The organism is Akkermansia muciniphila, from assembly GCF_002884975.1.
GTDB classification, from domain to species: domain Bacteria; phylum Verrucomicrobiota; class Verrucomicrobiia; order Verrucomicrobiales; family Akkermansiaceae; genus Akkermansia; species Akkermansia muciniphila_C.
In genome coordinates this window covers 748,015-805,685 of sequence record NZ_PJKB01000001.1, presented here as the reverse complement: position 1 = coordinate 805,685, position 57,671 = coordinate 748,015, and the positions used below count along the sequence as shown (strand labels likewise).

Below are 57,671 nucleotides of genomic sequence, written 5' to 3'. Positions count from 1 at the left end.
GCCAGTCCTACCATGACCAGAAGCGCCGCGCCTGGTGCGAACCCGTCCTCCTCAATATTTTCGCCTGGACGGGGGTGGTTGGGCTCTTCCTTTACACGGGATTTTACTGGCAGGCCTCCTATCTGGCCATTTACCGCTCCAACAACCGCTGGATGAAATTGCTGGGAGTGTTCGTGGCCTTCCGCTGGCTCTGGGGATGGCTGGAGGATACCAACTTCAATCTGGATATCATGAACATCTCCCTGTGGATGATGATCGCCATGTGCTATTCCAGCCGTTTCCGGGCCATGACGGACGGCGAGCTTCATGAATGGGTGGAAAGCATCTTCCGCCGCCGTTCCTCCAACCCTCTCCCTTCCATACGCATTCCATGAAAACTGATGATACCTCCGGAAAAAAACTTGCGGTCCTGATGACGTGCCACAACCGCAGGGAAAAAACGCTCCGCTCCCTTGCCGCCCTGTTCTCCGCACTGCCGGAAGCGGAGCTGGACGCCTCCGTGCATTTGGTGGATGACGGTTCCTCCGACGGCACCGGAGACGCCGTGCGGCAGGCTTACCCCTCCGTTTCCGTCATCACGGGGGACGGAACCCTGTTCTGGAACCGGGGAATGAGGACGGCATGGGAGGACGCCCTGAAGAAGGATGCGGATTTCTACCTGTGGCTGAATGATGATACCATGCTGCATCCGTTTGCCGTAGGCCATCTATTGGAAGCCTGCCGCCAGATGGAACACGCCGCCGTCATCTGCGGCTCCACCTGCCATCCCGGCACGGATGACTGGACTTATGGAGGCACGGCGGGCGGGAAGCCCGTTATTCCGGATGGAACCCTGAGGGAGTGCGAATTATGCCACGGGAACATTCTGTGGGTGCCGCGGCGGGTGGTGGAGCGCATCGGCATTCTGGACGGGTTCTACCTGCACGCGCTGGGGGATTACGATTATTCCCGTACGGCGCGTGCCCGCGGAATAAAGCTGCGGGTGGCCCCCGCTTACATGGGGACTTGCGAACGGCATGACAAGGCCGTTGCCTGGACGGACCGGAAGGTGCCCCTGGCAGGCAGGCTCCGCAATTTGTATTCCCCGCTGGGGAATGCCCAGCCCAGGTATTACTTCCACTACGTCCGCAGGCACGACGGCCTGCTGGCCGCGTGCAAGGCCATGATCTGCATGCATGTACGAGTTTTTCTCCCCTTCTTATGGACAGCAACGAAATAGACTGGGTTTTCCAGACGGATGACGAAGAGGTGCTGGAGACGTACAGGACCCGTGACAATTACCTCATGGAGCGCACTCCGGAGGGGGATGATTCGCGGTGCGCCGTTTATTTCAGCAGCAACGACCTGTACTTTCCCAACAACCGCGCCCGGTTCCATGAACGGGTCACCCTCCGGAATACGTTTGAATGGTTCGGAACCAGGGTTCCGGGCTGCGGCAGGCACATCTTCATCCGCGACGTTTTCAAGCAATGGTACCTGGGCGGCATCAACAGCCGCCTGAACTCTCCGGAAAAGGTGCTGAAGTGGCTTGAAAACGAGACGAAAGGCTGCCGGGTAACGATGGTGGGCAGTTCCTCGGGAGGCTATGCCGCCGTTCTCTTCGGCTCCCTGCTGCATGCGGAACGCGTTTTCTCCTTCAACGGCCATTTTGACCTTGCGCCGGAAACGGAAATGGAAGATGCCGCCAGAATCAATCCCCTGCTGGTACGGTACGGGAACGACCCGGAACGGGCGCCTTTTTACCGCCTGGCCCCCTTTCTGCATGCGGGGACCCCCGTTTATTATTTCCATTCCCTGTTTTCTCCCATTGACCGCAGGCAAAGGGAGCTTCTGGGTGGCGGCCGGGGGGTGCACGTCATTCCCTTCCGTTCCCGCCGCCACGGAATCCCCTTCCTCAAATGCTGTTTAAGCCGCCTTTTCCAATATTCCAATGAAGAGCTGCTGGAGCTGTGCGGCACAGTTCAACACCCCTTGCGGTTTTCCCTCCGGTGTGCGGGCGTCCGGGAGACGGCCTCCGGGTTCTTCAGGCAAGCGCGGCAATATTACAGGAAAAGGCACTGAACCATGAACGGCAACAAACGGAAACTGATGGTCTTTCATCAATACCTGGCGCCTTACCGCATTGATTTTTTCAATGCACTGGCCCGGATTGGAGAGATGGAGGCGTTTTTTGAATATGAAAATTCTCCGGACCACCACTACAACAGGCGGGAAATGGAAGCCCGCTGCGCGTTCCGCCCCCAATACCTGCACCATGTCCGCGTGGCCGGGCGGCGCGTTCCTTCCGGCCTTGCGCGCATTCTGCGGCAGGGACGGCCCGATCTGGTGATCGTTCCGGAGTTTTCCATTCTGGCTCTGGAGGTATGCCTGCTGCGCGCGGTCTGCCGCTGGAAATTCAAAATCGTCAGCATCTGCGATGACAGCATGGACATGATCCGCGGAAATGAATTGTCCCGCATGCATGCGCTGGCGCGGAAGGCGGCGATGCCGGTGATGGATGATGTGATTCTCCCGGACATGGAGGCATGCCGCTGGTACCGGGAACATTATGGAAAGGGCGTCTTTTTTCCGATTGTCAGGGATGAACGGGCATTCCGGGAACAATGCCGGGAAGCGCTTTCCATGAGCCATTCCATGCAGCGGGAATACGGCCTGCACGGAAAACGGGTGGTCCTGTATGTGGGGCGCCTGGCCCCGGAGAAGAATCTGGAATGCCTGGTCAGGGCGGCTGCGGCCCTTCCGGAGGACGCCGTTCTGGTAATAGCGGGGTCGGGAAGCCTGGGACCGGAATTGCAGGATTTGGCCGTCCGGCTGGAGGTCAGCGCCATTTTTACCGGCTGGCTGGAAGGCGAGCGTCTGGCGGCCTGGTACAATCTGGCCGACGTCTTTGTCCTGCCCAGCCTGGTGGAACCGTTTGGGGCGGTTGTCAATGATGCGCTGGCCGCCGGGTGCTTCTGCCTGGTTTCCGGGCGCTGCGGCTCCGCCTGCCTGGTCCGCCGGGGCTGGAACGGGGAATTGTTCGATCCGGAAGATGAAAAGGGGCTGGCCTCTCTTCTCCGGAAAACCTGCCTGGACCGCGGCGGCAGTCCGTCCCCTCCGCGCCTGAAAGAATGCCTGATGCCTGCGGGATTCCGGGAATACGTCAACCATCTCATGGAACATATTGTATGATGAATGCTTCCGCCAATGCCGCCCCGGGCAGGTCCCGGCCAATCCTGTTCCTGCGTTCCCTGGCTAACGGAGTGCGCAGTTTCATACGGTTCCGCCTGCTTCAACGCTGGGTCACCGTGGAGGGAATGACCAGGATAGGAAGGCATGTGCATCTGAATTCCCCGCACAAACGGATCATTTTCGGGAACAGGGTGCAATTGGGGCCGCACTGCCATGTTTCCTGCGATATACGCTTTGGAAACAGCGTGTTGTGCGCCGCCCGCGTTTCATTCATCGGAAAAAGGGACCATTCCTTTAACAGGCCCGGTTGCGCCATATGGGATTCTCCCCGGAACTGGGAGGACGGCATGACGGTCATCGGCAGCGACGTGTGGATTGGCCATGGAGCCGTCATTCTGGGCGGCGTTTGCGTGGGAGACGGGGCCATTGTAGCGGCAGGCGCCGTCGTGACCGGAGACGTGCCGCCCATGACCGTGGTGGGCGGCAATCCGGCCCGGGTCATCCGCCGCCGCTTTGCCGCCCCGGAGGAGGAGGAAAGGCACCGGAACTACCTTGATTCCATCAAATAGACAGACCATGATGCAAATCCTGATTAACGCTTATGCCGTCAACCCGGACTGGGGCAGCGAACCCGGCATGGGGTGGAACTGGGTCATCCACCTGGCCATGCACTGCAAGGTGCATGTGATTACGGAAGGGGAATGGAGGGAGAACATAGAACGGGAGCTCGCCCGCCTTCCCCAGGCCGGCAACATCGTGTTCCATTATCTTCCCGTGCCGGAAAAGGTTCGCCGGATGTGCTGGAACCAGGGGGACTGGCGTTTTTACTACCATTACAGGAAATGGCAAAAGAGGGCTCTCTGCCTGGCGCGTCAAATCATGAGGGATAACCGTATTGATCTGATCCACCAGCTGAACATGATAGGGTTCAGGGAACCGGGCCTGCTTTGGAAAATCAAGGGTGTGCCCTATGTGTGGGGGCCGGTGGGAGGCATGGAAAACGTGCCTGCCGCCTATGCACGCTGTGCGGGATGGAGGCAGCGCCTGTTCGTGCGGGTGAAAAATGCCCTTAATTCCTTCCAGTCAAGATGGCAGCCCCATGTACGGCGGGCGGTCGCCAGGTCCTCCGTCCTTGTTGCCGCGGTGGAAGGCGTGAAAAACAGAATGGAAGAAGTTTATGGGAAACAGGCCGTGGTGATTAATGAAACCGGCTGCAGGCCCAATCTCTCCGGGGGGCGCCTGCTGGATAAAAAGAAAGAATTCAGCCTTTTGTGGGTGGGCAAGGCGGATTTCCGGAAACAGCTTCATCTGGCTGTTTCCACGCTTGCCCTGCTGAAGGACTGTGAGGGATTGCGTCTCCATATATGTGGCGTGAAATCTTCCGAAGAGGGGGGACGGTTTATGAAACAGGCTGAAAATCTGGGAGTTTCTCATATGTGCATATGGCATGGAATTGTTCCCAATGCGGAAATTCTGTCCATGATGTGGCAGAGCGATCTCTTTTTCTTTACCAGCATTATGGAGGCGACCTCTACCGTGATCGCGGAATCCTTGATGGCCCGGCTGCCTGTGCTGTGTTTTGACACATGCGGAATGAGCACCGTTATCGATGACTCCGTCGGGTGCAAAATTCCTTTGTCAAATCCCGGAAGGTCCGCCCGGGACTTTGCGGAACGCATCCGTTTCTTTTTCCATCACAGGCAGGTCCTGCGGGAGATGGATGGAGCTTTTCTCGCCAGGCAGAGGGAGCTGGACTGGAACTGCAAGGCGGAAAGGATGGCCGGCATTTACCGTGAAGTTTTGAAGGCCAGTCAACATTGACCATGAGTGAAAACCGTATGGAGACCTATTTCAACATCAGATACGAATTTGACCGTGAACGCGTTTTCCGGCGCATGGACGAAGTGCTCCGTTCCGGGGGCGCCGGATACATCTGCGTGGCGGACGGCCATGTGCTTTCCGAGGTACAGCGCAACCGGGAATACCGGAATGTGCTGAATGGAGCGCTCCTGACCATTTGCGACAGCGGCTGGGTGCCCGTCTACCTGAAATGGCTGCTGCATGCGGACAGGCCCCAATACTGCGGCGCCCAGATTTTCAGCGACGCCATCGGCATGAAAAAATACAGAATGATGTTCCTGGGAGGCAGCCGCGAGACGCTGGATGCCCTGCGCCGGACCCTGGAACGGGAAGATCCCCGCGTGAAGCACATGCCTTTTCAGGAATTGCCGTTCTGCCCTGTGGATGAATTTGACTACGCGGCTATTGCCGGGCGAATCAATGAATACCAGCCGGACATCGTCTGGGTTTCACTGGGCGCTCCCAAGCAGGAAATATTCATGAACAGGCTGTGCCCCCACCTTCAACGGGGGGTTATGGTGGCCGTGGGAGCCGTCTTTAACTTCGCCTCCGGGCGGAATATCAGAAGGGCCCCTGCCTGGATGGTGGACTGCAGGCTGGAATTTCTCTACCGCATTTTCAGTGAACCCCGCAAGCAAATGAAACGCTGCTGGAAAATAATCTCTGTTCTGCCCTGGATTTTTATCCGTGAAAAACAACGGCAAAAGGCGGCCAGTCCGGCTGCCGCCTCCGGAATGGGAGGAAAGACGCCCTCTCTTCCCTGCACGCTGGTCTCATGTTTCGGCCGGCTTCCCGGCAACATGGGGGACCTGCTGGCGGCCTGGGGCAGGGAAGAAGGCAGGAAATTCGTCATTGTGAGCGACGATGCCGGGTTCTGGAACCTGCCCTCCAACGCCAGCCTGGTGCCGATGGCTTTTTGCGAACTCCAGTGCCTGGTAAGGAAAAAACTGGGAAGACGGCATCAAATTAACGTTCCGGAGGACCTCCCGCTGCTTCTGCCGCAATATCCGGTTCTCTTTGAGGACTATGTGGAAGGGAACCGGGAATTGGAAACAATGGCTCTGGAATGGGAGGAGGGGTTCTCCCATTCAGCGGTTTCCGCCGCTCCGGTTTAATCTTTACCCCTCTCCATACAGCAACATCCACACCTTAATACATTTCAACGATGGCTACCAAAATATTCGTCTCCGGTTTTTACGATATCATTCATGCCGGGCATATCCAGTTCTTCCGTGAAGCGCGTTCGCTGGGGGATTTCCTCATCGTCTCCTTCGCTTCAGAGCAGGTGCTCTGGAAAAGCAAGCGCAGAAAACCATCCATTCCGGACGGCCATAAAAAAGTAATTCTGGAAAGCCTGTGCATGGTGGACAAGGTGGTCTGCGGAGAACATCTGGAGCCTGGAATGGATTTTGAACACGTTTTCCTGAAAGAACGGCCTGATATCCTGGCTGTTACGGAAGATGACTGTTACGGCGACCTTAAAAGGGAACTGTGCGCAAGAATTGGAGCGCGGTATGTAGTGCTTCCCAAAACGCCTCCCTGTTCCGAACAGATTTCCACCACCCAGTTGGTGAACAGAATCAAGGCCCCGCTTAGCGTTCCCCTGCGCGTGGACTTTGCGGGGGGCTGGCTGGACGTTCCCAGGCATGCGCGGCAGGGGGCGTACATTGTCAACTGTGCCATCAGTCCGTTTGTATCCCTGGACCACTGGCCCTATGAACTCCGGTCCGGACTGGGAGGCAGCGGAGCCTGGGCCATGCTGCAGGGCAGGGACTCCGTCCAGTCGGAACTTGCCCTGGGGGTTGGCTGGCAGGATCCGGCCGTGATTGCGGAAACGGGGCTGTGCGTCTGGCGTTCCGGCGCCGTCCCCGTGCTGGACATCAAGAGCACCGGTGACTTTCTGGCCGGGAAAATGGCGGTCTTCCACACCGGGCATGACCATGATACGCCGGGAATGGCTGACGGGTGCAGGGACTATGCCCGCATCGCCCAGTCTTCCCTGATTGCCCGTGCCGGAGTGATGGAGCGCAGCATTCATGAACTGGCTGCCGGAGTGGCGCTGTACCATAGCGTGCAGCTCCAGGAGGGGATGGCTCCCCTTCCAACACTGGGGGAAGAACTGGCGAAGAAATACCTGGGAGGCGGGTTCGGGGGATATGCCCTGTACCTGTTCGCTTCCCGGGAGGACAGGGATGAGGCGGTGCGTCTTCATGACGGCATGAGGGCTGTGGAGCCGTATTGCAAAAGCCCCTTCTGATTTTTTTTGCTGGAATGAAAATGTCCATGGTTGAAGAATACTCTCCGGACAGGAAGCCGGAAAAGGAGCAGGCCTTCCGTTCGGAGGATGTTCCCGGAACGCCGCCGAGGGAATGCTGGCTTGACCTGGGCAGGGTGGTTGGCCTGTTCTTCATCGTCCTTTTTCATGCTGCGGGAAACGGTGTGGAATTCCCTCTCTTCTTCCAGCGGGTGCCCTTTCTGTTCATGGCGGCGGCCTACTTTGTGGGACGCAGGAAAATATTCGACTGGCGCCATTCCCCATGCAGGTACGTTTTATTTTATCTGGCATGGAACGGGGCGGCTTTTCTGGAAGCGTTCTTCAGGCATTGGATTTATTTAAGTCTGGGCCATTCAAGCACGTGGGACTGGAGCAGCCTGCCCTGGAAGCTGACGGGAGTGGGAACCACCTTTCCCTATGACGGCCCCCTGTGGTTCCTGAAATACGTGATGGCGCTGAGCATGCTCTCTCCGCTTTTATTCGCCCTCGGAAAAAGAAAGCTGCTGATTCCCGCGACGATTGCCGTTCTCTTCTCCGTGGTGCTGTTTCCGGAGCTCAACGCGTTGTTTTCCGACCCTCCCCGCGTTCCGTGGGCGGACTCCCTGGCCTTTTTCATGCTGGGGTTCTGCCTTTCCTCCCTGACGCTGGGAGAGATTAAGCTGTTCCTGAAAAAAACAGGTTATATTTCCCTTCCCGTGTGGGCGGCAATAGCGTGGATGAACCATTGCGGCGTCATCTCCACGGAAACCCTGCACACCCTGCCTTGCTGGATTCCAGGGATTCTGGGATTGGGCTCCCTGTGCGTTCTGCTGACGGAAAAGACGTTCTTTCTTAACATCGCGCGGGCATGCGCTCCCCTCTTCTTCTTCATTTATGCCATTCATTGCCTGATCCTGCCCTACTTGATGCCGCTCCTGTCAAAAATCCTTCTTGAGGGAATCACTTCCGCCATGGTTGCGACGGTTCTGATATTTGCAGGAGCATTCTTTCTTCACCGATGGGTGGTCCGGCATTACCCCGGCTGGGAATACCTGATCTTTGCCCAAAAGCAGAAAAAACCGCCGATTGACGGAAAGGAAAAAGAGAAGTTTGCCGTCGGCACCCTCCGCTCCGCCTCCATGAATGAACCCCGTCTTTAGCGGTCTTCTGTTTTTCCTGCGCCTTCTGATCGGGAAAATGGGAACCTGCATGCTTGAGAAGCCATCATCTTTTCAGATGAGCCTTTATTGATGCTCTTTTTCCAATTTCTCCTCCACCGCGCTCAATATCCATTCCTCCACGGACAAGCCTTTCTTGACGGCCCGCTTTACAACGTCATTCAGAATGGAGTTTTTCATTCGAACGGCAATTTGAGATTCCAATTCCGAAGGGTATCCGGCATTCATCAAATGGCGTAATGAAGCCTGCACGTTCCTGGGGATTTTTTGACGGGCAAACCAGTTGTGAATCACCGTCGTTTGGACACCAAGAGCCCTGGCGATTTCAGCCCGGCTGATGGAATGTTCATTGAGCCACTGGCCTAGTTTCCTGGTGTCCACATAATCCGCTTGAGGCTGGGAATTGCTCGTAAACATGCGAAGAAATTATCAAATAGAATCCTGTGCATAGGAAGAAAGAGCTTGTATGATTCGCATTTGTTATGTTAATAACTCGCAAATATTGATTATTGCGAATTGCAACAGGAAAGAGATGAAAGAATATTATTGTTAACAGAGTATTCTCAAAATCCAACTAAAAGAAAAACCCTTATTGATTTTAAAAAGATGACTGCCTTTATTCAACTTCGCGTCCTGTTGCTCTGTAGCTTGCTGGGTTATCCGGCTGTTGCGCATGGAAAGGGAAAGGAAGGCGTATCCGTCACGGTGCCGGAACAGGCTTCCCGGGAAAAGCTGGTGGATATGGCGGTCAAGGTAAGGCCCTCCGGCCGCCAACTGGATTACCAGCAGCGGGAAATGCTGGGCTTCATCCATTTCGGCATGAACACGTTTACCGGAGTGGAATGGGGAACCGGAAAGGAGGAGCCTGGAATGTTCAATCCTTCCCGGCTGGACGCTCGTTCCTGGGTAAAAACGTTTAAGGATGCCGGCGTAACGGGAGTGATCTTTGTAGCGAAGCATCATGACGGGTTCTGCATGTGGCCCACCAAATGGACGGATCACAATATTTCCCGTTCTCCTTACAAGGGAGGAAAGGGAGACCTGGTCAGGGAAGTCTCCGCGGCCTGCCGGGAACTGGGCATGAAATTCTGCATCTACCTTTCCCCGTGGGACATGCATGAAAAAAGCTTTGGGACGGAAAAGTACAATGATTTCTACGTCAAGCAACTGGAAGAGCTGCTGACCAATTACGGCCCGGTTTATCTTTTATGGTTTGACGGCGCCGGGGTGGATAGCAAAGTCAACGGGAAACAGACTCCCTTCGACTGGGAGAGGATCTTTAAAAAGGCCAGGGAATTGCAGCCGGAAGTTCTTCTTTCCGGGGCGGCTCCCGATGTTCGGTGGGGCGGGAACGAGATGGGGCGCGGGCGGGAAACGGAATGGTGCGTCCAGGGGGTTACGGCTTCGTCACGCCTGTTTGGCGGAAATAATGTGGGGATTCGGGCTAAAGACAGGAATCTGGGTTCCATTGACAGCCTGGCGGGGAAAAAGCAGCTCGTCTGGTACCCTTCACGGGCAGGCCTTCCCATCCGCAAAGGCTGGTTTTACCATGAGCGCGACGACAAATCCATCAAGTCCCTTGATTACCTGGTGGACTGTTATTTTTCAACGGTCGGGCAAAACTCCAATGTTCTTCCCAATCTCTCTCCCAATAAGGAAGGAATCATTCCGGAAGCGGACGCCAGGAGGATGATTCAATTCGGACGGGTGATTGAAAAGATGAAAAAAAACGACTTGGCCAAGGGAGCACGGGCGAAAGCCCTTTCCGGGTGGTCCGGAAATCCGGACTCCGGACTCTTGTTTGACAACAACCCTTTTACAGGCTGGGCCACTGCCGATGGCACAACCCGGGCGGAGGTTGAAATCCAGCTGCCCGGAAAGAAAGAATTCAACGTCATCAAGCTTCAGGAAAATGTCCGTGACTACGGCCAGCGTGTGGAGCGCTTTGCCGTGGATGCGTGGCTGGACGGCCAATGGAAACCCTTGGCTGAAAGTACCACCATCGGATTCCGTAAAATGATCAGGTTGCCGAAGGCGGTGAAGGCTGATCAATTGAGGATACGCTTTCTGGATTCCCGAAAATCCATTTCATTCAGCAATTTCTCGTTGTATTACCTGGCTCCTTTCTCAACGGAGGACAACCTGGAAGCCGTCCGGAAACTGGACAGGAAGGAATGGAAAATAACCGTTGCCGGGGAAAACCTTCCCGCAGCCCAGTTGGAGCGGCTGAAAGACGGAAAAACGGATACTTATGTGGAAATTGGCCTGCCTCCCCAGGGATGCGACATTATTATTGATACGGGAAAAGTGCAGAAAATTGCCGGGTTGATATATACGCCTGTGATGGAGGGAGGCCCGGGCCATATTGAAATGTATGATATCCGTCTCAGCAGGGACGGCAAAACATGGGGAAAGCCGGTGGCTTCCGGCCGTTTCGGCAATATCGTCAACAACCCGGTGGAACAGGAGGTCAATTTTGTTCCCGTTGAAGCTAGATTCGTCAAATTCAGTGCTAAAAAAGGTGCCGAGGGAGCACGTAAAGCGGCTATAGCTGAACTGGATTTGCTTTAATATCACTCACTGGATTTCTTCCGTGAAAGTCACGGGAAAGATCAAATAAACGCTTGAGACTTGGTGCGTATCTGCTTCCTCCTCTCTTCGGTTAACGGAGGGAAGAGCTTCTCATTTCCTCAATACATCCGCGTGCAGTACTGATAAAATCAGTATCAATGTACCGCACTTTCAAGAAAACAAAAACCGCAAGCGTTCTATTTCAAACGCTTGCGGTTGTTTTGAGATGGTGGAGGCGACGGGAGTCGAACCCGTGTCCTGAAGGCCGTTGATGCCGGCATCTCCATGTTCAGACGCATATTGCTGCTTTCGCGGCCGCTTCGTCATGCGCCAACTTGGCAAGCTCGCTAGTTGCCTGTGGAAGTCTCGTGCGCTGCGCGGCAACCCCGCATTGCACCAGCCTGCTGAATATTCGTCGTCCCCTCTAGCAGGCGTTGAGGTTCTGACGCGGCTGAACTAATTAGGCAGCCAGAGCAAGGTCGTTAGACTCTGCATTTATTTTTTTAATCGGCTTTTTAGAAGGCCAGCCGATTAACCTTCACATGCAGCCAGCACCTCAGACTTCCAGTCGAAACCATGGCGCCCCCATATGTATTTACCGGTAGAGACAAAAAATCCCGCCATGATGTTCAGGCAGGAGTGATTTTATTTACCGATGATGATGCAAGTGGCACGCCCGTAGGGATTCGAACCCCAAACCTTCTGATCCGTAGTCAGACGCTCTATCCAATTGAGCTACGGGCGCTTTGACTTGCGTCGTGTACCGCGTAAGCGGTGAAAGAAATATAGGTTTTTCTTCGGGAAAGTCAAGATGTTTGTAAGATGATTTGAGAAAAAAATCTCATTTTTCCTTTTCACGGGAAAGGACTCTTTCAGGCACAGTCCGTTAACTCCGGGAGCCGGAAAAAGGGAAAGGCGTTGCGTCCCGGAATGGCCTGTGGCACACTGGACGGAGAAAATGAGTGGATTCAAGGTGATCAGATCGCCGATGGAGGCATTGAAGGAGCACTTCGGCTTTTCCGGCTTGAGGGAAGGGCAGGACCGCGTGGTTTCCTCCATCATGGAGGGCCGCAATGTACTGGTGGTGATGCCCACCGGCGGGGGCAAGTCCCTGTGTTACCAGCTTCCGGCCCTTTGCCGGGACGGAGTTTGCCTGGTGGTCAGCCCTTTGATCGCCCTGATGAAGGACCAGGTGGACGCCCTTGCCGCCAGGGGGATTCCCGCTACCATGATTAACAGCTCCCTGAGCTTCCCGGAACAGAAGGAACGCCTTGCCGGCATGAAGGAGGGAGTGTTCAAGCTGGTGTACGTGGCTCCGGAGCGTTTCGGCCATGAGGGATTCATGCGCGCTCTGGCGGAGGTGGACATCAATATGGTGGCCGTTGATGAGGCGCATTGCCTGAGCCAGTGGGGCCATGATTTCCGCCCGGATTACCTGAAACTGGGCCGGGCTATTGAAGCGATGGGACAACCCCAGGTGGCGGCCCTGACCGCCACGGCCACTCCCCGTGTGCGGGAGGATATTCTGGTGCATTTGAGGCTGGATGATCCGGTGACGATCGTACGCGGGTTTGCGCGGGAGAACCTGCATTTCCGCATTACGGCGTGCGATACGCACAAGGATAAGTACAAGAGGCTGTATGAGCTGGTAAAGCTCCATAAAACAGGGATTATTTACTGTTCCACCCGCAAGAAAGTGGAGCAGGTGCATGAGGCCCTTTCCGATCTTGGCCTGAACGTGACGGCCTACCACGCGGGCATGACGGATGCCCAGCGGGAAGAAGCCCAGAACGCGTTCATGAACCGCCATGCGGACATTGTCATTGCCACGAATGCGTTTGGCATGGGCATAGACCGTGCGGACGTCAGGTTTGTGGCCCATTTTGAGATTCCCGGCAGCGTGGAGGCTTATTATCAGGAAGCAGGCCGTGCGGGGCGCGACGGAGCTGATGCCTATTGCGAGCTTTTGTTCAACCACGCGGATTTGCGGACCCAGGAGTTTTTTATTGAAGGGGTGAACCCCGGCGTTCCGCTGATTGTGGAGTTGTATGAACTGCTGCGGAAGCATTGCAGTGCGGATTCCCATGATGTAGCGTGGTCCCTGGAGGAGATGGCGGAACGCCTTAAATGCCGGAATGCCATGCAGGTGGGGGCGGCCCTGTCCGTTCTCATGCGCAATGGGGTGATCAGCCGCCATGATGTTCCGGGACAGCGCGTAAAGCTTACCAGAGTGACGGACCCCTCCGTAAGCGGCTTGAAGATTCCTTTGGATGAACAGGCCCTGCGGGAAAAGGAAGTGAGGGACCGGGAAAAATTGAAGGCGGTGACGGAATTCGCTTATTCCACCGGCTGCCGCCAGCAGTGGATATTGAATTACTTCGGGGAGGAGGACAGCGCCCCCTGCGGCCGGTGTGACCAGTGCATGACGCTGGGTGTGGAGGAAGGCCAGTCCCTGGGTGAGGAGGAAAACAAGGTAGTGCGCCAGGCCTTAAGCGGAATTGCCCGCGCGTCCGTGCGCATGGGGGACGGCTCCTGGCAGGGAAGATGGGGGAAGACGAAGATCATCCAGATGCTCAAGGGGGCGAAGAATCAGGAGATTTTAAAAACTTCCCTAGCCCGGCTGAGTACGTATGGCATCCTTTCCCGGTGGAGCGAGGACGACATCCGCCAGTTGTTCCGCGCCATGCAGATGGCAGGCCTGACCAGAATGAGCGGAGAAGCGGACCGCCCCCTGGTTACTCTGAGCCCGAAAGGTAATGAAGTGATGATGGGGCGGAAGGATGCTTCCATGATTTGGCCTTTTGCCCGCAGAGGAAAAGCTTCTGCCCCTTCAGAACAGACCAGGGTGCGCTCCACGGGGGATTTGACGGCCCTGGGCGAGTTTGATGAAGACTTGTTTTTGAAATTGAAGGAGCTGAGGAATGAACTGGCCCGTGAAGCGGGGATTCCGGCTTATGCCGTATTCCACAATTCCACCCTGGAAGGGTTGGCGCGTCTGAAACCCACCACCCGCCGGGGCGCCATGAATGTCCACGGTATCGGGGAGCAGAAGGCCGCGAAGTATCTGGATGATTTTCTGGAGGTGATTGCTGAACATTGCGAAGTTTAAAAAGGTTTTCTGAACCGCCTGCTTCGTGTCTATACTGCCTTGTGGGGGAATGATGGCCCTTGTTTTCCTCTGGTCTGGCCGTTGCTTGAAGCCGGACGGAAATTCCAGGGGAGGATTGAATTAAAATCCAGTGAGTAAAAGTAACCGGCCTGCCAATATACCTGCCCGGAGTAATTCCTGCCTGTACTATTTATGTATTGACTTCATTTTGGGAAGTGTGTAATTTCTTTTCCACACATTACCCAAGACGGAGCGGTGGCTGAGAGGCTGAAAGCACTCCTTTGCTAAAGGAACGTACTGGCAAAACCGGTACCGAGGGTTCGAATCCCTCCCGCTCCGCCAAAATCTTTCATTTTTTGAGAGCCTGCACTTCAATGCTGCGGGCTCTTTTGTTTCTTCGGTTGTGCATTTTTGAGTGGTGAAGCCAGCAAATTCCGCATGGGAAGGGAGGTTTTGAATTGATGTTTTATGATTATCTGTGATTTTTTAGGATTAGGCCTAAGTAGTGAGAATGACCCAGTTGTAGTTGGAGCAAATCTGCGTTATGGAATTAACTCCATGGTTCCATGAAAAAAAGCGCCTTCCGGTGAGGGAAGGCGCCTGAAAGCGAATTGATGAAGAAGGGGGCTTACATGCCTTTGTTTTTCATGGCTTCCGCCAGGGCGGCGCCCATCTGGGCGGGCGTCTTGGCGACCACGATGCCGGCTTCCTTCAGGGCTTCCTGCTTGGCGGCGGCGGTGCCTTTGCCTCCGGCCACGATGGCGCCTGCGTGGCCCATGCGGCGTCCCTTGGGAGCTGTGGCGCCTGCGATGAACGCGGCGACGGGCTTTTTGCAGTTGTTCTTGATCCATTCAGCGGCTTCTTCCTCTTCGGAACCGCCGATTTCACCGATCATGATGAAGGCGTCCGTGTTGGGGTCTTCCGTGAAGAATTGAACGGCCTGCTGCTGGGTCATGCCGTGGACGGGGTCGCCGCCGATGCCGATGCACATGCTCTGGCCAAGGCCCATGTTGGTAACCTGCCAGACGGCTTCATAGGTGAGCGTGCCGGAACGGGAGACGATGCCGATTCTGCCGGGCTTGAAGATGTAGGCCGGCATGATGCCGATCTTGCAGTTGGCGGCGGGGTTGACGATGCCGGGGCAGTTCGGACCGATGAGGGTCACGTCCTTGTCCTTCAGGAAGGCTTTCACCTTCTGCATGTCCTGCACCGGGATGCCTTCCGTGATGCAGACGATGAGCTTCACGCCCGCGTCTGCGGCTTCCATGATGGCGTCCGCGGCGAAGGGCGGCGGCACAAAGATCATGGAGGCATTGCAGTCCGTGGCTTTTTTGGCTTCCGCCACGGTGTCGAAGACGGGGACCTTGCCTTCAAAGAGCTGGCCGCCCTTGCCGGGGGTCACGCCGGCGACCACGTTGGTGCCGAAGTCCATGCAGTTTTTGGCGTGGAATGCCCCGGCGCTGCCGGTGATGCCTTGCACGACCAGACGGGTGTTTTTGTCAATGAGAGATGTCATTGTCGTAATAAATGGTGAGGGTTATTTGACTGCTGCAACCGCCTTCTGAGCGGCTTCGTCCAGGTTGTCGGCAGGGATGATGGCAATGCCGCTGTCTGCGAGGATTTTCTTGCCGATTTCCACGTTGGTGCCTTCCAGGCGGACGACGAGCGGGATTTTCATGTCGATGTTTTTCGCCGCGGCTACAATGCCCTGGGCGATGACGTCGCAGCGCATGATGCCGCCGAAGATGTTGACCAGAAGTGCCTTTACATTCTTGTCGCTGGTGAGGATGCGGAACGCGTTGGTTACCATTTCCTCCGTGGCGGAGCCGCCCACGTCCAGGAAGTTGGCGGGTTCGCCGCCGTAGTACTTGATGATGTCCATCGTGGCCATGGCCAGCCCGGCGCCGTTTACCATGCAACCGATGTTGCCGTCCAGGCCGATGTAGTTCAGGTCATATTTGCCGGCTTCCACTTCACGGGGGTCTTCTTCCGTTTCATCCCGCATTTCCATGATTTCCGGGTGGCGGTACAGGGCATTGTCGTCAAAGTTGAATTTGGCGTCCAGGGCGCACACGCGGTCGTCCGTGGTGACCACGAGGGGGTTGATTTCCACCAGGGAGCAGTCCAGCGTGGTGAAAAGCTTGTATACGTTGGTGATGAGCTTGGTGGCCTGGCGGAGCAGGGGGCCGGTCAGGCCCAGGGCCACGGCGATCTTGAGCGCCTGGAAGGGGAGGATGCCCAGGGCCGGGTCAATGTGTTCGCGGATGATGGCTTCTGGACGGGTGGCGGCCACTTCTTCAATGTCCATGCCGCCTTCCGTACTGGCTACGATGACGGGGCATTCACGGGCGCGGTCCTGGAGAATGGCGAAGTAGCATTCCTTTTTCAGGTCCACGGCTTCCGCCACCATGATCTTGCTGACCAGCTTGCCGGTTTCCCCGGTTTGCTTGGTGACCAGAACCTGGTTGAGCATCTTGCCGGCCACATCTTCCACTTCCTCCACGGTGTCAACGACGTGCACGCCGCCCTTGAAGCCGTTTTTGAAGGTGCCTTTGCCACGGCCGCCAGCGTGTACCTGTGCCTTAACTACGTATTGGGAGAGGCCCATGTTCCGGGCTATTTGTGCTGCTTCCTGGGCGGTAGCGGCGGCAATGCCCTTGGGGGTAGCCACGCCAAAGCGCTCAAAGAGTTGTTTTGCTTGATATTCGTGAATGTTCATGACAGTGGGCCGTTCGGCCAAATGTTTGCGAAAGAAAGGCTATGCCTGTTTTTTGTGCCGGTCAAGGGAGAATGGTTTGGTCTTTTGATTTTTTGTCCGGGAGATTCATGGAGTGCCTTTGGAAATCAAAGAGGACAGAAGGCTTGACTGCGTGCTTAAAGATTGTGAAACTTCCTTCTCATTTTTCCGTATTATATCTTTTATGAAAATTTACCGTCCTTCCGACACCTGTTTTGACGAGATGAAGAGCCGGATGAACCGCCGCGCTCTCCCGGAGGATTCCGTAAGGGATACCGTGAACGCTATTATCCAGGACGTTTCCGCGCGCGGGGACGAGGCCCTTTTTGATTACGCCGCCAGGTTTGACAAGGTGCATCTGGACTCTTCCTCCCTGTTCGTGACGGAAGAAGAGCTGGCGGAGGCGGAAGCCGCGGTGGAGGATTCCGTGAAAGAGGCCATTGCCGCCTCCCTGGCCAACATCCATTATTTTTCAGACCGCAGCCGCAGGCAGGACTGGTCCGGCGTGAACGCCCAGGGGGTGGAGGTGGCGGAACGCTTCCTTCCGTATGACCGCGTGGGCATTTATATTCCCGGCGGGAAGGCTCCCCTGGTGTCCACGTCCATCATGACGGGCGGTTTTGCCCAGGCCGCCGGCGTGCGGGAGATTGTGGCCGCCACGCCCTGCGGTCCGGACGGGCGGGTGAATCCCGCTCTTTTATATGCATTGAAGGCTTCCGGCGCTACGGAGATTATTAAAATAGGCGGAGCCCAGGCGGTTGCCGCCCTTGCCCTGGGGACGGATAGCGTGAAGCCGGTGGAAAAGATTTTCGGCCCCGGCAACCGTTTTGTGGTGGAGGCCAAGCGCCAGCTGGTGGGGGCCGTCGCCATTGACCTGCTGCCCGGCCCCAGTGAAGTAATGGTGCTGGCGGATGAAACCGCTGACGCGGAATTTCTGGCCGCCGACCTTCTGGCGCAGGGGGAACACGGCCCGGACAGCGTGGTGGTGTTTGTCACCACGTCGGAAACGCTGCTGGAACAGGTGGAGGCGGAGGTGGAGCGCCAGGCCGCCCTGCTGAGCCGCGGCTCCATTATACGGGAAGTGCTGGACAAGCACGCTTACGGTTTCCTGGTTTCTTCCATCCAGGAGGGGGTGGACCTGGTGAACGCCTTTGCCCCGGAGCACCTGGTGCTCGTCACGCGGGATGAAGACGCCGTGCTGGACGGCATCCGCACGGCGGGTGCCATTTACGCCGGCGCTCTCTCCACGGTAGCCTGCGGGGATTTCCTGGCAGGGCCCAGCCATACGCTGCCCACGGGAGGGGCCGGCAAGTCCTTTTCCGGCCTGCGGGCGGACCAGTTCCAGCGGCGCACCAGCGTGGTGCGGATGAACCGGGATTCCGTGCTCAAGTCCGCCCCGTATGTGGCGGAGTTCGCCAGGGTGGAGGGGCTGGATGCCCACAACCACTCCCTCCAGGTCCGCGCCGCGCGCGTTGACCGGTAATTCAAACTCCCCCCAACTACTCCCCCATGAAACAACAGCAAGGAACCAAGGAACGATTGCTGGACGCGGCGGAATGCCTGTTTGCCGAGCACGGCTATACGGGCACTTCCATGCGCATGATTTCCCAGCAGGCGTCCGTCAACATCGCCTCCGCCAATTATTATTTTGGCGGCAAGGAGGGCCTCTGGAAGGCGGTCATGATGAAGTATGCGCCGCAGGCGCGGGATTTCCGGATTTCCATGATGAATGAGGCCATGGAGAAAGGCACGGTGCAGGCGCTGGCCCATGCCTACGTTTACCCTTCCTTCCACGGCCTCCTGCATGTGAAGCTGGAAGACCTGGGCAATTTTCCCCATTACCTGCGCCTGCTGGGCATCTGCCATGTGCAGACTCCGGAGATAGCGGTGGAGTATATCAAGGAGGTGTATTCCCCCATCCGCCGCCGTCTGCATGACTGCATCCGCACCATGTTTCCGGACGCTTCCACGTACCAGGTTTTCTGGACGGTGCTGGCCATTGAAAGCATCATGATCGGCCTGCTGACCCGTTTGCGGATGATTATGGAGCTGATGGAGAACAACCGGGTTCCCAAGGGCAGCGTGCAGGATTTGTTTGAGCTGATTGTCCGGCAGGTGGACGGGCTGATCCATTTGTGCGGGAAGCCTTCATAACCGTTTTACTGCCGCCCGTACCCCATGTTCAAATCCCTCATCCGCACGTTTGCCATTGTGGCGGCCTTTATTGCGGGATACCTGATGCCCGGCCTGCACGTCTATAGCTGGACGTTCAAGTGGATGCTGATCGTGATGCTGTTTGTGACGTTTCTGGGCATCCGCTTCAAGCGGATGAAGCCGGAGCGGACACACTGGCTTCTGGTGGGGGCCAACCTGCTCGTGGCCCTGGCGGCCTGGGGCGTATGCCGCCTCATCTTCGGGAACGGTTATCTGGCGGAGGCAGCCTTCTTCGTAGGCATCATGCCCACGGCCACGGCGGCTCCGGTAGTGATGGGGCTGCTGGGCGGCAGCGTGGAGTTTATGCTGACCGCCCTCCTGCTGGCCAATGGCATCATCTGCGCCCTGCTGCCCTTCATCCTGCCGGCGGTTGTGGGGCAGGGGGGCTTTGAGATTTATCTGAACGTGGCAGGGAATATTTCCCTGGTGATGCTTCTTCCGCTGGCGCTGGCGCTGGCGGCGCGGCGTTTTTATCCGCGGGCCATTGCATGGCCGCGGAAGCTGAAGGATGTTACCTTCGGCATCTGGGTGGTGATTCTGGTGCTGATCGCGGCGAACGCCTCTTATGATATTTCTTCCCGTGACGGCATTTCGGAACGCGTGCTGGAGCAGATCGGCGCGGTTTCCCTGCTGATCTGCGGGATCAACTTCGGGCTGGGGCATTTGCTGGGGGGCCGTACGCGCGCCGCGGAGGGCAGCCAGGCCCTGGGGCAGAAGAACACCACGCTGTCCATCTATCTGGCGCTGACGTATGCCAGCCCCATTGCCGCGCTGGGCCCCACGTTTTACGTGCTGTGGCATAATTTATGGAATGCCTGGCAGTTGTACCAGGCGTCCGAACGGAAGCGCAGGAATGGCTGACGGGAATTGCCGCGGCGTTTCCCGGAAGAGGGGCCCGGGGAGCGGCTGCCCCGCTTGTTCCCGATGGCTGACAGGGAAACGGTTGACGGCGGTTTTCCTGCTGCCTTCATGAAGGGCGCGGGAGTTCCTTCCATGCAAAAAGCTTGAAATTCAGAGCGCTCCCGGTAACGTTATGCACTTGTTATGCAGGCCTCTTCTCCTTTGAAACCCCTGTCTCCGCGCACCAAGTGGCTGATTGCCCTCTGTTTGTGCGTGCTCGTGATGCTGCTGGAGTTCCTGACGTACCACATGGCGTACCGCATCGGCCATGATGAAGGAATGCTGACCACCCCGCTGGTGGTGGTGCAGAAGAGTGATGAAAAGGCCATGCAGAATTTATCCCGCTTCATGGCGGACGTGTTTGCTTCCCGTGAAAGCCTGGCGGGCATTCTGGACAACCGGGATGAACGTCTGGCGTGGATCAGGGATCCGGAATTGCGCACGGAGACGGCCTGGGGCCTCACCCGTGAACTGATCGGCCGGGACGGCGTGGACCGCGCGCTGCCTACGGCCAGGGAATTGATTGACACCGGATACGCCGCGGGGCGCTACCGGACATGGGCGCCCCGTGCGGATGCCGTGGCGCAGGCCCTTCTGTCAGTGCACCGGTATTCTCCGGCCTATGATTATTTGAAAACGGCTGTGGAGGGGTATGAAAAGGAGGGAATGGCCGCGGAACTGGTGAAGGCCCTCCAGACCATGAGTTCCATTGACCAGATGCTTAACAGGAATGATGAGGCGAACACCCTGCTGCAGCGCGCCGTGGATGCCGCCGCCCATCTGGGGCCGGACGCTCTTCCGGTCAGGTCCAGGCTTCTGGCCGCCCAGGGCAGGCTGGCCCGCACCACGGGGCGCATTCCGGAATCGCGCGCATATTTCAAGAAAGCCCTGGCCCTGTGCCCCCAGCCGGACAAGACGACCGGCGACCTGGCCCTGGCGAGCATCAGCATGGGAGAGGCCATGCTGGAAGCCGGCAGGAAGGAGGAGGCGCGGGAATTGTTTTTAAAGGGACTTTCCGGTTCGGAAAACGCCTCCTACCTGCTGAATGACTGCCTCAACGCCCTGCGTGGTCTGGCGCGCATTTCCACGGAACAGGGGAATTATGAGGAAGCACTGGCTTATCTTTACCAGGCGGAAGGCGCTGCCCGCGGCGTGCTGCCGGCGGACCATGCATTCTGGGCCGGGCTGTATGACCAGAGGGGGTGGGTCAACATCATGCGCAAGGCCGCTCCGGAGGCCCGTTCCGATTTCCAGAAAGCCATCAGCAACAGCGCATCTTCCCCCGTCATTTCCGCCCAGTCCCGGGAAGGGCTGGGCAAGGCGTGGCTGGATGCCGGAGAGGGGGACAAGGCCAGGGAAAACCTGAAAAAGGCCATTGAGCTCCGGGAATCCCATTTTTCCTCTGACGCCCTGTCCCTGGGCCGCGTTTATTATTCACTGGGCCTTGCCAGCGATATGTCCGGGGACCGGGAAAGCGCCCTGCACGCCTATGCCGGAGCGGTGGATTCCCTGTTGAAATGCGGAGAAGGGCCGGAGCGCAAGAGCCTGCTGGTCCAGTCCTATTTATGCAAGGCATATGCCCTGTGCGACGGGGAGCAGTGGAAAGAAGCCGTGGAAGCCTTTGAAGCGGTGCTCCCCATGCTGGAAGGGGAACAGCGGTCGGAAAATTACAAGCAGCTGGGCCGTTGCTATGATGAGTTGGGCATGAAAGAGAAAGGGGATGCCTGCTGGAAGGAATCCGGCTTTCCCCGCGTGCGCATGGAGTCTCCGGGACGGAGGCCGTCCGGAAGCTCCAGATCTTCCCGGCGTTAAGCTTTCACTAGTCCCCGTAAGACGTTGGGAGGTGTTTATTTTGCTTGATTTGTGCCGTCTTTTTGGCTCAATGCCTGCATGAGTTCCGAGCGCCATTTTTCCAACAAACCCTACCGTCCCTCACGCAAAAAAAAGTCTTACTGGAAGCCCGTTCTCTTTCTGGTGGTGCTGGGGGGGCTCTGGTTCGGATACATCCAGTACTGGCCCACGATTGAAGGTTGGTTCAAGCCGACCATTCATGAGGTGCACAGCCAGACCCAGGCCATGGGGCACCTGCAGGGCATGCTGGCCTCCTGGAACGGCTCTGATGCGGAGCTGGCGCAGCTGGCCGCCTCCGTGGACAAGCAGGTGGAATGGATGAACTCCCCGGAAGCGAGGGATTCCTTTACGTGGCTGCTGGCGGTGGAAATGGACAGGCGCGGCATGCTGAAGGAGTCTGAACCCATGCTGGCGTCCCTGCTGGAAAAGAAGCTGGCTGATTCCGCCTCCATGACGGCTGAGGACAGGGGACGCCTTTTGGGCGTGAGCCTGAACTGGGCACGGGAATTTGCCGCCCGCAAGCATGACGCCACGGCGGAAAAGCTTTATGAGGTGATCCTGAAGAATACGCCGGAGGACCAGGTTTCCATCCGTCTGGCGTGCCTGGAACCACTGGCCCATTACGCGTATGACCAAGCCAAATTTGAGCGTTTTTCCTCCTTGTGCCAGCAGGCCGTTTCTCCCGTGATGAGGAGCAGGCTGAAGAATCCGGAGGATGTAAAGAGCATGGTGAAGATACTTCTGCTGCAGGATACCCTGCCGGACAAGGCCACGGGACAGCCCGGTACCACGGGGAGCGCCATCGCCCGGGAACTGCTCACCAAATTCCGGCTTACCGCCAGCCCGGATATGGGACGCATCATCCTGAATGAGCTGAATATGCCGCTTAATGCGCGCCGTAAGTATTCCCAGGCGGAGCTGAAAGCCATGGCAGACCAGCTGGAAGCCGCCTTGATCTGCTTCCGGGCCGCGGAAACGGAGATGGACTGCACGCCGGAAACCATGCTGGCCCTGGCGAAGGTCAGGATGCAGATGGGGGATTTAAAGGAGGCCGGCCGCCTGCTTTCCCGTGCGGAAGGTGCTGCCATGACGCTGGGCGTGGATGCGCCGCGCATTCTCAGCGGCTCCAGCCTGAGCCAGGACATTGCCGCCCTGCGTTCCCAGCTTGAGAAATACGGCCAGGCGGAGGCCCTGGTGAAACGCGCTTATGAGGATGTGAACGTTGCCGCGGCTTTCCTGAAGGCGCGGGATTATGACCAGGCTATGAAATATCTGGACCAGGCCATGAAGGTGGCCCGTGAAAATACTGCGTTTGTCCAGGCCCTTCAGCCTGTCATCCTGAACCTTCAGGCGGAGATAAGCGCCGGCAGGGAGCAGTGGGCTCTCTCGGAAGCGCAGTATGGAAAGCTGGTTGAAGAGTGGGACGCGCTGAACGCGGAAGACCTGGCCAAACTCCAGAACAATCTGGCCTCCATCCAGTCGCAGGAGCTTTACAATAAAATCCACCGGAACTGGGCGGATGTGTGCCTCAAGCAGAACAGGACCACGGAAGCGCGCAGGGTACTGGCAAAAATAGGGGAAACTCCGGCTGAAGAACCGGAAAAGCCAGCCTCCCGCCGCCGCCGCAGGTAATATCCCCCTGGAGGGGAATCTTCAGAGAGAAGGATGGGCATTCCGGCATGTGGTGCGGAAGATGTCCAACCCTGTAATGACGTTCCGGCGGCAGGCATTTCCGGATTCCTCCGCCGCAGAACAAGGGAAAAGGCTCCTGCGGCTGACGCCTCCGTTTTTTCTCTGCGGCAGGTCCACCCGCCGGGCGCAGGGACGGGTATTGCTAACGGAACGGAGGCATACGCCACACGTTACCGGATGTAATATTTCCGGTATAATTCAGAAAAGGCATTGAAGCCGGGAAACAACCCCCATGGATTTCCCTAACCGCGGACTTTGGCTTTTTGAAGAGTCCTCTTGCCGTGGATCATCTTTTCCCGGCGGTCCGCTGCGGACTGCCGACGTGAACGCACTGTATATTTTGCGAAAATTTGGCTAACCGTAAGGTTGCCCTGCTCAAAAAGGTTGAAAATGTTATCTCTCACTCTCATCGCTTCCTGAAGCGCCGCGTCAGCGCCCCCGTACTGGGAATCGGAGAAATAACGAGTGAACAAACGCTTGTTCTTACAGATAGCCAACCGATAGCCCTGGAAGGCTGTTGTTTCGTAAGTGTAACGGGTGATGTTTTTACAAGGCATATGTACAGAAGTTATGGGACCGGGTAATAGGAGCAGTGACAGGCTTCTATTAGGATAGGTCTCACTTCCTGCAAAATCCAGAAAAAACACAATTTGTTAGATTGAGTGCAAAGAATGCGATGCTAGGTGCTTGTGGACAGTTTATTGTGATGTGTCATCCTTGACAAAAAAATAACCGTCGGAGACACGGACTTTCAATTTTTCTCCGGGCTGGACCTGGCTCGTTTGGCGAATCAACTGTTTTTGCCGGTTCTCCACCAGAGCATATCCCCGGCGCAGCGTTTGCTCCGGGCTGTGGGCATCCACCCTTGCTTGAAGAAGAGCCAGTTGTGAAGCAAATTCAGCCATGCGGGCAGCGGCGGCATGGGACAATCCCGCCTGGAGGGAGTCCAGGAGCTGCACGCGTTCCCGGTTGCGGTGCGCCGGATGGCGCATTTGCAGCCGATGTTCCAGCTGGTTGATATGAAGGGTGTTCTGGAAGATGCGCGTGGCGGAGGAATTCAGCAGGGTCTCCTCCATGTCGTCCAGGCGCTGGGCGTAGGGGGAAAGCAGGGAATCCGCATCCAGCAGCTTTCCGCGCAGGTAAACATCCAGTTTCAGCTTGGAACGCAACAGGGAATGCCGTGCGGTGGCATGCAGCGCCTGCTCCATTCTGGACAGTTTCCGGAGCCATTCGGGGCCATCCGGAGTAGCCAGTTCCGCCGCTGCGGTGGGAGTGGGCGCGCGCAGGTCCGCCACAAAATCCGCAATGGTGAAATCCGTATCGTGCCCCACGGCGGAAATCACGGGAACGGTGCATTCGTAAATCGCCCGGGCTACCGTTTCCTCATTGAAATTCCACAGGTCTTCAATGGAGCCGCCGCCGCGGCCCACAATAAGCACGTCCACGGCGGGGAGGCCGTTAAGGGGTGCCTGGGACCAGGCGCGGACCGCTGCGGCTATCTCATGCTCCGCTCCGGCCCCCTGCACGCGCACGGGCAGCAGATAGGCCTTCACCCACGGGGCGCGGCGCTCCAGCACATGGCGTATATCCTGGATGACGGCTCCGGTGGGGGAGGTAATGATGCCGATGGCGCGCGGGAAGGCGGGGATGCCTTTTTTACGCTCTGCGTCAAACAGCCCCTCACGCTGGAGTTTTTCCTTCAATTCCAGAAAACGGGCCTGCAAATCTCCCTGTCCGGCCGCCTTTACCTGCCTGATAACCAGTTGAAGCTGCCCCCTGTCCGGATACACGGTAGCGCTCCCCAGCACATGGACCTTCATTCCTTCCTGAAGCCGCACGGGGCATTTGGACGCCGCCGCCTTGAAAAAGGCGCAGAATATTTCCGCTCCCTGTTCCTTCAGGGTGAAGTAAACATGGCCGCTGGTGTGGTGCTTTACGTTGCTGAGTTCCCCCACCACCCACTGGGTGCCCACGGCAATGCTTACCGTATCCCTCAGGCGGTAAACAAGCTGTTTGACCGTGATGGGCCTGGGGGCTGCGGGCGTTTCCTCCGGGAATTCCATAAACTACGGTTCAAAGGGGATGTTCAGCGCTTCATAAGCCAGCATCCTGCATTGCTTGATATCCAGCTTGCCGGACGGCAGCACCGGAATGTGCTCCACGGGAATGATCTCCTTGGGGCACCACAGGGCCGGAAGCCCCTGGTCAATCAGGCCGTGCCTGATCAGGGTGCGCGCCTGGTGCACGTAATCCGTCACCAGGGTGGTGAGCAGGGCCACGGCTTCCCCCTTTACGGGGTCCGGAATGGTGACGACGGCTATGCGCCGTTCCTCGTCCGCCGGGTCCAGGTTCCAGATGTTCATGATGGCGGCCTCCAGCGCTTCATGGGGCACCATCTCCCCGCCAATTTTGGAAAAACGGGAAATGCGGCCTTCAATTTTCAGGAAGCCGAATTCGTCCGCGGAGCCTATGTCCCCGGTTTTCAGCCATCCGTCCACGAAAATGTCCCGGTCCGCTTCAGGCCCCCCCAGGTAGCCGGGGAAAATATTCGGCCCCTTCAGCCAGATCATGCCGGACGTGGTGACGGGCACCACGCGGCCCGTGTGCGGGCTGGTGATGCGGATGGCTATGCCGGGGAGCAGAGCGCCTACGGAGCCCTTCTTCATGCCGGGAATGAAGTCTCCGGCGGCATTGGACGGGGCGGGGTCAATGAAATTGACGGAACAGACCGGAGAGGCTTCCGTCAGGCCGTAGCCTTCACACGGAATGGTGCCGAATTTTTCCCGGAAGGCGGCGGAAAGGTCGTCCGGCAGCTTTTCCGCGCCCACGATCAGGTAGCGCACGGTCTTGAAGGTATCCGGTTCGCAGCGTTTCATGAAGCCGCGCAGGAAGGTGGGCGTGGTGACCACCAGGCTGATGCCGTACTGCTTGATGAGGGCGCCCAGGCGCTTGGCTTCCAGCGGGGAGGGGTAGGTGACCATGTCGTACCCGCCGATCATGGGATACCACAGACCGATGGTGATGCCGAAGCAGTGGAACACGGGCAGGCTCCCCAGGAACCTGCTTTGCGGTGCGAGGGTGATGCGGGAAGAGCACTGGGAGATGTTGGAGAGCAGGTTGTGGTGGGTCAGCGGCACGCCCTTGGGTTCTCCGGAGGAGCCGGAAGTGAACATCAGCACGGCTTCATCCGCGCCCGTGGGCGCATCCAGCCCCAGCTTTTTAATCATGAACCCCGCCGTCAGGAATTTGATGGCCAGGCCCCAGCGTTTGGCGGACCCCTTGAGCAGGGGAATCTCCCGCTCCATGAAGATCAGGTCCCGCTGGGGGGGCCAGGGGAAGTTCTGGAGCTTGCGCATGAAGGTGTCAGCCGTGATGAACCAGTCCACGCCGGATTGCTTCACGGAGCTGGCAAAGGCCCCTTCCGAGGCGGAATAATTGAAATTCACCGGCGTTTTTCCGGCGAACAGGCACCCCAGGTTGGCAATGGCCGCGCCTTTGCCGGGCGGCAGGATGATGCCCACCCGGCGGTTGGAGGTGATCTTTTTCAGCCGCTTGGCAAAGGCCACGGAGATGGCCAGTAGCTGGCCGTAGGTCAGCGTGGTATCGTCAATGCCGTCAATCACCCGGCAGTCCGAATGCTGCTTGAGGCTGCGGAACAGCAGGGCGGACAGGGAGCCGTGAAGCTGGGGCAGCGTGGCGTAAGCCTGGGCGGAGCATTCCAGCCAGGCGGAGGTCAGGCGCGCCGCCATTTCCGCGCCGGGGGCCAGCTTGGGAAGGATATGTATCTGGATATCCGCCTGGACGTCCGTATCCGCCTCCGCATCCAGCACGGAGCTGGTGTAAAAGCCCACGCATACCGGTACGGGGGAAATATGGAGCGCTTCCAGGGCCTTGATCACCCGCGGAGGAATCTGGCTGATGGAGCCTTTGATGTGCGCCACGGGGCCGGGAAGGAAAACCACGCGCCTCCCTGCATTAATGCGTTCCATGATGGCGGCACGCAGGGCGATGGGATCGCTGGAGCCAGCCTGGAACAGGATGCCGTCCGCCCTGGTGGATTCCAGATGGGCGGCGATGGATGGGTCCGGGGGCAGGCCTTCTTCCACCAGGTAGGTGATGCGATCCCTGCCCAGTTCCTTTTCGAGCATAAGCAGGGTTTTGAGGGAAGCCTTGTTGAAAATCAGCAGGTCGCCGGAGTCGGATAGATTGGAGGAACCGAAGATGGCCATGAGAAAAATAGGTGGGGAAACTCGCTCTGTTTATAATAGCAATTTGAGGTGCGGAGGGCAAGTAGGAAAGGCGCCTTCATTCCGGTTCCCGGCAACCATGAATAACGGCAAAATACAGCCGCGGCGGAAGCATGTTTTTTATGGGAAGGATATTGTTTTTCATGGAACGTGCCGGAGGGCTTTCCGGGAACCCCGGAAGCGGCTCCTGCCGCAGAACTGTCCGGACCAGTCAGTTGGAGCTCCCTGCCACCTCTGGAAAAGCCGGGATGATGGAAGGGGGAAAGAACCTGATGCCGGAAAAAACATCCATGATTCAAGGCGGATTTGAAATCCGGACGGGGCCTAGATACTGCGCGGCCGGCAGCCGGGAAGGAAGATAAGGCATTCATGGGAATATACTTTCCGATGCGTTAAATGGGATTTATTACTGAATTGCATGGATTGATTGGAGGGACAAACCAAAATAATTGGAAGAAAGGAAAACAAGGTAAAGCTTTGAAAACCCCACTTCCAGATTGACACCGGATTTCAAATCCGATATTTCATTCATCTAATAGCATGTCTCATTTCTGCTAAAAGACCACGTCTTCCTCAATATATTTATAATTAATTGTTTTCTTTATGAAGCTGCATTTGCCCCTCAAATTGTTGTCCGCTCTTCTTGCCTGCTGCGCCGCTTTGTCCGCATCCGTTTATGCGGAGCCCCTCACCATTACGGCCAACCAGACTTTTGATACGGACGTTACCTGGAATGAGACCACGACGATTGGGGCGGATAACCTGACACTGACCATTGAGGCCGGAAAGACCGTCACCCAGGCGGAAGGAGCATTCAACATCGGAAACAACAGCCTGACCCTTACTGGCGGCGGCGTGTTCAAGATTGAAACGGCGGCGACAGAGAAGGCCGGAAACCAGACCAATCCTCCCGACAGGACCCTGACCATTGACAACGCCACGCTGGATTTAAGCTCTCCGGGGGCCAGCCTCAGTCCGGCGGGGGATAACTATACGCGTTACAAGGTAACCGTTACCAACGGCGGCGTACTGCGCGTGGGGGAATATACGTATGACGGCGCGGGGCTGGGCTCCATGGCCGTCAATACGGATTACTGGACTTTGAACAACGGGCGTCTGGAGATTACCAAGGCAACCAACGGAACCTTCGGGAACGGCCTGACGGTTGCGGCAGGCGGCGGCACCGTGGAGGTGGTGAATGCCGCCAGCACCATGACGATCACCGCGGATGATTCTTCACATTATATCCAGCTGAACGGCGCCCTGACCATTACCGGGGCAGGGAACATGACTACGGGTAATGACAATGTATTCCGCGGAACCGGGCGCCTGATCAAGGATGGCTCCGGAACGCTGACCCTGGCCAACTCCTCCTCCTTCACGGGAGGCGTGGAGTTGAAGGGGGGCACCCTCGTTGTCAGCAATGCCTCCGGAATGGGGACCAATAAGAATCTGTCCGTGACGGGGAATGCGTCCATTGGCGGCATTTCCGCGGGGTACCAGGGGCTTTCCCTTGCCTCCGGCGTGAGCCTGGACGTTTCCGCCGTAGACAATAATGCCGGGCTGACCATGACCTCCGGCATCTTCTCCCTTGCGGGGCAGAATACCATGACCGGCAACCTGAATCTGGGTACGGCCGTGCGGATTGACGCCACCCACATGACGGTGAACGGCAATGCCCTGCTGGCCCTGAACGGGGCCCTGACGGTCAACGGCAGCCTGTTGCTGGAAAACAGCGACGGCGTGAGCTGGAGCGCGGGCACATACAATCTGATCAATGCCACGGGAGGCATCACCGGGGATCTGGCCAATACCATTCTGCTGGGTACCGACTACATCGGCAACTGGAGCACGACGGATAATATCCTGAAGTTTGTCGTGGAACAGGTCGCGTCCCTGACGTGGACGGGCGGCGGCGACAATACATGGACGGTGGGCGGAATGGGCAATTCCCCCTGGAATGCGGGCTTGGTTTTTGCCAACGGCAACGGCGTCATCTTTGGTGACGTAGCCGGGAACGCGCCGCAGACCGTGAACATCGCCGGACAGGTTGATCCTGGGCTGATTGTCATCAATGCGGAGACAACCAACTACACGTGGACGGGAACCGGCTCCCTGACGGGAAGCTCCAAACTGCAAAAAACGGGAGCGGGCTCCCTGGCCATCGCCACGGACAACTCCGGTTTTTCCGGAGAGGTTCTGTTGGGCGGAGGTACGGTGGAAATGCAGCATGCCAGCGCTCTTGGCACTGGTGATATTATTTTCAATGGAGGCGCGCTCAAGTACGGCGCGGGCATGACGGCGGATATTTCCGGCCAGATCAAGACGAATGCGCTGGCTTCCAACGCCATTCTGGTGGACACGAACGGGAATGCCGTGACGTGGGCCTCCCTGGCGGGCTGGGCCGGAACCATTACCCGCACGGGCAACGGCAGCCTGCTGCTGGCGGCAGGCACTTATGGCGGCAAATTGACCAACAGCGGCTCCGGTTCCCTGGTCATCGGGGCGGGGGATTCCACCTTGAACGGGGGAATCAACGGCACCGTCACCAAGACGGGAACGGGAACCTTGACGCTGGGCCTTAATTCCTTCAACGCTTCAGGTAGCGGCACGCTGGTAGTGGAACAGGGCACGGTGAAGCTTGCGGACAACGCCGGAACGTGGAGCTCCAACCTGAACATTATACTGGGGGAAAATACCGTGATGGACGTAGTCGGTGCTTCGAACAAGGTGACGGGCACGGGTACCCTCACCATGGGCAACGGCTCCACGCTGCACCTGAGGAACGGAAATGTGAATGGCGCGAATTTCGACATGAAAATCGTTCTGGATGCCGCGGGTGGATTTGTCTCCATCGGGGGCGCTATTTATGGTGATGCCACAGCGGTTTCATCCACGATCACCGGAACGGGCGGCCTCAAGATCATTTCCGATGCCGGGGCGAACGGCTGGGGCTTTAGAACGGGATGGGTGAAAAATTCCTATGACGGCGATACGGAAATAGCCGGAACCGGCAACCTGATCAAGCTGACGTACAACATCGGGAGCGCTTCCATCGTTTCCGGCCAGACCCTGACTCCGTGGGGGCAGGGCAATGTAACGCTGGGCGGCAGTGAAAAAGACGTCACCGTGACGTTCAGCAACCTGAATTCCAATACGGTGACGGGCGGAGTCTCCCTGGCCGGGGACATTACCCTGAAAGGGACGAATGCGGCCACGAAGCTGAGCATCTTTAACGGAGCCTCCGTCAACGTGAACCTCAATGGCAAGGTATCCGTGGAAACGACCGGCACAGGAACGGCGGCCATCTTGAGCGGGGACAGCCTCCAGATGCTCGGCGGCCTGGGCGGAACGGGAACGCTGGCAGTCAATACCCGCAACAATGCGGGAGCCCTGGCGCTGGGCGGGGATGTCTCCGGCTTTTCCGGAACGCTGAACCTTTCCGGAGCCAACCTGTACCTGAATGCGGATACGGCATTGACCGGAACGCTGAACGCTGCCACCGCCAAGGTGACGGCGCTGCGGAAGCAAAACGTGACCGGAACGCTGAACGCCGCTTCACTGGCGGTTGAAGGGAACGCCCTGAGCGCTGACGGAGCAGCGCTCACGGTGAGCAACCTGGCCCTGGGCGCGGATGCGGGCGTCAGCCTGGACATCAACGGGAACATCACTGCGGGGACCTATACGCTGGTTTCCTGGGACAACCTGACAGCAGGCAACTTCGCGGATGCGGGGACGATGACCCTGACCGGGACGCTGGCCAGCCTGTACCAGGGAACCTTCAACGTGAACACCGGGGATAAGACGGTGACCGTCTCCGTCAGCATGGCGGACGGCGTGGTGGTCTGGGACGGCAACCCGATCGGCGCCGTGGACAACACCACAACCTACCTGTTCGACGGTACGCACACGGGAGTAGCTTCCCTGACGGGGGACGTGAATGCCAAGGCCATTTATTTCAACAACGGGATCGGGCAGGACCTGGAGCTGACCAACAACGGCGGCAAGCTTTCCGGGAACGGCGCCATGACCAAGCTGGGGGAAGGAAAAGTGACCTTCAACAGCGCCAACAATGACTATTCCGGCGCGGTGAACATCAAGGAAGGAACCGTCGTCGTGAAGGCGAACATGGCCCTGGGTACCGGAACAGTGACCGTGGACAGGACAGGACGGCTGGAAATAGGCGTAACGGGTGGAATTGCGGATATTCTGGGAGCCACGATGCCGACGATCAACGGAGGCACAATCGCCTTTGCCTCCGGAGGGGCCAATACGCTCGGCAAACTGCTGACCGGCTCCGGCATCAATCTGGAAGTGACGGGCGCCGGAACGGCCCTGACGGTTTCCACCGCCCAGACGAAAACCGCGCTGACCACGGTGGGCGAGGGCGCAGTCCTGAACCTCGGCAAAAATGGGGGCGGAGGAGAATCCATCCTTTACGGGAACCTGATGGTGAACGGCGGCACGCTGAACACCACGGCGGGCGACCCCTTCGGCTACAACAACACAACCAACTTCGGCACGCTGACCGTGAACAACGGCACCTGGAATATTACCGGAGGCAATACCACGATGGCCAATACGAGGATGGTATTCAACAACAGCCGGGTGATTTTAAATCTTACCGGCGCTGAAAACGGCTTGGATCTATTTAGTGGCACCAACTACATCATCACGCAGCAGTCGGCAACCGGCATGAGTTCCTTCTCCGTGGCGGAAGGCGGTACCGCGAGTGGAACCATCAATGCTCTGACTCTGCGCGGCGGAACGGCCATCTTTGACATTGCTCGGGGCAACTTCTCTCTGGATGATGTCAATACGTCTGATTTGAAGCTGGACCTGGTCGTGGCCACGGAACAGGGCGGCACCAACCTGACCAAGCAAGGGAACGGAGTGCTGGAACTGACGAAAGCCAACACATACACAGGACAGACCTTAATCAAGGAAGGGACCATCCTGCTGACGGGAGCAGGAAAACTTGGAACGGGAGCGGTAACGCTAGGGGGCAGCGGAAACGCCTACCTGACCTATGCGGTAACCGGTGACCAAACGGTAGCCAATGCCATCAGCGGCTCGGGAACCGTCACCCAGAAAGGAGCGGGCAAAATCACGCTCAGCGGTGCCAACACCTACACGGGAACGACCAATGCGGAAGCCGGAACGCTGGCGGCGGGAAGCGCCTCGGCCTTCGGGACCAGCACGGTCTCCATCTCCTCCGGAGCAACGCTGGACATCGGCAATTATGCGGTGAACAACGCGGTCAACGTGAAAGCCGGAACGGCAGATGCCCTCTCCACAGGCGCCATCACCAGCAACGGCGGTTCCATCGGCAGCCTGACGCTGGGCAGCTACTCGCGCCTCAACGTTACCGGAAGCATGGCGATGGCCGCGGGCTCCTCCTTCACCTTTGACATGACGGGACTGACGGCGGGTGGAAACGCCCTGGTGACGCTCACCGGCGGACTGACGCTCACCGGAACGCACAACGTCACCCTCAACAACTACGACACGCTCACCGACGCGGGAGACTACTCCCTGCTTACGGTGGGAAGCGGAACGCTCACGCTCGGCTCCTTCAACATCGGGGACCTCATCAATGACGCCCATCCGGAACTGACTTACACGCTGGGTCTCTCCGCGGACGGCAAAACGCTTCAGCTCAAGATTGAGTCCTCCGCGAACATGCTCACCTGGAACGGAACGGCGGACGCCGGAACGTGGAGCGCGGGCGACGTGAGCAACTGGACCTATGGGGGAAGCGGTTCCGCGCCGGCGACCACGGACGGGCAGCCCCTGCTCTTTGACAATACGGCGGCCAACAAAACCGTGACGATCACGGGAGACGTGGCTCCCTCCTCCATCGTCGTCAGCAACAGCGGCGCGGACAACACCTACACTCTCCAGGGAGACGGGCACATCACGGGAGCGGCAACCACCCTGACCAAGAGGGGGGACGGCACCCTGCAAATCCGCAACACGAACACCTACGGAGGCTCCACGTCCCTGGAAGGGGGCATTGTGGACATCAACGGAGACGGAGCGCTGGGAACGGGTTCCATCATCTTTGGCGGCGGTACCCTGCAGGCCTCCGGGAACGTGACGCTGACGCAGACCATGGTGCAGAAAAACGCCGGGGACGCGGTCAAGCTGGCTGCCTCCGGAACCGGCACCACGCTGACGGTGGACACGGCCGGGCAGGACAGCTTCCTGTCCCTCAACTGGAACATCTCCGGGAATGGAGCCGTGGCGCTGGAAAATATCGCCAATACCAAGATTCTCTCCGGAACCGTGACGGTGGCCAACGGGTCTACCCTCAATCTCTCAGGCGGCAATGAAATCGCCCTTTCCGGCGTGCTTAAGAATATCAACGGTACGCTGGCCAAGACGGACGGGGGCTCCCTGCTCATCAAGGCGGCCAACGGCAATGACGCGCTCAATGGCACGCTCTCCAACGCCGGAGGCAGCATCGTCCTCTCCGGCTACGGAGCGGCCACGGCCAACCGCACCATCACGGTGAACGGCACGCTGAACGCTGACCTCATTGACGCCACCTACGGCGTCACGCTCGACCTCAAGCACTCCCAAAACATCGCCACGCTGCAAATCGGCGGCGGCACCATGGGGAGCAACACGCAAGCCTCCGCGGTCAACGTCAACACGGGCGTCACCCTCACCAGCACCAGCGTCAAGCTGGGCGGGGCCAACGGCCAGGGAGCCCTGGCCGGCAACCTCAACATCAACGGCGGTACGGCCGTCCTGGGCGGCATCAACCTGGAAAACGACTCCAACTCCGGCATCACGCTGGCCGGCAACGGAACCCTCACGCTGGGCGGTGACATCACCGGCGCCTCCGGCACCCTCACCCTGGGAGAAGGTACGCTCAACTCCACGGCGGACTGGAGCGCCTCCCTCAGCGTCCTCCTCAACGCCGCCTCCGGCAAAACCGCCACCGTGGACACCACGGGCGGCAGCATCACCCTCAACGGCGCGCTCAGCGGCACCGGCAGCCTCCTGAAAACCGGCACGGGCACACTCACGCTCGGCAACGCCAGCGCGGGCTACACGGGCACGGTCACGCTCACCTCCGGCACGCTCGCCCTCACGGCGGACGGCTACAAGGGAGCGCTCAACATCACCGGAGGCACCCTCACGGGAGGAAACAACCACAAAGGAACCAAAAACGTCACCGTCAACGCGGCCTCCGGCGTCACCTCCATCTCGCTGGGGGGCCTCTCCGGCTCCTCGCTCAAAACCATCGGCATGACAGACGCCGGAACGGTCATCAGCGGCATCAACGGCGCCGCCAGCCTGGACAGCGCCAGCCTGGTGGTGGGAACGGGCAACGTCTCCAAAACGCAGGATCTGGCCGGCAGCACCTCCATGATCCAATTTGACGCGGACGGCACCCAGCTGGAAATTGAAACCCTCACCCTCACCCTCTCCGCCGACCTCATCAACGCCATGCAGGGCTGGGGAGCGGGAGACCGCACCGCGTGGCTCAACCTCACCAACGGAGCGCTGGGCTACGGCACGGCCGTTTTCAACCCTCTGCTGGAATCCCTGGGCTTTGCGGTGACGGGCATCAACGGAGGCTCCATCGGCATCACGGGAGACGCCACGCAAATCTACGCGGTAGGCAGTGAAGACAAAACCGTCTCCAGCAACTCCGAACTCGACCCGTACCGCGCGGTCATTGTGGACGGCAACCTGGCCCTCAACCTCCCCGGCGTGGACGATACGGCTGACGGCCTGACGATCAACAACCTTTCCGGTGCGGCTTCCGGCGTCATCAACATCACCAGCACGAACGACAAGACGGCTTCCGTCATCCTCAATAACGAGTTGCTGGGAACAGACCCGAATACGTCCGGTCCCGATACGAAGTACTCCGGAACCATCAACGGAGGCGCGGCCAACATCACCAAGACGGGAGAAGGCTCTCTGGAGCTTGCCGGAACCCTGAACACCAGCGGCACGCTGGACATGCAGGACGGCAAACTCATCCTCTCCGGCACGGCGGACCTCGGCTCCATCAAGCTCAACTCCTCCAACTCCGGCGACCTTTCCTCCCTTGACATCACCGGGAAGACGGAAGCGGGAACGCTGACGGATGAAGGCAACGGCGGCAACCTCGCCATCGGTAAGAACGGCACGCTCACGCTTACGGGAGCCGGTTCCGAACTTTCCAACAGCACCGTTTCCGGAGCCGGCGTGCTCCAGGTGGCGGACAACGCCTCCCTGGCGCTCAACGGCACCTCCAAGCTTGACGGCGTGCAGGTGGACCTGGACGGCAACGGAATGCTGGAACTCGGCAACGCGGCCAACAGCATTTCCGGCTTGACGGGAAGCGGCGCGCTGAACAACGGGTCCGCCCTGGAAATCACCACCGCCGGGGATGCCCTGTATGAAGGCACCCTCAGCGGGGAAGGCAGCATCACCATGAACGGCACCGGCACGCAGGTCCTGAAGGGGAACGGCGCGATCGGGCAGGCCCTCAGCGTCACGAAGGGAACGCTGGAACTGACGGGTGCGGAAGGCGGCAACGGCTCCGTCACCTACAAGAGCCTCACGGCGGAAAGCGGCGCCCATGTGCGCCTGAGCCCGGTAGGGGAGGGAACCGGAGCGGTCAACACGACGCTCACCGTCGCCAACGGACTCAACCTGCAAAACTCCCACCTGGACCTGGTCATCAACACCAACCGTGACGACCTCTTCTCCAGCCCGGTCATCACCGTACAGGCCGGAGACGTCAACCTGGACGGAACCACCGTTTCCCTGGGAAGCCTGGGTGACTACGACGACCCGGCGGACCCGACGGCCAACCTCAACTTCACGCTGGTGGACGCGACGGGAGCCGGAACGGTCTCGGCCAACGGAGCCACGGTGGACGCCTCCGGCTACTTTGACTTCTACTACCAGGAATTCGGCATCCGGACGGAAGGCGGCAAGATTGTGGTGACGGGCATGGTCAAGACGGAGAACGCCTTTATGGACGCGGCCAACACGGCCAACTCGGAAGCCGGGGCCAACCTCCTGTGGAACAACCGCGGCAACGCGCCGAAGGGCACGCAGCTCGGCGACTTGAGGGAAGCCGTCAGAAATGACATCCAGACGGGTAACAGCTCCCGTGCGGCGCGCTCCATGGCGGCGGCGGCAGGCAGCACGGTCAACGCGCTGGGTACGGCCCAGAAGGACGCCCTGCGCGACCAGATGGGCTGGATCAGGAACCGCACCACCCTTATGGGCGTCAACCCCGCCTACATCAACGAAGACCTCCCCTACTTCCACATGTGGATGGAAGGCACGNGGACCGGGACGGCTATGCGGCCCGTAACGTGAAGCTGAACGGGGGCGGAGTAATGGTGCGCCTTGCCGGGGAAAACCAAGTGTCCGGGGAGTTCATCTTCGGCCACCGCGGGGGCGTGGTGGACATGTACGGGCATAATTTGACGCTGAATGCCATCACGCATCTGGATTCCGGAGCCGTTTTTGCCAATTACCTTGGCGGTTCCACTGTAACGTTTACGTTTACAGGTTCCGGGGAACAGACATTCCTGGGGTCTTTACGGGACGGAGAGGCCGCTTCCCGGGGCCTGATGAATGTAGTATACACACCCGGCACGGCAGAAGGTTCCGTCTGGAACCTGTCCGGGCACATTCTCAATACCGGGACGTGGACGGTGCGGGGAGGTGAGGTGAAAATAGCCGGAGCCCTCACCCTGCACGCGGGAGGCTATGTGGATGAGAATGACTGGCAGATGGCCGCTTTTTCCACCGGAACAGTGCTGGTGAACAGCGGCGCCCGGTTTACCACCGGCAGCCATTCCCTGGTAGTTTCCGCCGTTCAGGTGGATGACGGAGGCACGTATGGCGTGCTGGCCGGGGGAGACCATAGCGGAAACGTTGTGTTGTCCGGTGCCGCATCCATGCTGCGCGCAGAAGTGGATTCCGGTTCCGCAACGGAGTCCGGCGTGATTTCAGGTGCCGGTTCCCTCGTGAAAACCGGGGAAGGAACCCTGCTTTTGAAGAACGGGAATAACAGTTTTTCCGGAACTGCCACGGTAGAAGGGGGGCTGGTGCGCGCTTCTTCCGCCGGAGCCCTCGGCCAGGCTGTCTGGACACTGGATGCCGCCGGAGCCCTGTCTGTGGATGGCGCCGGTTTTTCCTCTATTGCCGGAAAGCTGGACCAGAAGTCCTCCGGCACGTTCGTGCTGCTGGAAGACCAGGCGGCTATTTCCGGTTTGGCCGGGTTCAGGAACTTGTCCATCGGTGCGGCGGGAGAAGTGAATTTGGGAACGTCCGGGACCACGGATGTTCTATCCGGCTGGACCGCGGACGGTGGCTGGTCTCTGGGCGGGGGAGGAGGAACGCTGACGGTGAACTTGAAGCTCAGCGGTTCCGGCACCTTGTCCATCGGCAACGGATCCAATACGGGCACCGTGGTGCTTGCCAATGCGCATAACAGTGATTCGGAAGGCGGAGCCGCCTTTTCCGGCGCCATTGAGTTGAATGGGGGAGTACGGCTTGCCTATACGGACGTGCGTTCCCTTGGCCTGGAGAACAAGAACGTGCTCGTCAAATACGGAACCTCGTTTTCCCTTGGAGCGGAAGTGGATGCAGCCCTGGCGCACGTGTCCAATGCGTCCGGTGGCGTACTGCTGCTGTCCGGTGACCGCACGTCGGGTTTGGACCTGGGCGGAATGGGATTGGATTCCGTTTACATCGGGGCGGACGGCCAGGCCGTCCTATCCGGTTCCGTGACGGCCGGAACGCAGGGTTACCTGTTCGGCGGCGGCGGAACGCTGACGGTAGCCAGCTCCCTGGGAGGGGCCCATGCCATGACGGTGGATACGCAGGGAATGGAGACCTCAGGCGGAGTCATCCTGGCGGCGGATAATACTTATTCCGGTGAAACGCGCATTTTGTCCGGAGCTTTCCTGACGGTAGGCAATGGAGGAACAGCCGGTTCCCTGGGAACGGGCGCCGTTGTGAATGACGGCATGCTGGCGTTCAACAGGACGGACAAGATGACGGCGGGAAACGCCATTTCCGGAACAGGGGCATTGATCCAGAAAGGCGCCGGGGAACTGGTGCTGACGGGTAATAATTCCTACAGCGGAGTAACGACAATTGCCGCAGGAACGCTCACTGTGGGCGATGGCGGAACCAGCGGTTCCCTGGGGACCGGGGCTGTGGTCAACAACGGGGTGCTGGCCTTCAACCGCTCTGATGCCGTTGCCGTGAACGTCAATGTATCCGGCAGCGGAGCTCTGGTGAAGAACGGCTCCGGCACGCTTACCATCCAGAAGATGCTTTCCTATACGGGAGGAACCACCGTGAATGAAGGCGCGCTTGTGCTGGGCTACGGCGGTGCCAACGGAATGATCCGCGGGAACCTTGCCATTCAGGAGGGGGCGCAGGTGACGTTGAAGGGCGGCGACAGCTTCGGTTATTCCGGAGGGAACGCTTCCGTGAAGAACGTGAATATCACAGGAGGCACCCTGTATTTTGGAGACAAAGCCAACCAGACGTTCCAGAATACGGTGTTTAACCTGAAGGGCGCTGTAGTGGATGGCGTTACGGGAGGCCGCATGGATATCTGGACGAAGGCTGTGGTTAATGTGAAAGCCGCGGACAAAGCCTCGGAAATCAGGAACATCAACGTGCTGTTGCGGGACGCCAATCCGACGGTGTTCATGGTGGAACGCGGCAAGTCTGCGTCTGACCTGAATGTCTCGTCCAACATCATCAACTCTTCCGGGGTGAAGGGCTCCTTCATTAAGAAAGGGGCCGGGATCATGGTGCTTTCCGGCAGAAATACCTATTCAGGAGGAACCACGGTTAACTGGGGAACGCTGGTAGCGGCCTCCAACCAGGCTCTGGGAACCGGTTTGGCGGCGGTCAACTCCGGCGCACGTTTGGCGCTTGGGGGCCTGGGAACGGATTTGGCTTCCGTTTCTCTTGGAAATGATATTCTGGTGAAGAGCGGCGGCATTCTTTCCGGTTCCGCCACCCTGTCCGGGAATACTACCTTGAATGCCGGGTCCATGCTGGAATTCACCCTGTCCATGGGAGGGGCCGCCGGGGATGAACTGGCGTACAACAGCCTGATGCTCCAGTCCGGCGTTTTCCAGATTGACGCGGGAGCCAAGCTGAAGCTGGCGGCGGTGTCTCTGGATTATTCCTCCGACTTCTGGGGGACCTCCCATATCCTGAACCTGATAGAAGGCGGCGCGAACGCCAGTTTGAAGGGGGCGTTTACGCTGGACCTGTCCGGAGCCGGAAATTATGGCTCCTATGGGTCCTGGTCCCTCCAGGGCGATGAGGATTCCAAAACCGTGAACATGGTCTGGACTCCCAATGCCGAGGCCGTTTTGGACCATTCGGAAACTGCGGCGTTGCTCGCGGCTCCGTCTCCTGCGCCGGTTCCGGAACCTTCCTCCGCGCTGCTGGTGCTGGCAGGCCTGGGGACGTGTATCTTCCGCCGCCGTGTGCGGTGAGCCTGATGAAGAACCCCGCCGCACTTCCCGAAGCCCTGCCGGATGTTCGTGAAAACGGTCTGGACTGGAAGATGGGAAGTGCGGCAGACTTGCCTGTTCCTTGTTTAATCATAACTTAATTTCAATTTCTTATGAATGTTCATCATTATTCCGGGCTGCTGGGGGCGGCCTGCCTCCTCACTCCCGCCTATGGCGGGTTGATGTCTGACTCGTTTGATGTTCAGACCTACCGTGATTTCGCGGAAAACCGGGGCATTTTTGACGTGAATGCCAAAGACGTCGCCATCTACGACAAGAATGGCGATTACGTGGGAACTATCCCCCAAATGATGAATTTTGACGGCGTGGCGGATGCCCATATCGGGGAGGCCGCGCTGGTGGGCGGTCCCGGCTTCATCGCCACCGTATCACATGATTATTATAACCATTTCGTTTCCTTTACGGTTCGTTTCGGTGCCAAGCAAGGAACTCCTTTTTACGATTCCTACCGCAGCGTTACGAGAAAGGATGCATGGGGTGATAAGTCCGATTTGACATACGACTACCGTGTGCAGCGATTGAGCAAGATCGTGACGGAGGCGGAATACGCACCTTACCTGACTGACCCGGAATACCTGGACAACATGAAAGGGAGGCTGGTCATGAGAGCTGGTTCCGGAGTTCAGGCTGTCGCCACAGGAAACGGCAAACAGGAAAAGATTGATGCCTCTTATGGCTATTTGACCGGAGGAACCCTTGTTTTTGAGGGGCAGGCCAGCGCTCCGGGAACAGGAGAGCCGGACCCAGAAAATGCCAAGACCTATCCGGCTTACCGGTTCTGGTACAATTTCAAGAAGCCTTCGGAGTCCAATCCATTGCCTTCCGGTGGATTGTCAGGGGATAGTGGAAGCCCGTGCTATGTGTACAATGAGAATTCCGGCAAGTGGGAGTGGGTAGGTGCGGCACAGTCTGCCAGTGGAAGCGGGTATGGACAGTTTACCCAGATGCGTTCCGGCAACCAGTGGGCCAGCGATTACGTGGACAGCTTCAACCGTACCATAAGCGTTGCGGCGAGCGGTGACGTACTGTGGAACGTGACGGATGCGGACGGCAACGGGACCTTTGTGCAGGGAGGCGTGACTACGGATTACACCGGATTGGCGGCCGGATTACGCGGGGATACCTCCACGAAAGGTACACAAGCTACAAATGAGCAGTTGAACGCCTGCAATAATCTGATTTTTGACGGCTCCGGCGGCACAATCGTGCTCCAGGGGTCCGTGGATACCGGAGCGGGTTCCCTCACCTTCAACCGCGATTACGTGCTGAGCGACGGGGGCGATTCTTCCCGCCGCCTGAATACGGCGGGCTTTGTGGTGAACAAGGGAGCTGCGGTCACCACCTTGCTGACCGGAGCCTCCGGAGACGAGTGGAGGAAGATTGGGGAAGGCGATTTGATCGTCAGCGGCCACGGGAACAATGCGGCGGACATCAACGTGGGCGGCGGCGGAAATCTGATTCTGGACAGGGACGGCTACGCGGCCCGTAACGTGAAGCTGAACGGGGGCGGAGTAATGGTGCGCCTTGCCGGGGAAAACCAAGTGTCCGGGGAGTTCATCTTCGGCCACCGCGGGGGCGTGGTGGACATGTACGGGCATAATTTGACGCTGAATACCATCACGCATCTGGATTCCGGAGCCTGCTTCGGCAATTTCCGTGCGAATACCGCCGTGACATTCACGTTTACGGGGAACGGGGCGCAGGACTATCTTGGAGGCTTCATGGACGGAGGGGCCTTGAAGGACGGCCAGCTTCATGTGGTGTACGCGCCCGTCACGGGAGAAGGTTCCGTCTGGAACCTGTCCGGGCATATTCTCAATACCGGGACGTGGACGGTGCAGGGAGGTGAGGTGAAGGTAGCCGGGGTGCATGCCCTGCACGCGGGCGGCTATGTGGATGAGAACGACTGGGAGACGGCCCTCTTTGCCACCGGAACGGTGAATGTGGAGAGCGGTGCGCGGTTCACGGCGGGAGGCCATGCGGAAGTTGGATCTTCCGTGAACGTGGCGGACGGAGGGACGTATGCCATTCTTTCCGGCGGCAGTCACAGCGGGAACGTGGCTCTATCCGGTTCCAGGGCCGTCATGAGGGCGGAAGTGGACTCCGGTTCCGCGACGGAATCCGGCGTTATTTCAGGAACCGGCTCTCTTGTGAAAACCGGGGAAGGAACGCTGGTGCTGACCGGGGCCAATTCCTATTCCGGAGGTACCGTCATTGATGCGGGGACGCTCGCCGTGGGTGACGGGGAAAAAGACGGTTCCCTGGGTACGGGAACGATTGTCAACAATGGAACTCTCGCTTTCAATTCCCCCCGCGCCGGCTCCGTTAATTTGCAAATATCCGGGACGGGCCGCCTCGTGAAAAACGGTTCCGGAATGCTCGCCGTGCAGAAACGCCAGGCTTATACCGGAGGAACTACGGTCAATGAAGGAACGCTGATGCTTATTTCAGGAGGTGAGGAAGGTATCATCCGCGGAGGGCTGGTTATCAACCGGGGCGCAACGGTTTCCCTGCGCGGGGTGGACTGTTTCGGCAATTCGGGAAATGAGACCTGCGTCAGCCATGTGGAAATTAACGGAGGAACCCTGTTCCAGAATGATACCAGGAACCAGACTTTCCGGAACATGACCGTCACCCTGGCAGGAGGGACGCTGGACGGCGTGGCGAAGGGAAGCATGGAGGTCTGGACGGATACCGTTTTCCAGGTAAGGGCGGCGGACAGGGCCTCGGAAATCAGGACGGTCAATGTCAAGCTGAGGGGAGGCAGTCCTGCTGTCTTTGCGGTGGAGCGCGGCACGGCGGAGGCGGATTTAAAAGTATCAGCCAACATCGTCAATTACTCCGGAGCAAAGGGCTCCGTTGCCAAGACAGGAGAGGGGATCATGGTCTTATCCGGAAAGAATACCTATTCCGGCGGAACGTCCGTCAATGGGGGAACGCTGGCAGCGGCCTCCAACCAGGCTCTCGGGACGGGGATGGCGACGGTCAATTCCGGTGGCTGCCTGGTACTGGGAGGCTTGGGGACGGATGCGGGCACGGTCAGCCTGGGGAATAATATTCTGGTGAAGAACGGAGGCATCCTTTCCGGTTCCGCCACCTTGTCCGGAAACACGGTCATGGAAGCCGGGGCTGTGTTTGAACTGACCTTGACCATGGGCGGTTCCGCAGGGGGCGAGCTGGCGTGCAACAGCCTGATGCTCCAGTCCGGCGTCTTCCAGATTGACGCGGGAGCCAAACTGAAGCTGGCGGCGTTGAGCCTTGACTATTCCACCGGTTTCTGGGGAACCTCCCACATCCTGAACTTCATTGAAGGGGGAGCGAACGCGACCCTGACGGGTAATTTCACGCTGGATGCGTCCGCCGCCGGGGATTACGCGGCGTACGGCCAGTGGAGCCTCCAGAAGAACGAGGATTCCAAGGAAATGAGCATGGTGTGGACGCCGAATGCGGCCCCGGAAGCTTCTTCAGCCATAGCACCGGCGTTTACGGCTACGGCGCCAGCTCCCGTGCCTGAACCCTCTTCCTGCATGCTGCTGATGGCTGCGCTGGGCGCGGTGTTCCTGCGCCGTTCCGTTCCGCGGAACAAATAAAAAAGGCCTGTAAATTCAGCGCGCCGTATTCCGGAGGGAGTGCGGCGCGCTGCTTTTCCCCGGTTCCGGGGTGGATGCGTAACGGTTTAAAGAGGAAGAATGCGCGCTCTCCGGGCAATTTCTTCCGGAGAAAGGGTGTACAGGTTGTCCAGCAGGGAGACGGCAAAAGAGCCCGGAACAGGGCTTTGTTCAAAGGCCATTTCCCCCGCAATGCCCATCAATACGGCCGTGGAGACGGCAGCCTGGAGAGGGGAAGGGGAGACGGCGGCGCAGGCGGCGGCCAGCGCGCCCATGGAACAGCCCACTCCCGTGACGCGGGACATCATGGCATGTCCGTTTTCCGTGGCAATGACCTGGCGGCCGTCCGTGGAATAGTCCGTGCGGCCCGTGACGAGGACAGCCGCCCCCGTGTGCAGGGCCAGTTCTCTGGCCGCCTGCAGGGCGTCTGCGCTGGAGCTGGTGCTTTCCGGGCCTTTCGTGACGGAGGAATAGCCGGCCAGGGCCATGATTTCAGAGGCGTTCCCGCGGATGATGCGGGGCCGCCTTTCCTTCAACTGCTCAGCCAGCCGTGTGCGCAGGGAAAGAGCCCCCACGGCCACAGGGTCCAGCACCCAGGGAATGCCCAGCCGGTTGGCTTCCTGCACCGCCGTCTGCATGACGGTTCCCTGTTCGCGCGTCACGGTGCCCAGGTTGACCAGCAGGGCGCCTGTTCCGCCACGGAGCATTTCCACGGCTTCCTCCGCATCGTTGAGCATGGCGGGAACGGCTCCTGCGGCCAGCAGCAGGTTGGCCGTCAGGGGCTGGACAACGGAATTGGTCAGAGAGAGAACCAATGGGGCCGCCTCCCGGATTTTTTCCAGATCGGCGGAGACGGCATGGACGAGGTCAGTTGATGAAGGCATGGCATGAAGGATACTTGGTGTCCCGTTATTTCCGCAGGGCGGACGGTCAGGCCAGCGCCCGTGCGGCGGCTTCCGGGTCTTCCGCTCCGCAAATGGCGGAGACGGCGGCAATGCCGCCCGCCGCTCCCGTGGAGCGCACCAGACGGGCGCGCTCCACGTCCAGCCCGCCAATAGCGACGACGGGCAGGGGTGACTGTGAGGCCAGGGCGGTGAAGCCGTCCACGCCCAGCACGGGCGGCGCGTTCAGCTTGGAGATGGTGGGAAAGACAGGCCCCATGCCCAGGTAGTCCACCAGGGCGGCGTCTACGGCGCGGAGCTGGTCCGCGTTGGAGACGGAAAGCCCCAGAATCCTGTCCGGGCCAATCATGGCCCTGACGGCAGGAACAGGAAGATCGCGCTGGCCGATGTGGACGCCGTCCGCGTCCAGCGCCAGGGCCAGGTCAATGCGGTTGTTGACGATGAAAGGGACGCCGCGGGACGCCAGGAAGTCCCGGATGGGCAGGGCTTCCCGGTAGCAGGTGCCCGCGTCCGGATTGGTGGAGCGGTACTGCACGATGGTGACGCCGCCGTCCACCGCCCTCTGGACGGTTTCCAGAAGGCTGTGGCGGCATTTGGCCGCTTCATCAGTGACCAGGTAGAGATGGAGGTTGAATTCTTTCATGGTAACGGAATGGGAAGGATTAGTCTGTGAACAGGGGGGTGGAGAGGTAGCGGTCCCCCGTGTCCGGCAGCAGGACCACGATGGTCTTGCCCGCGTTTTCCGGGCGTTCCGCCAGCCTCGTGGTGGCCCAGAGCGCCGCTCCGGAGGAAATGCCCGTCAGCACGCCGTCCGTGCGCGCCAGCTCCTTGCCGGTGGCGAAGGCGTCTTCATTGGTGACGGTGATGACTTCATCATACACGGAGGTATCCAGCGTTTCCGGCACGAAGCCCGCGCCAATGCCCTGAATCTTGTGGGGGCCGGCGGTCCCCTGGGTCAGCACGGGGGAGGCGGACGGCTCCACGGCCACGATCCGGATTTCCGGGTTGCGGGATTTGAGGTACTTGCCCACGCCCGTGATTGTGCCTCCGGTGCCGATGCCCGCCACGAAGATATCCACCTTGCCGTCCGTGTCGTTCCAGATTTCCGGTCCGGTGGTGCGGAAATGAACTTCCGGGTTGGCCGGGTTGACGAACTGGCCGGGGATGAAGCTGTTGGGCAGTCCTGCGGCCAGTTCCTCCGCCTTGGCAATGGCTCCCTTCATGCCCAGCGCGCCGTCCGTCAGCACCAGTTCCGCGCCGTAGGCCTTCAGCAGGTTGCGGCGTTCCACGCTCATCGTTTCAGGCATGGTCAGGATGATGCGGTATCCGCGGGAGGCGGCCACCGCCGCCAGGCCGATGCCCGTGTTCCCGCTGGTGGGCTCAATGATGACGGAATCCGGTTTCAGGGCTCCGGAGGCTTCCGCAGCGTCAATCATGGCCCGGGCAATGCGGTCTTTCACGCTGCCGGCGGGGTTGAGGTATTCCAGCTTGGCCAGAATGGTGGCGTTCAGGCCGTTTTTGTGTTCGTAATTGGTCAGTTCAAGCAGCGGAGTGCCGCCGATCAGTTCCGTAATATTACCGTAAATTTTCATGGCTTTAAAAAATAAGAGCGTTGTTGCCGTTAAACTGTTAGAGAATGGAGCGGAACCCGTGTTCCAGATCCTCAAGGATGTCGTCAATATGTTCCGTGCCGATGGAAAGCCGCACCGTGGAGGGCGCGATGCCGGCTCCCCTGAGCTCCTCTTCCGTCATCTGGGAGTGGGTGGTGGAAGCCGGGTGAATCACCAGGGACTTCACGTCCGCCACATTCGCGAGCAGGGAAAATAATTCCAGGCTTTCGCAGAACTTGCGAGCCTTTTCCGCGCCACCCTTGATTTCCACGGTGAAGATGGAGCCGCCGCCGTTCGGGTAGTATCTCCGGTAAAGTTCGTGGTTCGGATGATCCGGGAGGGAGGGATGGTTCACCTTGTCCACCTGGGGATGCGCGGCCAGATAGTCCACCACGCGCAGGGCGTTCTGTACATGGCGTTCCACCCGCAGGGAGAGGGTTTCCAGCCCCTGGAGCAGCAGGAAGGAGTTGAACGGGCTGATGGTGGCGCCCGTATCCCTCAGCAGGGTGATGCGGATTTTCGTGATGTAGGCCGCAGGGCCGCAGATGTCCGCCAGCACGGCGCCGTGGCAGTTCGGGTTGGGCTGGCTGATGCCCGGGAATTTATCGTTCTGCGTCCAGTCGAACTTGCCGCCGTCCACAATCACGCCGCCCATGGCCGTACCATGGCCGCCGATGAATTTGGTGGCGGAATGCACCACCACGTCCGCTCCGTGTTCCAGCGGGCGGAACAGGTAGGGAGAAGCAAAGGTGTTGTCCACAATGAGGGGAATGCCGTGGGCGTGCGCCACTTCCGCCAGAGCCTCGATGTCCGCAACGTTGGAATTCGGGTTGTCCAGGCTCTCCACATACAGGAGCTTGGTATTTTCCCGGATGGCCTTGGCAAAATTGTCCGGATCGCTGCCGTCCACGAAGGTGGTTTCAATGCCGGATTCGGCAAGCGTATTGGCAAACAGGTTATAGGTGCCTCCGTATACGTTGGCGGCGGAAACGATGTGGTCTCCGGCGCGCGCGATGTTCTGGACGGCGTAAGTGACGGCAGCCGCTCCGGTGGCCACGGCCAGCGCACCTATGCCCCCTTCCAGGGCGGCGATGCGCTTTTCAAGCACATCTGCCGTGGGGTTCATCAGGCGGTTGTAGATATTTCCCGGTTCCGCCAGGGCAAAACGGGCTGCCGCCTGTTCGGAATCCTTGAAGACATAGGAAGTGGTGGCGTAGATCGGCACGGCGCGGGCATCCGTGGCCGGGTCCGGATTTTCCTGGCCCACGTGGATCTGGCGCGTTTCAAAGCGATAATTCTTATTCATATTTTTTATATTCCTATCGGGAAAGTAGGGAATAGATAGTTAAAGGAAGAGAAGATGTCAAGCGCCGGGTGGGGAAAGTGGGACATGCGGCTAAAGCCGGGTGATGTGAAAAAACGTTCCGGGCCGCCTGGAGCCGGTTAAATGCCTGCGCCGTAATCGCAGCCTATCTCCTTCTGCTGTTCCATCAGGTCTTCCAGCGTGACCCGGTGGAGGTAATTCTCAATAACCTGCTGGAGCCCACGCCAGAAGGGCAGTGTGGCGCAGCTTGCCGCGCGCGGACACGGGCTTTCCGGAGCCGCCGTGCAGGAGATGGGGAGAAGGGAGCCTTCCGTCAGTTTCAGAATCTCTTCCGTGGTGTATTCCCGCGGGTGCCGGGACAGGCGGTAGCCGCCGGACTTGCCCCGGAAACTTTGAACAAAGCCCGCTTTCAGCAGGATGGCGATAATTTGTTCCAGATACCGTACGGTGATGTCCTGCCTGGCGGAAATCTCCTTCAGGGAGATGTAGCCGTCGTCATTATGCTGGGCAAGATCAATCATCAGGCGCAGTGCATAGCGTCCTCTGGTGGAAACCTTCATCATATTGCGCTAAATAAACGATATTTAAGGCTGCGCGTCAATCGGGAATGAAGGCACCGCGCGGAATAAACGGACAGCGCGAACCGCTTCTCCGTCAGGCGCCTCAGTAGCTGTAATGGCGCGGCACGCGGGGACCGATTCCGGTGAAGATTTCCCAGGAAATGGTACCGGCTTTTTCCGCCAGTTCCGTCACGGGAATGTTTGGTCCCATGATCTCCACGGCCATGCCCGGTTCCGGATGGGGAACGCCGCTCACGTCCACCATGATCTGGTCCATCGTCACGCGCCCCAGCAGCGGGCAGGAGACGCCGTCCACCATCACGCGGGCGCCCTTGTGCGCCAGGGAGCGCAGGTAGCCGTCCGCATAGCCTATGCCCACGGTAGCCACCCTGGTGGGATGGTCCGTTACAAAGGTGCCTCCGTAGGAAATGCCGTGCCCCTCCGGCAGCGTGCGCGCCACCGTCAGGCGGGAGAACAGGGCCATGGCCGGCTTCAACTGCGCGGCCCATGGGGAGGGAATGGGGGAAAAGCCGTACAACACCAGGCCGGGGCGGCACATATTGTTGGAGGGAATCTCATAATCCAGGGAGGCGGCGCTGTTGGCCAGGTGGCAGTACTTCAGGGGCAGTTTTTCCCGGATGCGGGCGGCCATCTCTTCAAAGCGGGCAATCTGCTTCAGCGTCAGCGCCCGGTCCTCATCCGCACAGGGCAGGTGCGCGCCCAGCCCTTCCATGTACAGGCTGTCCAGTTCCCCCAGGCGGGAGAGCAATTCTTCAAGCTGGTCCGGCAGAAAGCCGCCGCGGCCCATGCCCGTATCCACGGAAATATGGATGGGGAGCGTCTTTCCATAGAGCCGCGCCAGGGAATTGTAATGCACGGCCTCCTCCATGGTGGAGATGAAGGAACGCCAGCCGTTCAGCACTATTTCCTCCCGCTCCTCCGGAAAGGAGGGGCCCAGGATGTAGGGCCTGGTGCGGCACCCCGCCTGGCTGATGCGCCGCGCCTCTCCCACATTGGCTACTCCGAAGAAGGCGATGCCTTCCGAATCCAGGGTGCGGCAGACCTGTTCCAGCCCGTGGCCGTAGGCCCCGGCCTTGACCACGGGCATGTAAAACTCGCCCTTGGCCGCCTGCTTGACGACGTTCAGGTTATGGCGGATGGCCCCGAGGTCGATTTCGGCCCAGGCGCGGGGGGGGCTGGTAACTGGCATGATGGAGAAAGGCGGAGAGGTTGGAAAAAGGAGAGGGGCGGCACGCTGCCCCGGTACGGAGGGATTGTCCGCCTTTGCCCGTGCAATGCCAGACGGATTTTTGTCAGTCTTGCGGCAAAAAGAAGGGATGAGCGCAGGAGGCGTTCGGCGCTCCGTCCGGCATCCGGGTCATTCCGGTTTTTGTGATAAGGCGCCGGAACTGGCAGCAGGGGGGGCCTGCTCCGGAGGGGAGGATGATTGCGGAGCGTCCCGCAGGATTTTCAGCAGGGCTGCCATGGTGTCTATGTCCTCGTCCGTCATGGAGGACAGGCCGTCCAGCTTCTTCTTGATGGCTTCAATCTCCTCCTCCCTGTACGGCATGGGTTCTCCCGCATGGGGATGCAGGAAGAAGGAGGTGATGGTGCTGGTCAGCGTTCCCACGAAGCCGATGCCCGTGAGCATCAGGAACACGGCCAGGAACTTTCCGGGAGTGGTGACCGGATAGGTGTCCCCGTAGCCCACGGTGGTGGCCGTGACGAAGGACCACCAGATGCCGTTGGGCAGGCTCATCCCCTCCGCCAGGTGGATGCCTACGGCTCCCAGCAGGATGATGACCAGGGCGGCGATGCAGATATACTTGAACCCGTTCGTGTTGAAAAAACGCCTGATGCGCGTGGTGAACCTCATGGCGTAGGAGAACAGGTCCAAATACCTGGCGAGCCGCAGGATTTCCCCAAGCGAGGCGAACCGGAACAGCCGGAACAGAACGTCAAAGGGGATGATGGCCAGCAGGTCCCAGACGTGCTCCTTCATAAAAGTCCATTTATGCGGACTGAAGGAGAAACGGACGGCGTAATCCAGGACGAAAATCCAGTAAATGACCCGGTCCGCCGTGACTTCCCATTCGGCGGCCTCGGATGTCAGGTCAATGGCGGCCAGCGTCACGGCCACCAGGGCCAGCAGGCACATGCCGGACTGGTAGGCCAGTTTCAGGAAGAGGAAGTGCCGGGGCGTGCGGTGGAAGGCGTTCATGGCGGGAGGTAAAAGGAAAAGCCGCCCCCGGCAGGGAGCGGCTTTTAAAAGAAGGCCGTTTTTCTGCCGGAACCTACTTCAGCAGAAGCTGCTCCATCAGGGCCTGGGAGGACTGGGCCAGCACGGCGGGATCGTCCAGCATGCCGGCGCGGAGCAGGGCGGTGTTCGCGATCTGGTCCGCCACCATCTGGGCCAGTTCCGGATTTTCCGTCCTCAGGGCGGAGAGTTTTTTCACCAGCGGGTTGGAGGGGTTCAGTTCCAGCTGGGGATGGCTTTCAGGAATTTCCTGCCCCATGGCCTTCATGTACGCCCGCATTTCCGGCCCCATGTCATTTCCGGTCTGGAGGGCTACGGCGGGACCGCTGACCAGGCGCTTGCCCAGCGTCACCTTGGAGAATTTTTCCGGATACAGTTCCTTCATCCATTCTTCCAGGGCGGTGGCTTCCTCCTGGGGAAGGGCGTCCTTCTGTTCTTCCTCCAGCTCCGGCAGTTCCACGTCCGCGCGGTCAATCATCGTGACGGGCTTGCCGTCCACGCTGGACAGGGAATCCAGCACGAATTCGTCCCCGTGGTCCGTGAAAAAGGCCACCTCATATCCGCGGGCCTTGAAGGCTTCCAGATACGGGCTGTTTTCCAGATGGGAGCGGGAGGGGCCGGTGAGCGCGTAAATGGCGGTCTGCCCTTCCTTCATGCGGGTGATGTATTCCTCAAAGGAGGTTGTTTCCCCCGCATCCGTGGCGGTGGATTCAAAACGGAGCAGCTTGCCCAGGGATTCCTTGTTCGGCCAGGAGGTGACCACCCCTTCCTTCAGGTAGCGAGAAAACTGGCCGTAGAATTCCTTGTAGGTTTCTTTTTCGTCCCTGGCAAGTTTGTCCAGGTGCTTGATGAAGCGCTTGGTGATGATGTCGCTGATCTTGCGCACCAGGGAATTGTCCTGGAGCATTTCACGGGAAATGTTCAGGGGCAGGTCCTCGCTGTCCACCACGCCGTTCAGGAAGCGCAGCCATTCCGGGAGCAGGCCTTCCGGCTTGGCGTCAATCAGCACGCGCTTGCAGTACAGGGACACGTTGGCGTCCACGCGGCCGAAGCCGAACATCTCCGGATTCCTCTTGGGGATGAAGAGCAGGGCATTCAGCACAATGGGAGCGTCCGCGCTGAAATGCATGTAGGACATGGGCTTTTCATCCGTGTGGGAAATGAACTGGTAGAACTCGTCATATTCCTCCGGCTTCACATCGGACTTGGACTTGGACCAGATGGCCTGGACAGTGTTGATGTGCTCCCCGTTGAAATTGATCGGAAAGCCCACGAAGTTGGAATAACGGCGCAGAAGCTCCTTCACGCGGTATTCCTGGGAAAACTCCTCATACTCATCCTTCAGGTGGATGACGATGCGGGTGCCGCGGTCCAGAGGTTCGTCCAGCGTTTCAATGCTGTAGCCTTCCCTCCCGTTGGAGGTCCAGCGCAGGGAGGCTGCCTCCGGTTCATAGGAATGGGTGAAAACCTCCACCTGGTCCGCCACCATGAAGGAGCTGTAGAACCCCACGCCGAACTGGCCGATCAGGTCCGCGCCGCCTTCCTGCTTCTGCTTGAGGGCCTCCATGAACTTCTTGGTGCCGGAATGGGCGATGGTCCCCAGGTTTTCCACCAGGTCCGCCTCCGTCATGCCTATCCCGGTATCCGCGATGGTGATGGTCTTGTTCTCCTTGTCCGTGGTGATGGTGATTTCCAGGGGCTTGTCCGGCTGGTAGATGTTGGAATCCGTCAGTTGTTTCAAGCGCAGCTTCTCCAGGGCGTCGGAGGCGTTGGAAACGAGCTCCCGTACAAAGATTTCACGGTCGCTGTAAAGGGCATTGATGACAATGTCCAGCAGCTGCCGGACTTCCGCCTGAAATGGATGTGTTTCTGTATTCATGTGGAAAAATGTGTTGCGGGTGCCATTATAGGGACCTCGTCAAGGGGATGGACAGTTTTTAAGCGGTGGCAGGAACACCCCATGTCACAAAAACGGCCTTTTTCCGGCCATGTTGCCACCGGAGGATTTTTCCTTGAAACAATTCAGGAAACTGATCAGTATAGTTTTATAAACATGATCCTTTCACCCTTTTTGAAAAGGGGGGCCCTTTTGCTGGCCCTCTGCGGCATGCTGGGCGGCGGTATGCTTTCCGCCCAGGAAACCGGGTCCGTTCCGATTACGGAAGCGGGCCTGAAGGCGCTGGATTCCAACGTCTTCACCAATGAATTCATGCTGGCGCTGAAGCCCAATGTCACGCGCGACCGCATTGCGAAGATCAAGGATCCCTTCGTGCGCGGGCTCGCGCGGCAGATGGCGGAGAAAAAATATGACCGCAAGGCGCGCGCCATCACGGCGGAACCGTATGAACCGGTGAAGGACCTGGCGGACCGCCTGCGCACCAGCCAGTACAGCAAGTTTGAAAACCCCACCGGCATCTTTTTTGAGGAGGGGGAGGATGTGCTGCTGGTCATGGGAGACCCCAAGGGAGAAAAGCTGAACCTGGTCATCCATAACTTCGGGCGCGACGGGGGCCGCAGCTCCTATCCCCTCAAGGAGGGAGTCAATATCATCAAGGCGAAGAACAAGGGGCTGGGCTACGTGGAATACTTCACGCCCAACTATAAGAAGGCTCCCAAGGTGCATCTGTCCATTCCGTCCGGCAAGGTGAACGGCGTGTTCGTGGGCGGCGTGAGCAAGAACAGCGACTGGAAGAAAATGCTGGAAAATTCCCCCACGGAAGTCGTGGACATCGTGGGCAGCCGCGTCCATCTGGTATATCCGGTGGAGGAGCTCAAAAAATTCTGCCCGGACAAGGGAGAGGAACTTATCGCCCTGTACGACAAAATCATTGGCATGGAGCAGCAGATCATGGGCCTGTACAAGTATAAGATGCTGCCTAAAAACCGGATGTTCGGCCGCGTAATCTGGAACGGCTTCATGCACGCGGACGGCACGGGCGCCGCCTTCCATAACGGCACGATGGGGGAAGTGGGCAATCCGGACAAGATTCCCGGCAGCGCCTGGGGCATTGCCCATGAATTCGGCCACGTGAACCAGGTACGCCCTGCCATGAAGTGGGTGTCCACCGGGGAAGTGACCAACAACATTTACTCCGCCTACGTGAATTACATGCTGAACCCCACCAGCATGCGCCTGGAGCATGAACGCATCAACGGAGGGGACGGCAACATGATCGGCGGCCGCTTCAACGCCTACCTGAACAACGGCATCCTGAAGGGGGAAAACTGGCTCCTCCAGGCAGGCCCGGACAAGCGTTCCGGCGGGGATAACCGCCCCATGGTGCACGACCACTTTGTCAAGCTGGCCCCGCTTTGGCAGCTTGAGCTGTATTTCAAGGTAGCCGGGAAGGGCAATCCGGACTTTTATCCGGACATTTTCTACAAGGCCATCAAGATGGACACCAAGGGCAAGAAGGATGGGGAGCTCCAGCTCGCTTTCATGAAGAACGCCTGTGACGTTTCCAGGCAGGACCTGACGGACTTTTTCCAGAAAACCGGCATGCTCAAGCCGATTGACGAGGAACTGGACGACTACACCTGCGCCCGGATGACCATCACGGAGTCCGACTGCAAGAACCTGATTGCCTACGCCAGGAAGTACAAGAAGCCGGAAAGCCCCGTCATTTACTACCTTTCCGTCAACAGCGTGGAGGCGTACAAGAACCGCCTTCCCGTCCGGGGCGCCTACAACCAGGGCATCACGGAAAAAGGAAACCGCCGCATCATTTCCCATGACGTGTGGAAAAACGCCGCCGTCTTTGAAACCTACAAGGATAAGGAAATGGTCCGCATCACCATGGTGGGAACTGATTCCAAGGATAACTCCTCCACCACGGTTCCCTATCCGGAGGGCTCCACCCGGATTGAAGCCGTTTCCTGGGATGGCAAGCGTACGCTGGCGTACGGCAAGCGTCCCGCCAAATAACAACTTAAGAGGTTAGCGTGTTCGGGCGCCGCCGTTCTCCGGAACGGCGGCGCTTTTTCATGGGAGGCTTTCCCTGCCGGGAGAAATTTAGCGGAGCGGGGGCATTCTGTCCTTCTGCTTCCGGTCGGATGAAGGCCGGGGCCCGGAGCTCCGCAGGCCCCCGGAAGGATGCATGCCTCAGGCCACGCTTTTATTCCCTTTCATTTGCCGCAAAGGCTTGCGGCGCGCCATGCGGTTTTTTATGCGGAACATTTACCGCATAAAAAACCGCCCCTGCTTTCGGCAGGGACGGTGAGGGACGAGATAGTGGCGGAAAGAACTGTTATTTGCAGCAGGATTCCCCGGCTTTGGCCCGGTGAAGGCGTGCCTTCAGAATGCGCTTGAAGTCCGTGCCCAGCAGGATGACGCCCCCGGCCATCATGGCAATGTCCTTGATGACCAGGCGGCCCGCTCCGGACAGGTAGGGGAAGCCGTGGTTGGGGCCTCCCAGATTAGGCACCCACGTCTCCGGGGTGGTAATCAGGAAGGACAGGGTGCCTGCGGTCATGATGATGAGCAGGCAATCGCCGATGACGCCTACCTTCGGGAAAAAGATGCCCAGAAGCACAAGCGTTCCGATGGTGACGATCAGGGTTCCCAGCCCGTAGGAAAAGCCGTAGGTGTTGTTTTCCTTATGCCAGGCGATATTGGCCGGAACCACAGCCCCCTCCTTGTTCATGTGCTGCTTGTATTCGGGAGCTTCCTTGTTGTAGAAGAAACTCATCATCGGGCTGTTGGCCACGAAGGGGACGATGCCGTCCGCTTCATACTGGAAGGCCTTGAGTCCGCCAATCCAGGCGAAGACAATGAAGACGGCCACTCTCAGGAAATTGATGCCGAAACGCTGGAGTTTGTCGGCATACTGGAGGCATTTTTCAGGGGACGGGCATGTAGTAAGCATATCTGTTTTTAATGCTGAAATAGTTCACCGTCAAGGGAATTTAGTTTAATTCCATTTATTCCTATAGGAATTAAAAATAAGAAAAAGGCGTAAGGTGTTCTTTTTAAACCCTGATGGTGTTTTTACGTTATAAGTGAAGGAAAATGGAAAAGGAGGGATAAAAATGGTCTTCCGGCTCCCATAGCCATTCCTTTTGTGCCGGACAGGCAGTTTCCCTGAAAAGTTTTTTACTTTTGAACGGGTTTAGGGGCAGGACTGTATAACATGGGATGGATAAGGCGGGAACTTCCGGAAGCATGAAGGGAAAGATGCTGCTGTTTGTAGCCTTTTTAATCATTTGTTTCAACCTGCGCACCGGGTTTGATTCTCCGGATCCGCTGTTGGGGACGATTGAGAAGGACATGGGGCTTTCCCTGGAAAATTCAGGGATGTTCGCCCTGCTGCCCGTGTTTGTCCTGGGTGTGGCGGCGCCCATTTCCCCGCGCGTGGCGCGCTGGATGACGCCGTGGAAGATCATTTTCTGGTTCCAGCTTCTGGCCGTGGCCGGCATTTTCTGGCGCAGCTGGGACGGCGTGGCCGGCCTGTATGGCGGCATGGTCCTGATGGGGCTGGGCATGGGGATTGCCGGAGCGGCCATTCCCGGACTGATCAAGCACCAGTTCCCGGGCCACGCTTCCGCCATGATGGGCGTTTACAGCGCCATGATCGGGGTAGGGAGCGCGGTGGCCTCCGGTCTGTCCGTTCCCATCTCCAACATGCTGGGCGGATGGCGCTTCGGCCTGGGGGTGTGGATTATTCCCATCCTGCTGGGCATGCTGGTGTGGGGAGCCTATTTCCTCAAGCATCCCGTCGGCGTGCTCCCGCGCGACCCTGAATCCTCCGGCCGCAACCTGCTGCACAGCAGCAAGGCATGGCAGGTCACCATCTTTTATTTAAGCCGTGTGGGGGCTGCCTACTTCTTTTATACCTGGATTCCCATCTTTCTGAGGCAGCGCGGCATGAGCTACGTGGACGCCGGCTTCATCCTTTCCGTGGCCATGTTCGCCCAGCTTCCCGCCACGCTCGCCGCGCATGCCCTGGAGAAAGCCACGGGGGGCCGGGGCCTTCTCATCGTGATGGCTATGGCGCTGGCGGCCCTCTCCTGCTGGGGCATCCTGTATCTTCCGCTGGACTGGGCCCTCTGGATGGCCATTCTGTTCGGCCTGGCGACGGGAACCGTGTTCAGCCGCGGGATGGCTCTGATGGTGGAACGGGCCCGGACTCCTTCGGAATCCATCAGGCTTTCCGGCATGGCCCAGGGCATCGGCTTTACCATGGGCGCCGCCCTGAGTTTGCTGTTCACCTCCTTTCTGCATCAGGGTGGGTCTTTCCTGACCTTCGGACTGGTTTACACCTTTTTCTGCGTGCTCGGCATGGTTTCCGGCCGCATGTCCGCCCAACCGGGGTATGTGTAAATTGTTAATTGAAAATTAGTGACTTTATAAATGTTTTTTTATTACATTTATAATTTTTTCTGTAATATTTTGTTTTATTAAAAGATTTCCAAACTTTCTATTTATGGCCTGATGAATTAGATTCATCTATTCCGACTTTATGGGAAATAGAAAAAATTATCTTGAAAAATTATATTTCTTTGCTATTAAATAAGAGATACGAAAAATACTGTATGAAAGACGATAATCAAAAAATGAGTACGCGTATTTCTTGTCTACTTGAACCATCCACTCTTTCCAAAGCCGATTTTCTTCGGTTTTATGAAAAACAAAGGGAAAATGGAGATTGGACTTTTTATGAAGAAAGAGAGTTTATGGAGAATTTATTTTGTACTAGACTAAACTATTTTTTCATTATTTTTTCATTAATTTTAATGGCAGCTGTAACAGTAAGGAGCAATGCTAATCTCATATGGATACTACTTATTGGCGTGATAATTCAATCGTTATTGTGGTTTTCTGTTTACAGAATTTACATAAAATTGGATATCGTTCTTAAAATATTACATAATCTTGATGAATATCATGTATTCTCTGTAACAGATAAATGCTTAAAAGAGAGAAAACATTGTTCTTTTAAAGTTGTTTCTCTTCTTGGTACATGGTTGCCTCTTTTGTGTGTTGCAATATGGTGCATTGGATTATGTTTGACTGTATTAGGATATATATCTTCCAATTAATGATCGTTTTCCATCCATATATCACCGATAGATATTGAATAAAAATAAA

The 57,671-nt window shown here is 58.3% G+C and carries 36 protein-coding genes, 2 tRNA genes, 1 other RNA gene and 1 pseudogene (1 of these 40 running past the window's edge); 23 read left to right on the top strand and 17 right to left on the bottom strand.

Features of this window, described 5'->3' with window-relative positions; all coding sequences use genetic code 11:
- The 9 genes and pseudogenes from CXU21_RS03340 to CXU21_RS03300 all read left to right on the top strand — a co-directional run.
- Positions 1 to 374, top strand: partial view of a hypothetical protein gene (locus CXU21_RS03340; protein WP_180972606.1) — the final stretch only. It extends 871 nt beyond the left edge of the window; only the last 374 of its 1,245 coding nucleotides appear in the window; its start codon lies off the left edge, out of view; the stop codon is at positions 372 to 374.
- Positions 371 to 1,219 (top strand): glycosyltransferase family 2 protein, encoded by an 849-nt coding sequence (locus CXU21_RS03335; protein ID WP_180972605.1) that lies wholly within the window; start codon positions 371 to 373, stop codon positions 1,217 to 1,219. Before CXU21_RS03340 ends, CXU21_RS03335 begins: the two co-directional genes overlap by 4 nt.
- On the top strand, positions 1,201 to 2,061 hold the full coding sequence (locus CXU21_RS03330; RefSeq protein WP_102725046.1) for a hypothetical protein: 861 nt from the start codon (positions 1,201 to 1,203) through the stop codon (positions 2,059 to 2,061). The genes CXU21_RS03335 and CXU21_RS03330 overlap by 19 nt, the downstream gene beginning before the upstream one ends.
- A 3-nt stretch (positions 2,062 to 2,064) precedes the next feature.
- On the top strand, positions 2,065 to 3,171 hold the full coding sequence (locus CXU21_RS03325) for a glycosyltransferase family 4 protein (RefSeq protein WP_102725045.1): 1,107 nt from the start codon (positions 2,065 to 2,067) through the stop codon (positions 3,169 to 3,171).
- Between the two features lie 344 nt (positions 3,172 to 3,515).
- Positions 3,516 to 3,686 (top strand): annotated as a pseudogene (locus CXU21_RS12660) (DapH/DapD/GlmU-related protein); the annotation flags it as partial.
- Between the two features lie 61 nt (positions 3,687 to 3,747).
- Entirely contained in the window at positions 3,748 to 4,992 is a 1,245-nt protein-coding gene (locus CXU21_RS03315; RefSeq protein WP_102725043.1) for a glycosyltransferase family 4 protein, read from the top strand.
- A gap of 2 nt (positions 4,993 to 4,994) precedes the next feature.
- Positions 4,995 to 6,146, top strand: a complete 1,152-nt coding sequence (locus tag CXU21_RS03310; protein WP_219723153.1) for a WecB/TagA/CpsF family glycosyltransferase — start codon at positions 4,995 to 4,997, stop codon at positions 6,144 to 6,146.
- A 50-nt stretch (positions 6,147 to 6,196) separates the two neighbouring features.
- Positions 6,197 to 7,288 carry an adenylyltransferase/cytidyltransferase family protein gene (locus tag CXU21_RS03305; protein WP_102713984.1) on the top strand — a complete coding sequence of 364 codons (1,092 nt, stop codon included), beginning with the start codon at positions 6,197 to 6,199 and terminating at the stop codon, positions 7,286 to 7,288.
- A 26-nt stretch (positions 7,289 to 7,314) separates the two neighbouring features.
- On the top strand, positions 7,315 to 8,445 hold the full coding sequence (locus CXU21_RS03300) for an acyltransferase family protein (protein WP_180972604.1): 1,131 nt from the start codon (positions 7,315 to 7,317) through the stop codon (positions 8,443 to 8,445).
- Between the two features lie 84 nt (positions 8,446 to 8,529).
- On the opposite strand, the gene CXU21_RS03295 is transcribed toward CXU21_RS03300, so the two are convergent.
- Positions 8,530 to 8,880 carry a hypothetical protein gene (locus tag CXU21_RS03295; protein WP_102725041.1) on the bottom strand — a complete coding sequence of 117 codons (351 nt, stop codon included), beginning with the start codon at positions 8,878 to 8,880 and terminating at the stop codon, positions 8,530 to 8,532.
- 189 nt (positions 8,881 to 9,069) lie between these two features.
- On the opposite strand from CXU21_RS03295, the gene CXU21_RS03290 reads away from it, so the two are divergent.
- Complete coding sequence (locus tag CXU21_RS03290) at positions 9,070 to 11,034, top strand: alpha-L-fucosidase (RefSeq protein ID WP_102725040.1); 1,965 nt, start codon at positions 9,070 to 9,072, stop codon at positions 11,032 to 11,034.
- 227 nt (positions 11,035 to 11,261) lie between these two features.
- Here the strand turns inward: CXU21_RS03290 and ssrA are convergent.
- Positions 11,262 to 11,621, bottom strand: a transfer-messenger RNA (tmRNA) gene (gene ssrA, locus CXU21_RS03285).
- An 81-nt stretch (positions 11,622 to 11,702) separates the two neighbouring features.
- Positions 11,703 to 11,779, bottom strand: a tRNA-Arg gene (locus tag CXU21_RS03280).
- A 213-nt stretch (positions 11,780 to 11,992) separates the two neighbouring features.
- Between CXU21_RS03280 and CXU21_RS03275 the strand changes: the two genes are divergently transcribed.
- Entirely contained in the window at positions 11,993 to 14,143 is a 2,151-nt protein-coding gene (locus CXU21_RS03275; protein ID WP_102725039.1) for a RecQ family ATP-dependent DNA helicase, read from the top strand.
- A 249-nt stretch (positions 14,144 to 14,392) separates the two neighbouring features.
- Positions 14,393 to 14,485 (top strand) — tRNA-Ser (locus CXU21_RS03270).
- Positions 14,486 to 14,771: 286 nt separating this feature from the next.
- On the opposite strand, the gene sucD is transcribed toward CXU21_RS03270, so the two are convergent.
- Together sucD and sucC are read right to left on the bottom strand one after the other, a co-directional pair.
- On the bottom strand, positions 14,772 to 15,659 hold the full coding sequence (gene sucD / locus CXU21_RS03265) for a succinate--CoA ligase subunit alpha (protein WP_022397860.1): 888 nt from the start codon (positions 15,657 to 15,659) through the stop codon (positions 14,772 to 14,774).
- A gap of 21 nt (positions 15,660 to 15,680) precedes the next feature.
- Positions 15,681 to 16,862 (bottom strand): ADP-forming succinate--CoA ligase subunit beta, encoded by a 1,182-nt coding sequence (sucC, locus tag CXU21_RS03260; RefSeq protein ID WP_102725038.1) that lies wholly within the window; start codon positions 16,860 to 16,862, stop codon positions 15,681 to 15,683.
- Between the two features lie 202 nt (positions 16,863 to 17,064).
- On the opposite strand from sucC, the gene hisD reads away from it, so the two are divergent.
- From hisD to CXU21_RS03235, 5 genes are all read left to right on the top strand, one after another.
- The gene (hisD, locus tag CXU21_RS03255; protein ID WP_102725037.1) at positions 17,065 to 18,363 is read left to right on the top strand and encodes a histidinol dehydrogenase; all 1,299 of its coding nucleotides are present in this window, start codon (positions 17,065 to 17,067) and stop codon (positions 18,361 to 18,363) included.
- Between the two features lie 26 nt (positions 18,364 to 18,389).
- A complete protein-coding gene (locus tag CXU21_RS03250; protein ID WP_102713968.1) occupies positions 18,390 to 19,034 on the top strand; it encodes a TetR/AcrR family transcriptional regulator in 645 nt (214 codons plus the stop codon).
- Positions 19,035 to 19,058: 24 nt separating this feature from the next.
- On the top strand, positions 19,059 to 19,955 hold the full coding sequence (locus CXU21_RS03245; protein WP_102713967.1) for a bile acid:sodium symporter family protein: 897 nt from the start codon (positions 19,059 to 19,061) through the stop codon (positions 19,953 to 19,955).
- A 183-nt stretch (positions 19,956 to 20,138) separates the two neighbouring features.
- Positions 20,139 to 21,806, top strand: a complete 1,668-nt coding sequence (locus CXU21_RS03240) for a tetratricopeptide repeat protein (RefSeq protein WP_102725036.1) — start codon at positions 20,139 to 20,141, stop codon at positions 21,804 to 21,806.
- 78 nt (positions 21,807 to 21,884) lie between these two features.
- The gene (locus CXU21_RS03235) at positions 21,885 to 23,477 is read left to right on the top strand and encodes a hypothetical protein (protein WP_102725035.1); all 1,593 of its coding nucleotides are present in this window, start codon (positions 21,885 to 21,887) and stop codon (positions 23,475 to 23,477) included.
- 302 nt (positions 23,478 to 23,779) lie between these two features.
- Here CXU21_RS03235 and CXU21_RS12305 read toward each other — a convergent pair whose 3' ends face one another.
- From CXU21_RS12305 to CXU21_RS03215, 3 genes are all read right to left on the bottom strand, one after another.
- Positions 23,780 to 24,094 (bottom strand): hypothetical protein, encoded by a 315-nt coding sequence (locus CXU21_RS12305; protein WP_102713961.1) that lies wholly within the window; start codon positions 24,092 to 24,094, stop codon positions 23,780 to 23,782.
- A gap of 141 nt (positions 24,095 to 24,235) precedes the next feature.
- Positions 24,236 to 25,600 carry an exodeoxyribonuclease VII large subunit gene (gene xseA / locus CXU21_RS03220; RefSeq protein ID WP_102713959.1) on the bottom strand — a complete coding sequence of 455 codons (1,365 nt, stop codon included), beginning with the start codon at positions 25,598 to 25,600 and terminating at the stop codon, positions 24,236 to 24,238.
- 3 nt (positions 25,601 to 25,603) lie between these two features.
- Positions 25,604 to 27,766 (bottom strand): AMP-binding protein, encoded by a 2,163-nt coding sequence (locus CXU21_RS03215; protein WP_102725033.1) that lies wholly within the window; start codon positions 27,764 to 27,766, stop codon positions 25,604 to 25,606.
- Positions 27,767 to 28,387: 621 nt separating this feature from the next.
- Here CXU21_RS03215 and CXU21_RS03205 point away from each other — a divergent pair.
- From CXU21_RS03205 to CXU21_RS03195, 3 genes are all read left to right on the top strand, one after another.
- The gene (locus CXU21_RS03205; RefSeq protein ID WP_102725031.1) at positions 28,388 to 37,123 is read left to right on the top strand and encodes a beta strand repeat-containing protein; all 8,736 of its coding nucleotides are present in this window, start codon (positions 28,388 to 28,390) and stop codon (positions 37,121 to 37,123) included.
- A gap of 20 nt (positions 37,124 to 37,143) precedes the next feature.
- Positions 37,144 to 40,284, top strand: coding sequence for an autotransporter-associated beta strand repeat-containing protein (locus CXU21_RS03200; RefSeq protein ID WP_428992367.1), 3,141 nt, complete (start codon positions 37,144 to 37,146; stop codon positions 40,282 to 40,284).
- A 131-nt stretch (positions 40,285 to 40,415) separates the two neighbouring features.
- Complete coding sequence (locus CXU21_RS03195) at positions 40,416 to 43,913, top strand: S6 family peptidase (RefSeq protein WP_102725029.1); 3,498 nt, start codon at positions 40,416 to 40,418, stop codon at positions 43,911 to 43,913.
- A gap of 86 nt (positions 43,914 to 43,999) precedes the next feature.
- On the opposite strand, the gene thiM is transcribed toward CXU21_RS03195, so the two are convergent.
- From thiM to htpG, 8 genes are all read right to left on the bottom strand, one after another.
- Positions 44,000 to 44,815: a hydroxyethylthiazole kinase gene (gene thiM / locus CXU21_RS03190; RefSeq protein ID WP_102725028.1), complete on the bottom strand. Its 816-nt coding sequence runs from the start codon at positions 44,813 to 44,815 to the stop codon at positions 44,000 to 44,002.
- A gap of 46 nt (positions 44,816 to 44,861) precedes the next feature.
- Entirely contained in the window at positions 44,862 to 45,476 is a 615-nt protein-coding gene (gene thiE / locus CXU21_RS03185; RefSeq protein ID WP_102725027.1) for a thiamine phosphate synthase, read from the bottom strand.
- 19 nt (positions 45,477 to 45,495) lie between these two features.
- Positions 45,496 to 46,425: a cysteine synthase A gene (cysK, locus tag CXU21_RS03180; RefSeq protein ID WP_102725026.1), complete on the bottom strand. Its 930-nt coding sequence runs from the start codon at positions 46,423 to 46,425 to the stop codon at positions 45,496 to 45,498.
- 37 nt (positions 46,426 to 46,462) lie between these two features.
- On the bottom strand, positions 46,463 to 47,749 hold the full coding sequence (locus CXU21_RS03175; RefSeq protein WP_102715875.1) for an O-acetylhomoserine aminocarboxypropyltransferase/cysteine synthase family protein: 1,287 nt from the start codon (positions 47,747 to 47,749) through the stop codon (positions 46,463 to 46,465).
- 137 nt (positions 47,750 to 47,886) lie between these two features.
- Positions 47,887 to 48,327: an RrF2 family transcriptional regulator gene (locus CXU21_RS03170; RefSeq protein WP_102715877.1), complete on the bottom strand. Its 441-nt coding sequence runs from the start codon at positions 48,325 to 48,327 to the stop codon at positions 47,887 to 47,889.
- A gap of 103 nt (positions 48,328 to 48,430) precedes the next feature.
- Positions 48,431 to 49,537 (bottom strand): alanine racemase, encoded by a 1,107-nt coding sequence (gene alr, locus CXU21_RS03165; RefSeq protein WP_102725025.1) that lies wholly within the window; start codon positions 49,535 to 49,537, stop codon positions 48,431 to 48,433.
- Positions 49,538 to 49,705: 168 nt separating this feature from the next.
- Positions 49,706 to 50,548 carry a potassium channel family protein gene (locus CXU21_RS03160; RefSeq protein ID WP_102725024.1) on the bottom strand — a complete coding sequence of 281 codons (843 nt, stop codon included), beginning with the start codon at positions 50,546 to 50,548 and terminating at the stop codon, positions 49,706 to 49,708.
- 73 nt (positions 50,549 to 50,621) lie between these two features.
- Positions 50,622 to 52,463, bottom strand: coding sequence for a molecular chaperone HtpG (gene htpG, locus CXU21_RS03155; RefSeq protein WP_102715883.1), 1,842 nt, complete (start codon positions 52,461 to 52,463; stop codon positions 50,622 to 50,624).
- 174 nt (positions 52,464 to 52,637) lie between these two features.
- Between htpG and CXU21_RS03150 the strand changes: the two genes are divergently transcribed.
- Entirely contained in the window at positions 52,638 to 54,509 is a 1,872-nt protein-coding gene (locus tag CXU21_RS03150) for a M60 family metallopeptidase (RefSeq protein ID WP_180972603.1), read from the top strand.
- Between the two features lie 322 nt (positions 54,510 to 54,831).
- Here CXU21_RS03150 and CXU21_RS03145 read toward each other — a convergent pair whose 3' ends face one another.
- Positions 54,832 to 55,449 carry a DUF417 family protein gene (locus CXU21_RS03145; RefSeq protein ID WP_102715887.1) on the bottom strand — a complete coding sequence of 206 codons (618 nt, stop codon included), beginning with the start codon at positions 55,447 to 55,449 and terminating at the stop codon, positions 54,832 to 54,834.
- A 296-nt stretch (positions 55,450 to 55,745) separates the two neighbouring features.
- Between CXU21_RS03145 and CXU21_RS03140 the strand changes: the two genes are divergently transcribed.
- Both CXU21_RS03140 and CXU21_RS12090 read left to right on the top strand, forming a co-directional pair.
- The gene (locus CXU21_RS03140; RefSeq protein WP_180972543.1) at positions 55,746 to 56,903 is read left to right on the top strand and encodes a CynX/NimT family MFS transporter; all 1,158 of its coding nucleotides are present in this window, start codon (positions 55,746 to 55,748) and stop codon (positions 56,901 to 56,903) included.
- 212 nt (positions 56,904 to 57,115) lie between these two features.
- Positions 57,116 to 57,622 carry a hypothetical protein gene (locus tag CXU21_RS12090; RefSeq protein WP_146016934.1) on the top strand — a complete coding sequence of 169 codons (507 nt, stop codon included), beginning with the start codon at positions 57,116 to 57,118 and terminating at the stop codon, positions 57,620 to 57,622.
- Positions 57,623 to 57,671 lie beyond the last annotated feature (49 nt).

Coding starts and splice junctions, on each gene's coding strand:
- CXU21_RS03335 (WP_180972605.1), top strand. CDS start 371: ATGAAAACTGATGATACCTCCGGAAAAAAACTTGCGGTCCTGATGACG.
- CXU21_RS03330 (WP_102725046.1), top strand. CDS start 1,201: ATGGACAGCAACGAAATAGACTGGGTTTTCCAGACGGATGACGAAGAG.
- CXU21_RS03325 (WP_102725045.1), top strand. CDS start 2,065: ATGAACGGCAACAAACGGAAACTGATGGTCTTTCATCAATACCTGGCG.
- CXU21_RS03315 (WP_102725043.1), top strand. CDS start 3,748: ATGATGCAAATCCTGATTAACGCTTATGCCGTCAACCCGGACTGGGGC.
- CXU21_RS03310 (WP_219723153.1), top strand. CDS start 4,995: ATGAGTGAAAACCGTATGGAGACCTATTTCAACATCAGATACGAATTT.
- CXU21_RS03305 (WP_102713984.1), top strand. CDS start 6,197: ATGGCTACCAAAATATTCGTCTCCGGTTTTTACGATATCATTCATGCC.
- CXU21_RS03300 (WP_180972604.1), top strand. CDS start 7,315: ATGGTTGAAGAATACTCTCCGGACAGGAAGCCGGAAAAGGAGCAGGCC.
- CXU21_RS03295 (WP_102725041.1), bottom strand. CDS start 8,880: ATGTTTACGAGCAATTCCCAGCCTCAAGCGGATTATGTGGACACCAGG.
- CXU21_RS03290 (WP_102725040.1), top strand. CDS start 9,070: ATGACTGCCTTTATTCAACTTCGCGTCCTGTTGCTCTGTAGCTTGCTG.
- CXU21_RS03275 (WP_102725039.1), top strand. CDS start 11,993: ATGAGTGGATTCAAGGTGATCAGATCGCCGATGGAGGCATTGAAGGAG.
- sucD (WP_022397860.1), bottom strand. CDS start 15,659: ATGACATCTCTCATTGACAAAAACACCCGTCTGGTCGTGCAAGGCATC.
- sucC (WP_102725038.1), bottom strand. CDS start 16,862: ATGAACATTCACGAATATCAAGCAAAACAACTCTTTGAGCGCTTTGGC.
- hisD (WP_102725037.1), top strand. CDS start 17,065: ATGAAAATTTACCGTCCTTCCGACACCTGTTTTGACGAGATGAAGAGC.
- CXU21_RS03250 (WP_102713968.1), top strand. CDS start 18,390: ATGAAACAACAGCAAGGAACCAAGGAACGATTGCTGGACGCGGCGGAA.
- CXU21_RS03245 (WP_102713967.1), top strand. CDS start 19,059: ATGTTCAAATCCCTCATCCGCACGTTTGCCATTGTGGCGGCCTTTATT.
- CXU21_RS03240 (WP_102725036.1), top strand. CDS start 20,139: ATGCAGGCCTCTTCTCCTTTGAAACCCCTGTCTCCGCGCACCAAGTGG.
- CXU21_RS03235 (WP_102725035.1), top strand. CDS start 21,885: ATGAGTTCCGAGCGCCATTTTTCCAACAAACCCTACCGTCCCTCACGC.
- CXU21_RS12305 (WP_102713961.1), bottom strand. CDS start 24,094: ATGCCTTGTAAAAACATCACCCGTTACACTTACGAAACAACAGCCTTC.
- xseA (WP_102713959.1), bottom strand. CDS start 25,600: ATGGAATTCCCGGAGGAAACGCCCGCAGCCCCCAGGCCCATCACGGTC.
- CXU21_RS03215 (WP_102725033.1), bottom strand. CDS start 27,766: ATGGCCATCTTCGGTTCCTCCAATCTATCCGACTCCGGCGACCTGCTG.
- CXU21_RS03200 (WP_428992367.1), top strand. CDS start 37,144: ATGGTGCGCCTTGCCGGGGAAAACCAAGTGTCCGGGGAGTTCATCTTC.
- CXU21_RS03195 (WP_102725029.1), top strand. CDS start 40,416: ATGAATGTTCATCATTATTCCGGGCTGCTGGGGGCGGCCTGCCTCCTC.
- thiM (WP_102725028.1), bottom strand. CDS start 44,815: ATGCCTTCATCAACTGACCTCGTCCATGCCGTCTCCGCCGATCTGGAA.
- thiE (WP_102725027.1), bottom strand. CDS start 45,476: ATGAAAGAATTCAACCTCCATCTCTACCTGGTCACTGATGAAGCGGCC.
- cysK (WP_102725026.1), bottom strand. CDS start 46,425: ATGAAAATTTACGGTAATATTACGGAACTGATCGGCGGCACTCCGCTG.
- CXU21_RS03175 (WP_102715875.1), bottom strand. CDS start 47,749: ATGAATAAGAATTATCGCTTTGAAACGCGCCAGATCCACGTGGGCCAG.
- CXU21_RS03170 (WP_102715877.1), bottom strand. CDS start 48,327: ATGAAGGTTTCCACCAGAGGACGCTATGCACTGCGCCTGATGATTGAT.
- alr (WP_102725025.1), bottom strand. CDS start 49,537: ATGCCAGTTACCAGCCCCCCCCGCGCCTGGGCCGAAATCGACCTCGGG.
- CXU21_RS03160 (WP_102725024.1), bottom strand. CDS start 50,548: ATGAACGCCTTCCACCGCACGCCCCGGCACTTCCTCTTCCTGAAACTG.
- htpG (WP_102715883.1), bottom strand. CDS start 52,463: ATGAATACAGAAACACATCCATTTCAGGCGGAAGTCCGGCAGCTGCTG.
- CXU21_RS03150 (WP_180972603.1), top strand. CDS start 52,638: ATGATCCTTTCACCCTTTTTGAAAAGGGGGGCCCTTTTGCTGGCCCTC.
- CXU21_RS03145 (WP_102715887.1), bottom strand. CDS start 55,449: ATGCTTACTACATGCCCGTCCCCTGAAAAATGCCTCCAGTATGCCGAC.
- CXU21_RS03140 (WP_180972543.1), top strand. CDS start 55,746: ATGAAGGGAAAGATGCTGCTGTTTGTAGCCTTTTTAATCATTTGTTTC.
- CXU21_RS12090 (WP_146016934.1), top strand. CDS start 57,116: ATGAAAGACGATAATCAAAAAATGAGTACGCGTATTTCTTGTCTACTT.